The sequence below is a fragment of the Microcoleus sp. MON2_D5 genome (assembly GCF_036701905.1).
Taxonomy (GTDB): Bacteria; Cyanobacteriota; Cyanobacteriia; order Cyanobacteriales; family Microcoleaceae; genus Microcoleus.
The window spans coordinates 1-57,671 of the sequence record NZ_JAUBRM010000008.1 but is presented as its reverse complement, the minus strand read 5'-3'; the positions used below and the strand labels follow the sequence as shown (position 1 = coordinate 57,671).

The window sequence follows — 57,671 nt, the reverse complement described above, 5'->3', positions numbered from 1 at the left end:
GGATGCCGCCTCGTCATCTGCAACCTCTCAGCCACAGTCAAGCTAATTTTTGAAATTACTCAACTCGACCAACTCTTTGAAATCTTCGACAGTTTCGACCAAATTATCTCCGCTGAAACTCCGGCTCTAGTTGCTTGATTCAAATGACCTCCCGAGAGCAAATCTCAAATCTCAAATTTCCCATAGACTTCAAGTAACCCCAGAGCAAATTTGTATATCATAAATAGGCTTATTTGTCAAGCAAGACCAATGACAGACAAATAAATCCGGCACTTGAACGCCGACAGAAACGATCGCAGGTGCAGCCGGAAAAGGCCAAAGTCGATCGAAACAAATCCTTTCCCCTACGAACCCGAACTGCATCAAATAAGTCGCCGGCGGCGCATTTAAAAGATTCAGCAAGCGGTAAGCCAACTCATACAACTGCTGTCGCCAAACATCCGACAAATGCACCGGTTGAGAGTAACTCAACTCGCCAGACTGCTTGTCAGGTTCCCCACCGATCACCTCAGCATACAGTGGCCCCTTTGCCGTCAACACCACAGGCAGCCAAAAATTGCCACCCCCGACGGGAACTTGCAACTCCTGGGCCACTCGATCGCGCGCCGCCGAAACATTGCGGCAAAATCGAAACACATCTTGAGCCGGAAAAACGAGATTTTCTGGCACATCCAGCGTCAAGGGACAAACGATAGCCCCACCCGGAGCGATCGCGCCCGAATTGAGTTGAGAAACCCCACAGATATTGACTTCAGTTAAAGGATGAGATTGAGCGATCGCCGCCTTGAGACTTGCGGCTGGGCCTTTCTCGCCACCCGCCACAATCAAAACCTTAGACATTGCCAAAGCTCGGCATTTGAATGCCGCGATCGTCCTCAGCATCGACGCTCGGCAGATCCAAGCCCTTAGCCTTGCGGCTCCGCACAGCGAGACGGTAAGTGACGCTTTGCAACTCTGTGTGCAACTGGCGGTTTTCCTTTTGCAGTTGATCCAATTTTTCCTTAATTGGCTCGATCCGCTCGGCAAACTTCTGGCGGTAAACCCCTGGCAATTCCTGAACCACCTGTTCTAGCATCCGAGAGCGATCCGTCAATTCTTGCACCGACTGCCGCAGTTGGTAAACCTCAGCATCCCGCTCTGCGATTTGTTCCTGATAAAAACCCACCTGTTCTTCAACAGCTTGGAGTTGTTCCCGCATTGCCTGCATTTGAGCTTGGTGGCGATCGGAAACTTCCGGCGCCGGCACAAAACTCGAATTGCCCTTCACCAGCCTGAAAAGTTCTTGAGACAACTGCTGCACCAATTGGTCGCGCATTTGCAGCTCTTCGGTGAGACGAGATACCTCTGATTGCAGTTCTTTTGAGCTTACAAGTTTAGTTTGATTCACGATGACTCTCAGCTTTTGTTATATAATGTGTTTCTCTTTAAAAATATCTTTCCCTTACCGCAGAGGCAAGAGGCACTTCAAAAGTTTTGAACCCATTAGGCTAAATCGAGCCAGCGGCCCGATGTCAAGGGTAAAGCTCAGTCTAACTCAAATCAGGCATCCACGTCATCACCTTAGTTTCTTGCCATAGACACAGGTAGAATCCTAGGTTTTTTGTCAATAAACCCGGTTTCTTAGCTTTTTCTGAGAATAGTGCAAGATCTCATGTGTAACCAATCACAGCCGAAAGCACTTTGCCAGCTTCGTCCAAGGTGCTGCCAAAACAGATAATGCCGTCCTCGTGACCGGCCATCGCCAGAATTTGGCGCTCTGCCAAATTCTCCTCCTCAAAAAGTCTAAACATTTCTAAGGCCATCTGAGGAGTGCCGTAAGGTATTTCTTTTCTAGTAGTAGGAATCTTAAACAGCAGTTGCTGCCATAGCTTAGGATTATGGACGTGAATTATCGCGCCAATATCCTGTCTCTGAAGGTACAGGGCCCCGTGAGTCAGGGACTCCGACGAAGCTTGTACGGGGCCCCGGCAGCCGAGGTAATTTTGTTCTAAGTTAAATTCGGTAACAGTACAGTATGATTCTGGTCCCAGAGTTCTCAAGTGTGCAGTCTGGGTTCCCGAAATCACGAATTGGCAAGAATTGCCGAGCCTGACGCTGACGTTGCCAAACCCTATGCCATTTTCGTAGACGCCAATTAATCCCAAACCGTGGAGCCGATCGCGCCAGTCCATCAAATCTGCTATGTTCTGGGCAGCTACAGGGCCTGCCTCTTGCCAGTCACAGCGGTACTTAACGACTCCTTCATCCATCCATTTTTCCGTCAGAGCGGACACGACAGACACAATCCAAACAGAGACTTAATCGAAGTTGTCAAACTGGTTTTTTTTGCCTGCTGCCTTCTGTCTCGGTGCATCAGTGCTTTAACTAATCTACATTCCTGTGTCGCCGTAATTAGCGACCGACATTAGCAAAAAGTAAGCTAGGAATGAAGAACCAATTATTTCCAAAATCATGGTTTAGCCTCTAGGTGATTAGAAAAGTTCAATATGAAGATGTACGCTTTCAGTCGGGGAGTTTGATTCCAGGCTTTTGCCCGAGCGAGTTTCTGATGTGAAACTACATAACATCCCTGAATCGGTTATTGCTCTACATTACAGCATTTTTACTGACGGTATTTCTACCTTAAGAAAGATTTAAGGATAAATTACCCCTTCATCAGATAAATTAGCTAAAAAGCAACCGTACATTTACTGATTTTTTATCATTATACATATATTTAAGCAAAAAGCAAGCGGAACAAAAAAAATATTTTTTAGCCAGTCTGGGAGGAACTGGCACAATCTTCGGGTACTCTACGTTAGTCAACACCTGTGTCGATCGAGCAATTTTTAGCTCCGGGGCATCCTACAAGCTAAGAAACCGGGTTGAGCGTAATATCATGTCGGGTAAAATCACCGCAACGCCAGCTCGCGTCGGCGGGTTCACCAAAATCTGTAAGTAGTAGTATAAGTTATAGATCCCGTAAACCCGCGCCTACCTTGAGGGGGATAGTCGATCGACCGAACCTGATATAAGTCCTATTAAGAAAAAAACAAGCCGATCGAGCAGTGAGGGCCCGATCGGCTAAATTTTTCTGTGGAGCGCGATCGCTCGCAGCCCTTTAAATGTGGAAGTGATACAAGATGCTGCCGTCGTCTTTAATTTCGCAATTGGCATTAAAGACTTCAGCTTGTTGGTTCAAAAAACGCTGAGCGACATCCGGCGACAGCCGCGTTTCCATTGCAAACCGCACCAGAGTTATTTCGCCGCGGCCTTCTTTGATCAGTCGGTACAAAGCACTTTGGAGCCTTTCGCTCTCTTCTCGCTGAAAAGCTGCCTTGTACCTCCAATCCGCCACCGAAGGAATCAAACCCCGGCTGACCAAAATCGCCAACAGCAAGCCAATTCCCAAAATCAGAGGCACTGTCGGATCGCTCGTGGGCGTCGCCACAATTTGCGGCACTGTAGCGGCGGCCAAACTGCTCACCATTTCTTTTTCCGAAGCTTGCGTATCCGCCATTGCAAGCTGAGTTTTGTTGTAAAAGTCTTGCTGAAGCTTCATTTGCTGCAACAGCCGAGCGCGTTCTCTTTCGTATTGGTCGAGTTTTTGCTGAGCTTGTTTCAGGTCTTGAGTGACTTGTGCCAAGCGTTGGTTGAGCGACTGATTGACTGATTGCCACCGATATCTGTTAATCAGGCGGCTTTTTTCCACCATGCCCTTCATCAACATATCCACCGTTTGGATTGCTTGCTCCTGATCGAGCGAGCGATACCCAACAACAATCTCTAGGGGTTGTTCCGGCTTAGAAATCTTGACACTAGCATTTTGTCGAACTTGCTGGGGCGACAGCTTAACTGCATCTGCCACTGCTTTGACAACATTATCTGCCAGCAGAACCTCTGGGGTGAGTTGCTCTCCCTGCTTGAGAATTGTCGTGCCCGTACTCGAAAATTTGACTGGCGGATTATTAGAAGTGAGAGTGCCTTGAGCCATGAATCCGGGGGGCGGGGCGAGGCGGTAGGCCAGGGCGCCTGAAATACCCATAATTACAGCAAAACTGCCTAAGGCAATCCATCTGTATTGATGTGCTGAAGATCTAAAACGTAAATTTCCCATTTTGATAGTCAAGTCATAACATTCGCTTGCCGCAGCTCCTGCCAAACCCAAGAGCCATCGTTTCTTTCTGGTTAGTCAAATTGACTGCTGAAAATTTTCTCAGTTTCTGCCTAAAAGCTATTAGCTTTTGAGAGTTGTCAATATTCACGATCCGAAAAAACCGATTGCGCTTTTATTTGATCCGAGCTATAACTTCAGTTTTTGTCCTTAATAATTAATCTGTAACAAGGCTTCTGGAAGTCTACTGGCATCAGACTAGCACTCAGGCGTGCGATCGCCTCGCCTCCCCGTGTTTGTTGACATTCAAAACAGTCTCCTTTTCACCCTTGGCAATTCTCCAATTATCTTACGTCTTGGCGTCTTGCGGACGCGGTTGAAGAATAAAAAAAACCTTAAATACTCGACCTAAAAACTTAACAAGCAAGAATTATACCATGCAGTTAAGAGTTTGCTGCCTATTAAAAAAAATTGTGGAGCTGGTCTCGCCCCCAGATCCACATATTCACATAACAATTATGGTTCGATCGGTTGATGGTTCGATCGAGCCTCAGAGGCGAATGTTCAGAAGCCGATCGGCAAAATAAGACCCTCGCGGGCCATGACAGCCTTGGGAAAAGCAATTTGCACGTCTTCGGCGATGCGATCGAGAAAATCGTCTGTGTGAGCCGGATCGTGGTGAAAAATCACCACTCGTTTCACCCGGGCCTCCTTAGCCATTCTCACCGCTTCCTGCCAAGTCGAGTGTCCCCAACCCACCTTGGGAGACTTGGGGTTGTGATATTCCTCGTCTGTGTACATCGCATCGTAAATCAGCACATCAGCGTCGAGGGCTAAATTGTAGACATTCTCATCTAGGCGATCGGGAAAATGTTCAGTATCCGAACAATAAACAACAGAACGTCCCTGCCAAGTCACCCGATAGCCCATAGCAGTATTCGGGTGATTCAGAGAACCCGTCCTAATCTCAATATCGTCCAGCATCATCGTCTGGTTGTGATGGAGTTCGTAGAAATTCAAATCTGCCTGCAAACCCATCAGTGGCACCGGCGAATTCGAGTGCAGCACCCGTTCGACAAAGTGCCTTTTCATGCAATCTCCATCCGGCGGAGTTGCCCCGTAAATATCAAAGCTATTGCCGCGAATGAAAGCTGGGGCGAACAGCGGGAAACCTTGAATGTGATCCCAGTGATAGTGAGTAAAAAACATATAAGCTTGCACGGGCATTTCTTGCACCAACTGGTCTCCCAGCATCCGCAAGCCTGTTCCGCCGTCAAAAATCAAGCGTTTGCCAGCGACTCGCATTTCCAAACAAGAAGTATTGCCGCCGTAGCGAACAGTTTCCTGTCCGGGTGTCGGAACACTGCCCCGCACGCCCCAAAACTGTACTACAAAATCATCTATACCTTTTATTGATTCGGAGGGTTGAGGGCAATCAACGGGAGTTGCCGCTACAGAGGACAAGCTGATTTCCATTTTAAAATTCAGGCTTTAAGGTTCCACATTGTCCGTGATGGCGCAGCAGATGGTCGCACAACACTAAAGCTACCATCGCTTCCACCATTGGCACAGCTCTTGGCAAAACGCAAGGGTCGTGCCGTCCCTTGGCAGCCAGCAGCGTTTCTTCGCCTTCTCGGGTAACGGTGCGCTGCTGCTGGCGAATTGTTGCAGTTGGCTTGAATGCCGCCCGCAAAATGATATTTTCGCCGTTAGCAATGCCACCCTGAATTCCGCCAGAGCGATTCGTCACTGTACGAATTACACCCTTATCATCAGTATAGTATTCATCATTATGTTCGCTGCCCTTGAGCAGAGTCCCGGCAAACCCGGAACCAATTTCAAAGCCTTTGCTGGCGGGCAAGGACATGATGGCTTTTGCCAAGTCGGCTTCGAGTTTGTCGAATACGGGCATTCCCAGTCCTTTGGGTACATTGCGAGCGACGCATTCGACTACACCGCCGATCGAATCTCCGCTGTCGCGAACTTTTTCGATCAGTTCAATCATTTTTTCGGCACATTCGGCATCTGGACAGCGGACGATGTTGCTTTCTACTTGTTCTAAGGTAACAGTGTCCGGGTCGGCGACACATTCTAAGTCTTTGATGCGTTTGACGTAGCCGACTATTTCGACTCCTGCTGCTTGTTTGAGAATTTTTTTAGCGATGGCCCCTGCTGCTACTCTACCTATTGTCTCTCTCGCCGAACTGCGACCTCCGCCTTGCCAGTTACGAATTCCGTACTTAGCATCGTAGGTAGCGTCAGCGTGGGAAGGGCGGTAAGTTGTCGCCATTTCGCCGTAATCTTGGGGGCGAGTGTCTTGATTGCGGACTAAAATTGCGATCGGCGTTCCCAAAGTTTTGCCTTCAAACACCCCTGACAGAATTTCGCAGGTATCTGCTTCTTTGCGGGGGGTAGTAATTTTGCTTTGGCCGGGGCGGCGACGATCGAGTTCGGCTTGAATTTCCGATGCGTCGATCGACACCAGGGGCGGGCAACCGTCAATTACTACTCCCACACCGCCGCCGTGAGATTCCCCAAATGTCGAGATCCGAAATAAATGCCCAAAGGTATTGCCCATTATGCTTTGCCCTGAAACTTAATAATTTTTAGCTTAAATGGAATAGAGATTTACTGTATTTCTGAAAAATATACCATTGACGAGTAGGCGACACGCGATCGCCCCACAGCATCACTCCCTTCCCACCCCTAGAAGAATATCTACCAGGGAGAGAGGGAGAGACAGAGAATAGGAGATATCTGGAAACACACTTAAATTCATCCGTGTCTCCGTGTCCGAATCCGTGTTGTGTCTTCCTTCTTCTTTAGTCTTCGTGTTCTTCAAAAGGATCTCTCAATTCCTTAGACGGGGGACCGAAAGCGGTGTAGATCGAGAAACCGGTGATTGCCACCAGACACACGCCCAGAGAAATGCCGAGAACTGCTGCAGGTTCCATATTTTTGATCGATTATGAGTGATCCACTCTATAATATTACAAAAAATAACAATCCGTCTGAAAGTCTAGTGATTTTAGGCGCTCTACGGTATGGCAACCAACCCCCACTCCCCGTTGTCCGAGTCCCGTTCCCGCATTTCTGAGAAATTGCGATCGCAATTAGCGGTGAAAATATGTCAAACTTCTCTGTAGAGATTCATTGCAGGTGACTTATGGCACAACGAACTTGGTTAGGAGATATACTCAAACCCCTTAACTCAGAGTACGGCAAGGTGGCTCCTGGTTGGGGCACCACGCTGTTGATGAGCGTTTTCATTGGACTGTTTTTCGTGTTCTTGTTGATTATTTTGCAAATCTACAACTCTTCTCTGATTCTGGAGAGTGTGGATATGGATTGGTCGAGCCTAGGCCGCTAAAAATTGATCGCAAAACAGTAAGGCTAAAAGTAAAAGCTGAGGGTTGAGGAGAAAGGGCAAAAGCTAAGTTTTCCCGTTTTTCCTTACCCTTTCCGATTACTTTTGCCATAAATAAACAAGAAGTAACTAAACAAATTGCTGGAGAAAAACCATGAATATTTTTGGCATTGGTTTGCCCGAAATGGCCGTTATTTTTACGATCGCCCTATTGGTATTCGGTCCGAAAAAATTACCTGAAATCGGCAGAAGTATGGGGAAGGCAATTCGGGGCTTTCAAGATGCTTCGCGGGATTTTGAGTCGGAGTTCACGCGGGAAGCTAAGCAGTTAGAAGAAGCAGTAGCAACTAGCAGCAAACCGGAAACTGAAAAACTCACGGCGGCTACTCCCAAGGAAGATAGCACAGACAGTTAAATGAACAACACTCAGAAGTCGGAAACACCAGCGGAGTTAGTGATTCCCCAGCTAATTGTTGGGTTAGGCAATCCCGAACCTAAATACGATCGCACCCGACACAACATAGGCTTTAATGCTGTCGATGCCTTGGCTAAATCTTGGCAGATTTCCCTGTCGGAAAATCGCAAATTTCAAGGCATATTTGGCGAGGGAAACCGGCCGCGGGGACAGAAAATCCGCTTGCTGAAACCGCTTACTTACATGAATCTCTCCGGTCAAGCGATTCGGGCGGCGACGGATTGGTACAAAATACCTGCGGAGTCGGTATTAGTAGTATACGATGATATGGATTTGCCGATCGGGAAATTGAGAATGCGGCTTGCCGGTTCTGCCGGCGGACACAACGGCATGAAATCCACAATTTCTCATTTGGGTACAGACAAATTTCCCCGGTTGCGGATTGGCATCGGCAAACCTCAAAACGATCCTGCTAAAAATGAGAAAGATACGATTTCCTTCGTGTTAGGAAAGTTTTCCTCAGAGGAAAGTCAGTTAGTAGAAAAAGTGCTTAAACTGGTTGTAGAAGCTGTGGAACTAAGTCTGCACCAAGGAGTAGAAAAAGCCATGAGCCTTTACAATAGTCGCACAATTGCAGAAACAAACGCGGAAACAAAAAGGTGAGTTCGAGACGTTTGCCTGAAACAACTGCATATGTCCGGGTTACTGGCCAATCTTGGCAAAAAGGCACGATTGAGGGTGAAGTGACTGCCGGGAATTTTGAGTGGCAGTTTCAGTGGCGTTTCACGTCAGAAAAAACACTGATACTTGAGCCTTCTCAGGGTAGGGCATTGATTCAGGAACCGCTGCACCGTTTTCTGGAAAAATGGGATTATCAATTAGAACCAGGTGGGGATTATTCGTTTACGGTTCGGGCTCAGTTTTAAAATCTTGGTAATGGGAAATGTGGCAAAGGTAATCGGGAATAAAAACTTCCTTTAGTAGGATATCCCGCTTCCAGTAATTCTTTAATTAATCACGGGAAATGGCTGTAATGGGAAATTGGGAAACGGCGAGCGAGAAGGCAAACTTTCTCTAGTAGGAGGTCCCGATTCCAGTAATTCTTTAATTAAAGCAGGTGGCGTCCCTTCTCGGTAAGCCCCGCAATAATACATTGTCAAAACAGCTTTGTAAGCCCAGTGATTGGAAGGTACATCGGTAAAAGGATTTGGCAGAGTTTCAGCCTGATTCTGCACGCAAGCATTGAGAATTTGTTCTGGCGCTGTCTGCACTTGAACTAAAGAATTATTTGGCTTGAGTGGTGCGGTATTTTGTGCGTTTGCAGGAGCTAACAAACCTGTATAAATTAACACTGTAGTAGTGGCAAAGATGCTGAGTTTCATAAGTTTATAAATTTCTGAATAAGTTGGGTGGTAGTGAGGACTAAAGTCCTCAAAGCTGTGGGAAATAAGGAGTCTTCGTCCTTACTACAAACCTTTGGAATGTTCAGACATTTTTCGCATTCCCAAAGCCAAGAAAGTCAAAAACAACAGCCCGATCGCCCCAGCTAGCGGGTTGCCGTTAACTCCTGTCACCCAGTCGGGAACCGATGCCGAATATCGCACTAACCGCCCGATGTTAATCATGTAATATCCCCAGACTAAACCTGCATGAAGCCCGATCGACAAACCGAGGCGATTTTGGCGCGATCTTTTTCCCCAAACCAGAATCAAACCCAGCAACAACAACCCCGGAAACTGCGGCCAACTCCCCAGCATTGCCGCCACAGGTTTGATAAAATGAGATAGGGCAAACACCAGGCTATCCGCCCACAGAGATATTTTATAATTGTAATCCCGCTGCAACTCGTCCAGCAACCAACCCCGGAATACCAACTCCTCGGCAAAACCGACTCCAAGGGCGCTTAACAGCCCTTCTGCGATGATTCTCGGCAAATTATCAGAATTTTGCCACGCGACTAAGCCGAACAGCCCTTGTACCGCAAATAAGCTGAAAGTGAGCAAAAGCCCGATCGCCAATCCAATTAAAAGCTCAAAACCGTTTTTTCGCGTATTGATTAAACCGTAACTTTTGAGTAATTGGGTTTGTCCGTAAACCTGTTTTCCCCAGCGCGGCACTAGGAACAGAAACTCAGTAAACAACAATCCCATTGTCAGAATAGTTGCTAGGTTACTATCTTTAACTAAAAGATAAATTGGTGCGGCTAGCGGCAGCCAAATTGCTAGCAAGATTAATAGGAAAATTATTACACGTAAAGGAAATGGATAACTGGCTATTATTTGGAGGCGGTTAATCATTGTTGTAAATTAAACAGGTTTTACATGATATCTGTAGGGACACAGCATTGCTGTCTCCCTACCCGGATTCTAAACACGCCATTGCCGTAGGCCTAATGTACAAAGCAGACGGAAAAAGCTAGAATAGCATCGTATCGGTTGAAACTTTAAGTGAAGCAAAGCTATAACATCAGGTAACAATGACTGAAGCCTCGGATTTTTCCAATGTCGATCGAGAATTAGATGACACAATTTTAAGCTTCGCAGACATTCAGGCAGAACTCAACCTGCGCCACGCTAAAGATGCTCTGCGAGATATAGTAGAAAATCTCGACTTGACAGTTCAAGAGCGAACTGGACTGGAACCGGAAATTGGCGGATTGGAGAAAATGCTCGACAAGCTAGAGCGCGCTTGCGTGCAAATAGCTGTGTTTGGGATGGTGGGAAGGGGAAAATCTTCGGTTTTGAACGCGCTGCTAGGTCAAAATGTGTTTGAAACTGGCCCAACTCACGGGGTGACTCGCACGACGACTATCGGTCAGTGGGATGTCGGAGAGGGAATTGATAAGAATTTGCCCGATCGACTTTCGCCAGTTATTTACCGTTTGTCGCAAGTTGAATTAATCGACACTCCGGGAATAGATGAAGTTGACGGCGAAACTCGCGAACTTTTAGCCCGCCGCGTTGCTCAACAAGCTGATTTGATTTTGTTTGTGGTGGCTGGCGACATTACGAAGGTGGAATACGCAGCACTTTCGCAGTTGCGGGAAGCCGGAAAACCGATGTTATTAGTGTTTAATAAAATTGACCAGTATCCTGATGCAGACAGGTTGGCAATTTATCATAAAATTCGAGACGAGCGCGTAAGAGAATTGTTGTCTCCCGATGAAATTGTGATGGCGGCGGCTTCGCCTTTGACGGCGAGGGCGGTGCGCCGTCCCGACGGAAGTATGGGCGTGCAAATGACTCGCAGTTTGCCACAAGTGCAAGATTTAAAATTAAAGATTTTGGAGATTTTAGACCGAGAAGGCAAATCTTTGGTCGCCCTGAATACGATGCTCTGTGCGGGGGATATTAACGAGCAGTTGGTGCAGCGAAAAATGGAGATTCGAGATGACGCGGCTAATCGAATTATCTGGAACGGGGTAATGACTAAAGCTGTGGCGATCGCACTTAATCCAATTACTGTAGTTGATATTCTTAGCGGTGCGGTAATTGATGTGGTGATGATATTAACTTTATCTAAAGTTTACGGCATTGCGATGACGGAAGCGGGCGCGGTGGAATTGCTGCAAAAGATTGCGATTAGTATGGGGGGGATTACAGCCGGTGAATTGTTGGCTAATTTTGGCTTGAGTTCTTTGAAAGGATTCTTGGGTTTGGCGACGCCAGCGACGGGGGGTTTGGCTTTAGCGCCTTATTTGTCTGTGGCGGTGACGCAAGCTGCGATCGCGGGGGTTTCTTCCTACGGTATCGGTCAAGTTACTAAGGCTTATTTGGCTAATGGTGCTTCTTGGGGAGATGATGGGCCAAAGGCTGTTGTGAGCAAGATTTTGTCTTCTTTGGATGAGGAGTCTATTTTAAATCGGATTAAGGAAGAGTTGCGGGCTAAGTTGGATTTGGGAAGTGTGGAAAAACAGAAATCTTAGCGATCGGCTGTTTTACGTTGACCCAGCAATCCTGGCGCAGCCCTGCCGCAATCCGGCAGGGGTTTAAACCCCTACCTCAAAGCTAAATTTGTGTGAAGACACTTTAACAAATTATTAGGATAACAACCTGTTACCAATTACCAATTATTGCTGTATCTTACTAACTCATGACTTAGGCAATTGGCAGAGGTTGGGCGATTGCGGCAAATAAGGTGTGCTATGCACACCCTACTCTAATTCCGCGAAGGCGGACTTTGTTTGTGTAGCCGCCAATTCGATTCGGCGGGTTAAGATCGAATTGTTAATCCGAATTCGATTGGGCGGCTTAACATCGAGTTTTTAACCCTAATTCGCTCCTATTTATAACCTCTATTTTTCTCCGACCAAATGCGGGTTGGTAGTCCCCAAACATAGACAAATCCTTCAGCAGCTTTGTGATCGAATTCGTCTTCTGCGCCGTAGGTTGCTAAGTCGAAACTGTACAGGGAATTTTCCGATTTGCGGCCAACAATCGTCGCATTTCCTTTGAATAGCTTGAGCCGCACGGTTCCAGTTACTCGCTTTTGCGTGTCCTGAATAAATGCGTCTAAAGCGGTTTTCAAAGGATTGTACCAAAGACCGTTGTAAATCATTTGGCTGTAGGTTTCTTCGATGCCGCGTTTGTACCGCGTCACATCTGCTGTCAGCGTCAAACTTTCTAAGTCTCGGTGCGCCTGCATCAAAACTAAAATCGCTGGTGTTTCGTAAATTTCCCGCGATTTAATCCCGACTAAGCGGTTTTCAATCATGTCAATTCGGCCGACTCCGTGGTTTCCAACTATTTCGTTTAGTTGGGAAATTAAGGCGACTGGTGATAAATTTTGGTCGTTCAAAGTGACAGGATTTCCGCAATCGAAACCGATTTCTATGTATTCGGGTGTGTCGGGAGTTTGTTCGATCGCCTTTGTCATCAAATAAACTTCTTCCGGCGGTTCCGCCCAAGGATCTTCCAGGATTCCGGCTTCGATTGCCATTCCTAATAAGTTGCGATCGATACTGTAAGGAGAAGACTTTTTCACGGGCGACGGAATACCGCATTTCTCGCCGTATGCGATCGTTTCCTCGCGGCTCATTTTCCACTCCCGCGCAGGTGCTAAAATCTTAATCTTGGGGTTTAGCGCGCCGATCGACACATCGAACCGCACCTGATCGTTTCCTTTACCGGTGCAACCGTGGGCGATCGCATCTGCACCGTATTTTTCTGCAGCTTCTACTAACAATTTAGCAATCAGCGGGCGAGCGAGGGCGGTCGAAAGGGGATAACGGTTTTCGTAAAGTGCGTTAGCTTGAATCGCTGGAAACGCATAGTCTTTGACAAATTCTTCGGTAGCATCAATAACTAAAGATTCCGAAGCACCGGATGCTAAAGCTTTTTTGCGGATCGGTTCTAATTCGTCTCCCTGTCCCAAATCCGCAGCCAGAGTAATTACCTCTTCCACACCCCACTCGTTTTTGAGGTAAGGAATGCAGACGGAGGTATCGACTCCGCCGGAATATGCTAGCACAACTTTTTTAGCGCGACTCATTGCTATTTACATCCTGAATTTAACTGACATCTTGCACCCTTGTCACTAAGCTTTTCAGGGCGGGCTAGATGCCCACACCACAAAAAAATATCATTTTTGTGGAACAGGCATCTTGCCTGTTCTTGAGAATGGTGCCTAATGTGAGGTTTAACCGACTTTTCATTATGCACCTAATTGAGATCGATTCTTGTCAGAAATAGCACAGATTTATATATTCTTTTTTTGCTAAACTTGGCTATTTCGCGGGGGAGTTGCTGCGAAAAATCTGCTACCGTGGGATACGGTAACTGTGGAGATGGGGAAAAACCGTGTTTTTTAGTGTTGTGATTCCGACGTACAATCGTAAACCGATTTTGGCAAAATGTCTACTGGCTTTGGAAAATCAGCAGTTCGGTGAGATTGTCAGAGAGTATGAAGTAATTGTGGTGGACGACGGATCGACCGACGGGACGCTGGAGTGGTTGGCTGCAGATGCTGAGTTGTTGCCTCATGTGCGATCGATCGCTCAATGTCACCAAGGCCCCGCGGCTGCCCGGAATTTGGGCGTTGAAGATGCCAAGGGCGATACGATTATTTTTATTGACAGCGATTTGGTGGTAACAGAGCATTTTTTGCAAGCACACGCAGATGCTTTACTACAGGGTTACAAAGATACTGATGCTGTTTTTACTTACGGCAGCGTGATTAACACTTGCAATTTCGAGAATCCTACTTCGGAACCTTACAAAATCACCGATTTTTCGGCGGCTTATTTTGCTACGGGAAATGTTGCCATCGCGCGCCACTGGCTGCTGGCTGCTGGACTTTTTGACACTCGCTTTCAACTGTACGGATGGGAAGACTTAGAATTGGGTGTTAGGTTGAAAAAATTAGGTTTGAAACTGATTAAATGTCCGGCGGCCGTGGGTTATCACTGGCATCCACCTTTTAGTTTAGAGCAAATTCCGGGCATGATTGACCGAGAAATTCAGCGCGGGAGAATGGGAGTTTTGTTTTATCAAAAGCACCCTAATTGGGAAGTGCGGATGATGATTCAAATGACTGTTTTGCACCAAATACTGTGGGGAGTTTTATCATTAGGTGGGATGCTAAACGAGCGGACGATGACTCCTTTTTTGCAGTGGTTGATTGACCGAGGTAAGCCGCAGTTAGCTTTAGAAATCGCTCGGATTTTTCTGAATTGGTATAACGTGAAAGCCGTGTACGCCGCTTGTGGGGAATTGCAGGTCGAGACAAAGATACCATAAATCAGCCGGACGGTGCAAATAAAATATAAGATATTGTAGGAGTGTTTCAGGGCCCATTGGTGTCAACTTAAGCTCAAATGTAGTAACGGTATACTGGTTGACACTTATGCCTAAATTCTCCTAGCCTTGCTTAAGAAACGGGATTTACCGGACTCAAGACTTGGATACAAACCAGAGAAACAAAGGATTTTAGTCTTAAGTTGACACCACTGATCGGGGGGTGTTTTAATTGTCATTTCGACTAAGGATATTTGCTTAGAAAACACAATAGCGAGCCACCAGGTAAAGGCAGGCGAAACCCGGTTCTAGACATTGTAAAAATTTTACCTTTAATCAAAGTTGCTTGCGGAGCCTGTGATTTGAGGAATCTCGGCTGTTTTGTTGATGGGGTGCGATAATTAAATTTTCACACATTTTCCCACTCTTCTTATTTTTGATATAATTACAGATAATTTAGGAGTGTGCTATCTACCCAAGAGTTGTGCTGGTTTACCTGAAAGTGTTAGCTACAAACGGTTAATGACTTAAAACTATTCCCACAGGAAAAATTTGAATAATTTGAGGGTCTGCTGTGAATACAACTGATGAGAAAAATCCCAGACGAGAAACAATTAGACTTCCCAACACTGCTTTACAAGAAAATATTTTAATGGTGGACGACAATCCAGAAAGCTTGCGACTTGTATCCCGGCTTTTGTCTAAGCGGGGATATAAAGTGCGGCCGACACGAGATGGCAAATTGGCCCTCAACTTTGCTGTATCGAGTCCACCGGATTTGATTTTGCTGGACATCATGATGCCCGGTATGGATGGCTATCAAGTCTGCGAACAGCTAAAAGCGTCTCCGAAAACGAAAAATATTCCTGTGATCTTTATCAGCTCTTTAAATGAAGTTTTTGATAAAGTCAAAGCTTTTTCGCTGGGGGCGGTAGACTACATTACTAAACCGTTTGAAATAGAAGAAGTCGTAGCTCGCGTCGAAAATCAACTGCTGCTCAGTCGGCTTTCTAAAGAAATTTTAGCGAAAAATGTGCTGTTAGAAGCTGAAATAGAAGAACGTAAGCGGATCGAAGCACAACTACGAGAAAGCCAGCACTGGCTGTCGGCAGTAATTAAAACGAATCCTAATCTATTGTACGTTTACGATTTGATAGAAGAGAGAAGTCTCTACGTCAACCGCGAAATTTATAGCGATATTGGCTACACGTTTGAAGAAATACACCAGATGGCAGCCACATTTATTCCTAAGTTAATACACCCTGACGATATCCCTGGATTCTTAGAACAAAGAAAAAAAATTGCGACAGCAAAAGATGGCGAAAGCTTTGATTTTGAATACCGGATACAGCACAAGAATGGTGAATATCGGTGGTTTTGCAGCCGGGAGAGCGTGTTTGCCAGAACAGCGCAGGGCCAACCTTGGAAAATTCTGGGAACTGCTGCTGAAATTAGCGATCGCAAACAAGCAGAACTCGAACTTAAAACAGCTTTAGCTGCTTTGGAACGGCAAATCAAGCAAAGATTTCTTCTAGAAACAATTACTCTCGAAATCCGCTACAGCTTAAATCCCGAGCAAGTTTTTCAAACCGCGGCGGCCCAAATAGGCCGAATTTTTAATGCCGATTGCTGCTTGATTCACACCTACACAGAAAACCCAGTTCCCCGAATTTTTAATGTCGCTGAGTACAGAAAAGGCCCATCACAATCACTTTTAGATTTAGAAATCCCCGTACAGGGCAATCCTCACGTTCAGTTTTTATTGTCCCAAGATCAAGCTGTAGTTTCTGACGATGTTTTTTCCGAACCCCTGCTAGAAAACGTCAGAGATTTGTGCTGTCAAATAGGTTTGAAGTCGCTGATATCCATCCGCACTTCCTACCAGGGAAAAGCCAACGGAATGATATGCTTGCACCAGTACGATAGCCCGCGTCACTGGACACAAGATGAGATCAGATTATTGAACGCTGTGGCGGCACAGATGGGAATTGCGATCGCTCAAGCCAATCTTCTCGAACAAGATAAACAACAGCGACTTAAACTTCAACAGAGCGAAGCTAGTCTAGCAGCAGCCCAGAAAATTGCCCATATCGGCAGTTGGGAATTTGATTTAGTCACCCATAAAATTACTTGGTCAGAAGAAGTATTCCGCATTTTTGGTCTTGACTCAACTGCAACTGAACCGACATCTGCCCAACTTTTAAAGATGTGTCATCCCCGCGACAGACACTTGTTTCAAAAAACTGTCACCCTCACTATCTCACAAGGCATTTCCTACAAAAGAGAGTTCCGATTTTTTCATACTAGCGGTCAAATCATATACGTGGAAGGAAGGGGAGAAGCGGTTTTTAACGAAACCGGGGAAGTAATCAAACTTTTGGGAACAGTAATGGATATTAGCGATCGCAAACAAGCCGAAGTTGCTTTGCTTCTTAGTGAAGAACGTTTTGAGCTGGCATTTGAAGGCAGTGCGATGGGATTGTGGGATTGGAATCTGGTCACGGCAGAAGTCTATTTTAATTCGCGGTGGAAAACGATGCTAGGATATGAAGTAGAGGAAATAGAAAATAAAATCGCATCGTGGGAGCAACTGGTACATCCAGAGGATTGGCATCCGGTTAAAGCAGCGCTAGATGCTCACCTAGAAGGCAAAGAGCCGACTTACGAAAAGGAATTTCGGATGCTGACAAAATCCGGCGAGTGGAAGTGGATTTTGAGTCAAGCGAAGGTGATGGAACGCGACGCTTCGGGAAATCCTGTGCGGATGACGGGCACGCATATCGATATTAGCGATCGCAAACAAGCCGAAGCAGATTTGCTGCTTAGCGAACTGCGAGAACGGGAAAAAGCGCAACAGTTAGAACAAACTCTGGAATACTTAAAAAATGCTCAATCCCAGCTCATTCAATCCGAAAAAATGTCAAGTATCGGGCAAATGGTAGCGGGAGTTGCCCACGAAATTAATAACCCTGTCAACTTCATCTACGGCAATATTCTTCCCGCCAAACAGTACGCTGGCGATTTAGTAAAATTGCTCAGCCTTTATCAGCAACACTATCCCGCACCAGTTCCCGAAATAGCTCAAGAATTGGCAGAAATCGAGGTAGATTTTATCGCTGACGATTTTCCGAAAATCATGGCTTCAATGCAAGAAGGTGCTAATCGAATTAAGCAGATAGTGCTGTCTTTGCGAAACTTTTCGAGACTTGACGAAACAGAGCGCAAAGTAATAGACATTCATGAAGGGATAGAAAGCACTTTGGTGATTTTGCAGCACCGATTGCAGTCACAGCAAAAACGTCGGGAAATTCAACTTATTAAAAATTACGGCACACTGCCAAAAGTCGAGTGTTATCCGGCTCAATTAAACCAGGTATTTATGAATTTGTTGTTGAATGCGATCGACGCTGTGGAAGAGTCATCAGCAAGCTGTACTTGCAAAGTTAACCAAATTCGCATTGTTACTGAAGTCAGCCGAAAAAACCAAGTGTGTGTGCGGATTTCTGACAGCGGGCCCGGTATCCGTCCCGAAGTTCAGTCAAGGATATTTGACCCGTTTTTTACTACCAAACCGATCGGCAGCGGCACTGGTTTGGGGTTGTCGATTAGTTACCAAATTGTTAAACACAGGCACGGCGGTAAGTTGGAGTGTCATTCAGAAGTTGGCCGGGGAACAGAATTTGCGATCGAACTTCCGATTTCGCAAAAGTTGAAAATTAACAGCTAGGATAAGCTGTTATATCCTGTCCGGCTAATTAACCATAATTATTGTAGGGGCGAGTCCACCAACAATCTCTAATATCAGCCTGAGACGACCGTAAACCCGCCCCGCTCGTCCAATTGGGGGCAATTGAACGGAAACCATATTAATCGTCTATCAGAACCTATTTTAGGTTGCGTCATAACCTGGCATTTTCTCCAGTATTTCTTGCTAACAGTCTGTGATTTAGTATAATTTAATCCTAAGCCTGATATAATAAAAAGTTAGCCTTAAAAGCCTCCAGACGTTACGCTGCTAAAATTAGTAGTGAATATTACAGTTGCTCTTATACAAATTCTGTCAACATACGTCTGCTGTAGCGTCTACCACATTTTTACTGAATTATGACTGACTCAATTCGCTTCCTCATGTGTGCTCCTGACCACTACGATGTGGATTACGTGATTAATCCGTGGATGGAGGGCAACGTACACAAATCATCGCGCGATCGCGCCGTCGAACAGTGGGAAAAACTCTACCACGTGCTCAAAGACAACGCGGTGGTAGACCTGGTACCGCCGGCCAAAGGCTGGCCGGATATGGTTTTCACCGCCAACGCAGGCTTACTTTTAGGCAATACCTTCGTCCTCAGCCGTTTCTATCACAAAGAACGCCAAGGCGAAGAACCCTATTTCAAAGCATGGTTTGAAAGCAAAGGTTTCACGGTGCACGAACTCCCGAAAGACTTGCCGTTTGAAGGCGCGGGCGATGCTTTGCTCGATCGCGAAGGACGCTGGTTGTGGGCCGGATACGGCTTCCGTTCCGAACTCGACTCGCACCCGTTACTAGCAAAATGGCTCAACATAGAAGTGCTTTCGCTGCGTTTAGTTGACGAACGTTTCTATCACCTAGACACCTGTTTTTGTCCCCTGACAGGTGGCTATTTGCTCTACTATCCAGCAGCATTTGACTCCTACTCCAACCGCTTAATTGAAATGCGAGTGGCGCCGGAAAAACGCATTGCCATTGAAGAAGCAGATGCCGCCAATTTTGCCTGCAATGCCGTCAATATTGACAAAGTAGTGGTAATGAACAAGGTTAGCGAAGCCTTGAAAACGCGCATTACTAATGCTGGTTTTCAAGTAATTGAAACGCCGATGACCGAATTTCTGAAAGCGGGCGGCGCCTGTAAGTGCTTGACGCTGCGGGTAACGGAACCGATTCAAGAAGATGGATCGCCAAACGTGATGGTAGAAAGCCGCACAATTCGCATGGAAGGTCACTTGCTCGATGCTGGTTTAATCAGCCGCGCTTTAGACTTAATTATCGAAAACGGCGGCAGTTTCCAAGTGCTCAATTTCAATTTAGGAGAGCAGCGGCAAAGCACGTCATCTGCAGACGTTAAAGTTTCGGCTCCTTCCCACGATGTGATGGAAGAAATCATGGGAATGCTGATTGACTTGGGTGCAGTTCCTCCGCCGCAAGAGATTTGCGACGCTATTTTAGAGCCGGTAGTGCAAGATGGCGTCGGCCCCGACGACTTTTATGTGAGTACGATTTATCCCACGGAAGTGCGGGTAAATAACCAGTGGGTGAAGGTACAAAATCAGCGGATGGATGGAGCAGTAGCTATTACGGAAACTGCTGAGGGCCCAGTGGCTAAATGCAAATTATTGCGCGATTTAAAAGTAGGTGAAAAAGTCGTTGTTGATGTGGTCGGCATCCGCACTATCCGCAAAACAGAATCGCGGGAACAGCGCAATTCTCAAGAATTCAGCTTTATGTCGGGCAGCGTTTCTAGCGAGCGCCGCGTAGAATTGGTAGTGGAACAAGTAGCGTGGGAATTGCGCCAAATTCGCGATCGCGGTGGCAAAGTTGTAGTTACGGCGGGGCCTGTTGTCATCCATACCGGCGGTGGCGAACATTTAGCGCATTTGATTCGCGAAGGTTATGTACAAGCGCTGTTAGGTGGAAATGCGATCGCAGTTCACGACATGGAACAATCGAATATGGGAACCTCTTTAGGGGTTGACATGAAACGTGGCGTAGCTGTGCGCGGCGGACACCGACATCACTTGAAAATAATTAACACTGTGCGGCGTTACGGGAGTATTGCAAAAGCTGTTGAAGCAGGCCTGGTTACTAACGGTGTGATGTATGAGTGCGTCAAGAACAATATACCGTTTTCCCTAGCAGGTTCGATCCGCGATGACGGCCCGCTTCCCGACACGCAAATGGATTTAGTTAAGGCTCAAGAAGAATATACTGAGCTGTTACGCGGTGCGGATATGGTGTTAATGCTGTCGTCTATGCTGCACTCAATTGGTGTGGGAAATATGACGCCGGCGGGTGTGAAGATGGTCTGTGTGGACATTAATCCGGCGGTGGTGACGAAATTGAGCGATCGGGGCTCGATCGAATCTACTGGAGTTGTCACTGATGTGGGATTGTTCCTGAGTTTGTTGGTGAATCAATTGGATAAATTGACTAGCCGCCATCATGTAACTCAATCTGTTTAGATTTAGCGAGTAGGGTGCGCGCGGCGCACCTTACTAAATTCCGATAAATCTTGAGCGCCAAATCAAGAGTACAGGAATGAATAGACCTAAAAAATTGTATTTTGGCACGCAGGAATGAAGATCCCCTAGCAATTATCGATGAATTAGAGGGTATCAGTAAACAGGCTAATTTGCGGAATATTGTTTTTTTTTTCCTAATTCTGCTAATCTATCTATTGTGTCTCTAAAATTCAAAAGCTTGCAGCCTTTTAGATCTAACTGAGTAATTATGTGATGGGGACTTAAAATCATCATGGATGAAACTCTAGGAAAAGTATCGCCGCCGACAAAAGAACCTTGTTCTATATATCCTCGCGTACCCGGTATTGACTGCGGCAACTTTCAACACATTTTTACGATGCCTCACGTTACGGAGAATTTAATGCAGCAACTGATTGAAGATTTGAGCCAAGACGGAGCCTTTGAAGAGCCTGAAGAGGTATTACGATCGGACACAGAGGAAATTGCCGCTGAAACGAATGCTCGAAAACTGGTTTATGTTCCTCATATCGGACGTAGCTTTAAGTAGTTGCTTTCGGTTTTGACTCGGGGGTGAATCTGCCCAAGCGTTATGTTTTTACCCATCTTAAGGGCTAGAAGGTCTGCCGATGCTGTTTCAACCTTTAAACACGATTGCTACTCGAATTGCTCGGGCAGTTGCTCTTGGTGGGTATAAGTCCTCCCCATCTCAATCTTCTCAATTTAAAGGCTCGCTGACGCGCGAAACCTTAATTAAGATGACCCTTCGCATCGCTACGATCGTGCTCATCTCAACGGCGATTAGTTATTGGCATTTGATTTCGCACTTGGAATCGCAAACCCTGGGACAATTAGAAAAATATATCGTGCAGCGAGGACAGCGAGAAAGTACGCTTTTTCAACTCGCCCAAGATAACCATGCGACTTTCAAAAGCGAATTTCTCGATCGGCTGCAAGAACTGGGGAACGACGATCCGCAACAGAGATTCGATCGACTCTTTGAAACGCGAGCAGATGGAACAACTCGCCTGCGTCCAGAATTTTTCTACGGTCAGAAAACCGCAGACGGCGCGATCGAAAAAAATACCTCTGGCATTATTGGCAAAAACGTCACAATTACGCCGGATTTGCGCCGTCGGATGGTCGTAGCCTACGATTTGATAAACAGCTACGGTCCAGCTTGGAGCAATCGCTTCGTCAACCTCTACGTTTCCACTCCCGAAAACATCAATGTCGTTCGCTGGCCGGGAACTCCTTGGGGATTAGATGCTAATGCTGACATAGATATGACTCAAGAAGAGTGGGTTTACGTTGCAGATTTTCAACATAACCCCAGTCGAAAAACCGCATGGACGGGCTTGTATTACGACGAGGTGGCAAAAGCGTCAATGGTTTCTAGCGAAACGCCCGTCGATATTAACGATCGCCATTTAATTACGATCGGACACGATATTTTAGTCAACGAACTGTTCGATCGCGCGATTAACGAGCGCCTTTCCGGAGCCTACAATCTAATTTTCCGCGAAGATGGTCGTCTAATTGTTCATCCAGAACGCATGGCCGAAATTCAGCAAAAAGGAGGTCTATTCGATATTTTGACTTCCAGCGATCGCCACATTCAACACATCTTTAAGTTGGTCACAACCGCGCCGTCCGGTCAAATTGTCCTCGAAAATACTCAGGATCGGGAATACTTAGCCATCACTCGGCTCGAAGGACCCAACTGGTATTTTGTAACCGTTTATCCTAAAGCACTTCTGTCGGAATTGGCAGGCGAGACCGCTCGCTTTATTTTGCTTCTGGGAGGGCTTTCCTTGCTGGTTGAAATTACCGTCCTATTTTTCGTCTTACAACAGCAAGTGGCTCAACCTTTAAAAAAATTGATCCAGGCTACTGAGAAAGTTTCGGCGGGAAACTTTGACACTCAACTCCACATTGCCCGACAGGACGAACTCGGTCGTCTGGCCGATTCCTTTAATACGATGGCTCGGGAGGTGCAAACTCGCGAAATGAGTCTTCAGCAAGCTAACCGACTCAAAGACGAATTCCTAGCCAATACCTCCCACGAATTGCGGACTCCTCTCAACGGAATTATTGGTCTGGCAGAATCGCTCATCGACGGTGCCACAGGAGAGTTACCGCCTGCAACTCGTTCCAATCTCGCCATGATTATCTCCAGCGGCCGCCGTTTGGCAAGTTTAGTTAATGATATCCTGGACTTTTCAAAACTGCGCCACAAAAATCTGGAACTGCAACTCAAACCTGTCGATCTGCGATCGATTGCTGATGTGGTTCTTACCCTGAGCCAACCTCTCGTTGGTGGCAAAGACATACAACTGGTAAATGCTATTCCAGAGACTCTTCCTCCCGCCAACGCCGATGAAAACCGCCTGCAACAAATCTTCCACAATTTGCTCGGTAATGCCATCAAGTTTACTGAAAGCGGGACAGTGGAAGTTTCAGCAGCAATGGTCGCTCTATCGGGGGAAAATGAGGAAGATAGGGACAAAGAACAACTTGCAATTACTATCTCCGATACGGGGATTGGCATCCCAGAAGATAAATTCGATCGCATCTTTGAATCTTTTGAACAAGCTGAAGGTTCGACCGCGAGAGAGTATGGAGGAACGGGTTTAGGACTTGCTGTAACCAAACAACTCGTCGAACTTCATGAGGGGACGATTTACGTCAAATCGGAAGTTGGGAAAGGCTCTCAATTTACCGTAACTTTACCGATTGCTCGCGGTTCTGCGGCACAGAGTCGCTCCCGAACGGCAGTCTCCGAGAGTCAAAGTTCGATTTCGTTAGCAACGCAAAACGTAATATATCGCCAAGACTCGATCGAGGGGAACAAACCCACGATTAAGGTTTTGATTGTCGATGACGAACCGATTAATCGTCAGGTTTTGATTAATCATCTTTCTGTGTACGGCTACACCATTACTCAAGCAAGTAACGGACTGGAAGCGATCGCGCTGATGGAAGGCGGTTTAAAACCCGATGTCGTTCTGCTGGATGTGATGATGCCCAAAATGACGGGTTACGAAGTAACGAAAAAACTACGAGAACGCTTCTCCAGCACCGAACTGCCGATTTTGCTCCTCACGGCTAAAACTCAAGTTCAAGATATTGTTATGGGTTTGAATATCGGGGCGAACGACTATTTAGCGAAACCCATCGCTAAAGATGAATTGATTGCTCGCATCGACACTCAAATCAATATGCGTAGCTTGAGAACGGAAAACCTGCGCCTGGCTGCCGAACTCGATATCGCGAAACAACTGCAACAAATGGTGCTGCCTAAAGCTGAAGAACTTCAAGCCATTGCAGGGTTAGAAATAGCGGGTTTCATGGCACCTGCTGATGAAGTAGGTGGTGATTATTATGATATACTTTATACTGATGATATTGTAACTATTGGGATTGGTGATGTCACGGGACACGGACTCGAAAGCGGAATTTGGATGGTGATGACTCAAACGGCTGTCCGCACCCTGAAAGAAATTAAAGAACTCGATCCAGTGCGTTTTTTAGACACTCTGAATCGCACAATTTATAAAAACTTGCAGCGCATGAACTGCGATAAAAACTTAACCCTAGCTATCCTCAACTATGCCGAGGGCCGAATCAGTATCAGCGGTCAACATGAGGAAATAATTGTCGTCAGAAAAGGCGGTCAAATAGAGCGGATTGACACAATAAATTTAGGGTTTCCCATTGGGTTGGATGACGACATTGCCGATCTAATTAGTGAGGAATTGGTGGAGTTAGAACCGGGGGATGGGGTGGTCTTGTACACCGATGGCATCCCTGAAGCTAGAGATATCGATCGCAAATTCTACGGATTGGAAAGACTGTGTGAAGTGGTGGGGATTAATTGGCACTTGAGTGCCGAACAAATCAAACAAGCAGCCATTGATGACCTGCGGGGATTTATTGGAGAACAAAAGGTGTTTGATGATATTACTTTGGTGGTTCTCAAGCGCACGGATGAGAAGAACGCACAGAATTCCGAGGGATCGCTGGCTGTTGCTTATAATTAAAAATACTTATTATTTGCGATCGCAATTCAGCTACTATCGTTGACCTACAATTATTCGAGGAAGGAATTGGAAGATGCGATCGATGAGCATTTAGCTGACTTTCCTGGTGGTGAAGACTGGAATTAAGAGATTTAACCGCAGAGGGCGCAGAGAACGCAGAGGGAGCTCCCAGAGAGATGAATAATTCCGATGAAGCGCGGATTTGATATTACTTAGGGCAATAAAAAACCTCAGACCCGCAAGTCTGAGGACCGGAGTTCCTGAAAATCGTCACTTAGCAACATTGTCGCCAATTAACAGCACAAAATACAAGAGGGGTGAAACCCAGCACGGCAGCTTTTGGCTTTTACAGGAGTGTTCGCTGTGAGAGATCGAAGCGAGATATATCAATAAGCGAGCGGTCACGTCAGCGCTCCTAAAAAACGCTTTTTATGAAATTGGGATGCTCGCAAATTCTCCCTCTCTCCAATTGCCAGCTAGGGCTCATACTACTGCTTTTTAGCTTCTACCTTTTAGGTTAGGACGGCAACCTTTCTTCCATCGGAATATAAGGAGCACCGTGAGTCCCAGTATATATTTGAGTCGGGCGGTAAATGCGGTTTGCCTCTAGCTGTTCCTTCCAGTGGGCCAACCAGCCAGCAACACGGGCGATCGCAAAAACCGGCGTAAACAAGTCCAGCGGAATTCCCATTTTTCGGTAAACCAGACCAGAATAGAAATCTACATTTGCATAAATTCCTTTGTGACCCAATTTCTCTTCAACCACTTCTTCCAACTTGACAGCAATGTCGTAATAATCGTCGTGGCCGAAGTTCTCAAACAACTGTTCCGCTAACCTCTGAAGAATAGTTGCTCTCGGATCTTTCACCTTGTAAACTCGGTGACCGAAGCCCATGATTTTGTCCTTATTTGCAACGCTCTTCTCGACAAAAGCCCGCACGTTTTCTACCGAACCAATTTGCTCCAACATATCAATCACTTCTTCATTAGCTCCCCCGTGCAGCGGCCCCGCCAAAGTGCCAACTGCTGAAGCAATCACTCCGTAAGGGTCTGTCAGCGTCGAAGCTGTTACCATTGCCGAAAATGTAGAGGCATTAATTGTATGTTCAGCGTGGAGAGTCAGACAAGTGTCAAAAATGCTAGCTAACAGCGGATCGGGTTCTTGCTCGTTGAGCATATAAAGAAAGTTAGCCGAGTAGTCCAAGTCATCCCTCGGTCGCACCGGGTCATTTCCCCGCCGCATTTGCTGGAACGCTGCTACCATTGTGGGAATCTTAGCTAGCAGCCGCACTACAGCTTCTCGAATGTATGCTGGGTTAGCCAGAGCTCTGCGGGAGTAGAACAAGCCCAAGGCGGCCGCTGAAGCTTGCAGGGCGTCCATGGGATGTCCTCTTTCTGGAAAGCATTTCATCATGTCCCGGATGCGATATTTGATCCGGCGGTGATAGCGAATTTCATGCTCGAAAGCTTCGAGTTCTTCCTTTGTCGGAAGTACCCCCCAGATTAATAAATATGAAGTTTCGAGAAAGGAGCTTTTCAGTGCCAGTTCCTCGATGCTAATCCCGCGATATTCCAGCAACCCTTTTTGTCCATCGACGTAGCTAATGCTGGACAAGGTGGCGGGAACACCTTCTAAACCTGGTTTGAATTCGCCGACGACCATTGCGATACCGTTTTGTGTGAGTTCAATCTACTAAAAGTACATTACCAGAAACGAAGATAGTGTCACAGTGTTGACAAATAATCATTTAATTGGGGTTCAGAAACCGGGTTTTTCAACAGACAGCCCGATCGCACCGCTGCGTATTGTCGCCCCTCAAACCCGGTTTCGCCGTCCCAGAATGCGGTTTTAAGAGGGCTGGCGCGTCCTGTTAATGTCGGGGCGGTTCGCTGTTTCTAGTGCAGCAAAAACTTGGGCGCAGTTAGCCAAAACATTTGGCTGCGGCCCACTGGGGAGCCGGTCTCCGGGAGGATTAAGCCGATGATACCTGCTTTTTTGAGAATCAGGGCATCTTGCGATCGAGCCCAAAGCAAAGTTTCTGCCCAGTGGCCTAAGTCTGGTTGGTGGCCCACCAGGGCCAAGCTGCGGCTACCTATTTCCTGCCACTGTTTGTACCACTCCAGCCAGTTTCCGATTTCTCCTGAAGGGGCGAGGGCGCCGGATTCTTCTATTTTGGAACTCAAATCGGCTGTTTGCAGGATTTGGGCGGTTTGCTGCGCCCGCAGTAGGGGGCTGGTGAGAATCAGGTCAAACTGAATTTCGAGTTCGTACAGCCGTTGGGCAATTTTCCTGGTTTTACGATTGCCCTCTTTAGTCAGCGGGCGTTCTGAGTCTGTATCATATTCTTCGGGCTCGGCTGCGATACCGTGACGGATCAGATATAAATCCACTGTCGCTGTCCTTTTGATAGCTGTGCGATGGCTACGCCCCGGCTTACGCCTACGAACTTATGGGTGAAGTTTGGCGCGATCGACATATTTTGCCTATTCTACAACTGCATTGAAATCTGGCGCCGTCATCTGGTTGGCGCTTCTGTAGCGATCGCGCCCTTGTCGTTTCGCATCGTACAATGCTCGATCGGATGCGGCTATCAGTTCATCCGGCGATTTTTCGCAGCAGGGAATCACAGTCGCAATTCCCATGCTCACAGTCACGATCGATCTCACATCAGATTGCTCGTGAGGGATTCCCAAATCTCGGATTGCCTGACGCATCGACTCAGCAACCGCGATCGCCCCTGCAGCATCCGTACTCGGCAGGATAGCAGCAAATTCTTCGCCCCCATACCGCACAAACAAATCGGTGGAACGCTTAACCGCGGCTGCTGCAGCTTTCGCGACTTTCACCAAACAAGTATCCCCAGCTTGATGTCCGTAGCAATCGTTATATCGCTTGAAATAATCTACATCCAACATAATCAACGAAAGCTGTTGTTTGGTCTGCATCAGCCTATGCCATTCCGACTGCAATCGCTCATCAAAACAGCGGCGGTTTGCTACTTGTGTTAACCCATCTGTCGTAGCAATTAATCTTTCTCGTTCCGCCCGGTGTCTTAGCATCTCATCTGCCCGCTTGCGTTCTGTAATATCAGCAAAAGTAGTCACTACTGCATAGGGTTGAGACTGATTGAGATGGAACAGCGGTTGCGAATTAATGGAAATCCAAGTCAGCGTTTTATCCGATTTGTGAATGCCCATCACCACATTCGATCGCCCTTGTCCCGTGCGTAGGGTGAGGATTGCCGGATGCTGTTGGCCCGGGAACGGTTGGCCATCCTCCCGAACGATTCGCCAGTCTAAATCTACGGATGTGCGCCCCATCATTTGCTCGGGGGTCAGCCCGAGAATTCTTTCGGCACTAGCATTACACGCAGTAATTTGTCCGTTTGCTAGCTGGAGTACGACACCTTCTGTCATGCTAGTAATCACAGAACGGTAGCGTTCCTCACTTTCCTGTAATTGACTCAGGAGAATGTTTTTGGCATCAAACTCTGAAGCCAGATGCAGGCTGCTTGCCAGAAACCCGGCCATCAGTTGTAAGGTATGAATATGTGGCTCTGTAAAGGCACAGGGTGTAGCTGAAACAACTTTTAAGACGCCAACCCGATCGTCCTGATAGAACAAGGGAACAACCACCAGTGACCGGATACCAATGCGCTCACAGGCAGCCCGATCCACCCGTGCATCGGTTTCTGAATCCTCGCAAAGCATGATTTGGCCGGTCGCAATACATTTTCCCGATAAACTTGTCGCTACTTTGATCCGTAATCCCACATAGGCGCTGGCGATACCGCTCGCTGCCCGATACACCAACTCATCCCCTTCAAGCATTTCAATCACGGCCCCATCGGCGCCGATCAATTTTTGAGTTCGATCGGTAATCACCGCCATCACTGCATCCAGGTTAGGATTGCGGATGGCGATTTCCTGTTGGGTGGCAATCACCACAGCCAGACGCTGGAACTCTTGTTGTAAGGCTGCTTCTGCTTGCTTGCGATCGCTGATATCCTTCATAAAGCAGTGATGCCCGATCGATCGCTCCTGCGAGTCGTAGGCTGCCAACAGCACCACCTGCTTGTAAAAGATCGAGCCATCTTTCCTGATACCCCGGGCCTCAACCTCCACTCGGCCCTCGGCTAGCATTTTTTGATAAGCCGCCATCATCCTGTGGCAATCGTCGGGATGAACTGTTTTCTGCCAATTCATACCAACCATTTCTTCAGGTTGATAACCTGCTATATTCGCGTAGGCTTGATTAACGGTGATGTACTGTCCGAAAATATCCAGCCGCGAGATGCCTTCGACGGCATTAGCAAGAGCTGTACTCAATTCTCTGAGTTCTGTTTCCGCCTGAACAAGATCTGTAATGTCTTGGGATGTACCAAACAACCGAATGACTTGTCCCTCTGCATTGAGTTCGGCCTGTCCTCTGGCTTCGATATGGCGGATAGAACCATTCGGGAGCAGGATTTTGAGCCGCAATAGATAAGGCACTCCGCGAGTGAGCGCTCGTTGAACTACCAGGTGTAGCTGTTCGGCACTTTCGGGATGGTAAAGCCGCAGGTTTTCTTCATAAGTAGGTTCGCCCAGGGCCCGGGATCGTCCCACAATCTCGAATAGTTCGGGAGACCAGGTAATTTTACCCGTAATCACGTCCCATTCCCAGCTACCCATGCGGGCAACCCGCTGGGCTTCTGACAACCGGGTTTCACTCTTTTGCAGGGCTGTTTCTGTCTGCTGGCGGTCGGTAATATCCTTTTCGTTGACGAGCAACATCGGGTTGCCTGTTACCGGGTCGTCGGTACACCGCACGTCCATCCCGTGCCAGCGAATTCCCGCCAGAGTCATCACTTGAGCTTCCGTGCTAAAGACCTCACCGGACTTAAGAACTGCCATTGCTCGCTCTCCTACCTGAGGGTCAACAAAGCGGCTTAGAAAAGCATTGTCTGTCGCAGAGCCAGGGTGCAGCGCCTCCCCGTAACAGCGCAAGGCCGCCGGGTTTTGCAGCAGCGGCACACCTTCGAGAGTGTAAAGCGAAACCATGAGCGTGGTGTGTCGGAGTGCCTCGATCGATCGCAGGGTTTCTGGTTCGATTTGATGAGCGGTTTCGACCGTACCCTCGACCAAGATTGCCAAACGCCCATTATCAATCCTGATGCCAGAACACCGACAGCCGACAGAAACAGGCTCACCGCCAGGATAAAACGTCCACTGCTCGGACAAGGTTTGGCGTTGCTCAAACTGTCGCACATAGGCCTGCAAGCGAATCCGAGTAGACTCTGACAACATATCCCTAAAGTTGCGGCTCGCGAGTTGCTGCCGCGTGGAAGCATCCCACAGATACAAGGATGCTTGGTTTGCCCACCGCATTTGCCAATCCTCAATATCAAATATCCAGATCGGGTTTTGCAACAAGTCAAAGGCTTTGAGGTGGACAATATCCCCGCTCAGGGAACAGGCAAACTCTGGTTGTAGACAATTTTGATGATGGACTCTTGGCGCGCTTTCTGTATTGGGATCAGTTTGATTCGGTTCTGTTTCGAGTTCCGGCGGTTGATTTGGCCCCAGCACCGGGCGGTGAGATTCCAAGTGCCGCATCCTCAACCCGATGTGCATTGCAACCTGTTGCAGGATCTGAACATCGAGAGGTCCCCACTGACGCGGACTTCGGCAGTGATGAGCAATCAACAGTCCCCAAAGCTTCGGAGATTGCTGCTGTTTGTCATCTAGCAAGACTGGCGCAACTAAATTTGCCTGAACTTGGAGGCGATCGAGCAATTCTACATAACAAGCTTGAAGATGAGCGCGGGGAATATCAGAAATGCTGCTCGTTTGTCCCTGGCTGTAACGCTCTACCCAGGTAGCTTCCAAGCAAGGAGCGTAAATCTGTTTTCCTACGATTCGCGGCCACTGGGCATCAACCGATTCAGCCCATACTACGCCATTTCCTTTTGGTAGGAAGCGATAAATAATCAGGCGATCGGTTTCCAGCAGCACCCTGGTTTCTTCTAGCGCACATTGCAAAATTGTCTCCAGCTCCACGAAATCGTTGATTTGAAGTGCAATTTCAGATTTTTTTTCTATGATTTTCTCTAACGACCAAGAGAAAGTCTGTTTTGTAGACATCTCCGTGTTCCTTTTTTTTTAAGCTATTTTTTACTATTCTACCCCGCAACAAATAAATATAATATTTTTTTCAATCATAAGAATCGGTTTTTGGGTTTATCAAAAAAAATACTTGACTTGTGTTAAAAAAATTGGTAATACTACAACTCGTTGTTTTTGGGAAGTTAGGCAATAATCTAAACTCTCCTGTATGTATTTTACCTTTTCTACGGCGTTTATTTTATAATTACGATCGGAAATCTCCTGCACCAACTATAACAAATTATGATTGAGTTAGCTAATTTATAATTAAATATCAAAAAATCTACCCTGTAGAAGTTTTATAATTGGATAATTATGTTGTGAAGTTTAGTAAACTAGAGTCCACTCAATTTTTTCCCACACCGGGTTTTTTACTAAAATTCTTCGTTGCATCCCTTGAGAATAGTTAAAATACCCGATTTTTTTGGTGTGTATTTTTGGAAAAGGGGGATAAAATTTATTAGTGTTAGCCCTGAGAACTTAACCGGATTTTTCAACCCCGTTACTTCGTTCAAACTGACATCTTGCACCATTTTAAATAAACTTTTTATGCCCGGGTTCTCATGCCCGACCCCTACTACCCACAAGAAAATTTAATTTTTTTGGAACCGACCGGAAAGCCTGTTCATGACAGAGGTGCGCTGGGCGTGAGTTCCAACCATCAATAAGAGTTAAAAAACGAGGTTGATGAGAGTTGAAGTGCGGGCAGGACTGATTGTCAAATTGAGATTTTGCCCGAAACGAGAAAAAAACGCGACAAAACCTGGTAGCAACCGGAGGTCGAACCCAGCATCGCATTTCCAGACTGGTGTTGGAATCAAGACCGCACCTAAAAACTGCCGAGTTAATGATCGTAAACAGGATTGTCTTTAGGACTAATTAATTTAAGCAACTTTTGCTTGATCTGAGCATCGAATACTTCCCATTTGTGCCTTGCATAATCGCTATTTTCATTCCCGCCCGAAAGAAATCCCACCGGAATTTCAAAACCTCCTGCTTGACTTCTGCCACCGCCAAAAAAGCGTCCTTGAGCATCTTGTCCGAAGGCTTCTTTAATGAATTCGTCGGGGTCGAGAGTGAGTTTATTAGTCCGCAGCGACCCAATTACTACTTCAATCTCCTCATCTTTGTCGTGAACAATTGCGTAAACAACGGCTGTATGTACGTTCTCTTCTGTTACTAAAAAGTCCGCCGCTTGGGGAATAGAATCCCGATCGTCATAGCGGAGGTAGCCGATGCCGGCGATCGAAAAATTATTCTGGACAGTGCGGTGTTTGAGCGATCGCTCGATCGCGTCCATCACCCACTTAGAACGAGACGACTGCAACACCGCATTCAGCAACTGCGGGTCGTAAAACCGGCTCAAATAAGCCGCAGCTAAAAAGTCCTCCTCCTGAGCTTGTCTGAGGGCGATCGTATCCGATCGCAAACCGTGCATCAAAGCTGTAGCGCACTTGATGTGGAGGCTGACGCTGCCGTCGAGAGCTAAAAGTCCAGACTGTAAATACTCGGCAAAAATCGTGGCTGTAGCGCGGATTTGAGGGCGCAAATCGATAAATTCTGCGTTCATTTCCCCCTGCAAATTGTGGTGGTCGATGACGGCGGCGATCGGAACTCCAGCCGCTAAAATATACTCGGTTAAATTACAAGTCGTCCCTTGATTGTCGATGAAAGCGCAGCCCTGAAACACCGACAAATCCTTAGTTTTTAATGTTTCCACCGTCCACCGCTGCAACGGCAACCCTGTCAATTTAACTAAGGCAATATTTTCTTGGTGGCTGAGGGCGCCGGCGTAGATAATTTCGCATTGGATATCGTACTGTTCGGCAATTAATTTGTAAGTCCAAGCGCTTGAAAGTGCGTCGGGGTCTGGAAAATCTTGCAGCAATATTAATTGGCGATTGCCTTTGTGCCGATCGAACATTTGGCGCAATTGCTCGACTTTGCGATCGTGCAATTCCTCGCGGAGACGGCCGCGATTCTCTTCGGAAGCAACTTCGGCTTTGCTGCGCCGTTTCGCAGGCGCACTCGCTGGGGGTACAACCTCGCTGCTGGTATCAAGTTCACCTTCGCGGTTGCCCGATGTTCCATCGGAATTGGTAAGGGCGTGGTCTTTCATCATTAAAAATTAACAATTTAACTATTTCAGGATGTGCGCGACATTCTATCTTAAACCCGGTTTCTTTGTAGATGCCTCGTTGTCAAAGCCCATACTTCTGACGAGAAACCGGATTTAAGAGCGTAAATTCTCTCTTTAATTTTTTAATTCATGCAGAGAGTGTCTGTTGCGAGGAACGAAGCAATCTCATAACTAACAACTCCTGCAAAAAACCCCCGCGCTTGCGCTGACAGGGGTTTTAAAGGCCTATTACATATTTTTGCCATTCTTTGTGCATACCGCTCTTAACGTGTTTAGTGACTTCAAAATAAAGACCGCTGTGAGGTTTCCTAGGCGGATAGCGCAGTGGCATTCCCGCTTCTTTCGGCGTGCGGCTGCCTTTATTGACATTGCAGCGGACGCAGGCGGTGACGAGGTTTTCCCAACTGTCGCCTCCTCCGCGCGATCGGGGAATTACATGATCGAGGGTTAAATCGTCCCCCGTATAACTGCAGTATTGACAAGAGTGTGCATCCCGATGCAAGATGTTCCGGCGGGTCAGCGGAATATCTTTATAGGGAACTCGGACATAATGCCGCAGTCGGATCACAGTTGGTAGCGGGAAGTTTGGCGCAATAAATTTCCCGTTGTGTTCTACCTGTTCTGCTTTTCCTTTCAGCAACAAAACTACCGCCCTTCGCCAATTGGTGATGTTAAGGGGTTCGTAGGAGGCGTTCAGCACCAGAACATTGCCCATTGTTGATTATTAAAGAGAATATTTTTTTCGATATTAACACAGGTTCCACTTTAGGTGGGACGGCTTCAGGAAGAGCGAGGCTCAGCAAAAACCGCACCTTTACCCTATTCCTTCGCGCCTGCGCCCCCTATGGCTGCATCTATTTTCTGCCGTCCGTGTTTCTCAGGGAGCTTTTTTCCCGGAGTTTTGGCTTAGATGAGGCCAGTGTGTGCGATCGGCAAAAATTTGCAAAATAAATTTTATTTTTTTCTCTAAATGCCTAATCTTCCCGGCAACAAACAGTTTAACTTTTTAGACTATTAGTAACCTTAAATGAAAAAGCTTATTACTGCTCATGAAATTTCGGCTCTTAAAGTCTGCTTTGAGCGCGTCAATTATTGCCCTTGCTGCTCCGATTTTAGCAAACAGTCCAGCCTTTGCCCAAGCGCCTTCATTCTTTTGCGGCGCTGCTGGCGGCCGCCCAGCTACAATTGCTGTCCAACAAGGCAAAAATATTCCCGTCATTTTGTGGCTAGCTGATAACTATTTCAATGAATCAGGAGAAGATGCGATTACTCGGTGTACCAGAGTCTCAGGAATTCTCAACAACTCGCAACCGCAAGGAAGCTGGGACAATATTGTCACAGCAGGTGCATCCACCACCGGTCAACTAATTATTTGTGCAGCTAATCCTCAAGACGGTTCCTGTAGATTATTATATCAAGTACCCAAAGGTCAAAATCCCGAACAAGCCCGACAAGAACTCTTAAAAAGAGTTACAAATCCTAATGTAAGTGTTTCGCCTGTTAAAGTAAATTGATAGTCATAAGTTATTAGCTACAGGTAGAGACACGGCAATGTCCATTGGTGTCAACTTAAGCTTTTCGTCTGCCAGTCCTCCCGCTCACCCGGCAGTCCGCCAGGGAATGAATTCCCTGTCTAATAGCTAAAGTCCTCTCAAAGAGGACTGAAGAACTCATTAGTCCTCTTGAGAGGACTTTAGCTTTGAGGCAGGGGTTTCAACCCCTGTCGGACTATCGGTTTAACGTGAAGTTGACACCTATGGGCAATGCTGTGTCCTACGTGCTAAAGTCATGTATGACCCTACTTGCAGAGAGTTGAAACTCTTGTAAAATACTTCGGTTGAGTGGTGAAATAATTGCAGCTTTGCTTCAGCAATTCTTCTAACCCTTCAACCTGCCTCAACCAAACAGTGCCGTTGCTTCCAGCTACAGCAATTTGCTTTCCCTCTCGACTCCAACTGACACTAACAACATTCTCCTCGAACTCAAATTGAGCAACCTGCCGCCCCGCTAAATTCCACAGCCGTACAGTCTTGTCAATTCCCACTGTAGCAAGCCGTTCTCCGTCGGGACTAAAACTAATTGATTTCGCATCAAAATGCAAGGTTTGAAATTCCTTAACTAATTCTTTTTCTGACAGATTCCACAGCCCAACTTTGCCATTCAATGTTACTGTAGCAAAGCGATACTGGTGTTGAGCCGGAGTGAAACTGAGCCCAATTGCCTGAATAGGCAGTGTTTTTTTCAGCTTGCCAGACAAATTCCAAAGTCGCACTGTAGATTTGCCATCTAAAGTCGTTATGAAATCGCCGTTTGGGCTAAAATTTACGCTTCTCACTAAGCCGTTGTGACCTGGGAGTTTCAGGCTAGACGATACTAATTGTGGCAGTTTAGACAAATCCCAAATTGCAGCATAGCTGTCTATCCCTGCCGCCGCTAATAACTTTCCGTCGGGACTAAAACTGATGCTGGTAACAGAGCCTTGAATTCCTTTCAAAGTAGAAATATTTTTACCTGATAAATTCCATATTTTAACACTGCTGTCCCTTCCGGCGGTCGCTAAAAAATTACCGTTCGGGCTAAAAGTTACCATATTAACTGACTGCTGTAAAGCTTTCCATTCAGCAATTTTTTGCCCGGAAAAGTTCCACATTCTAACTCGACCGTCTATTCCTGCGGTTGCTAAAATGTGCCTCTTTGGGCTAAAAGCGACGCTGGTAACTGCACCTTTATGAGCTTGCCACTTTATCTTTCTTTGCTGACTTAAGGAGGCTTTTAACTGCTGTGTTTCACTAATTTTATCGAGAATTATTTGTAATGCTAACAGCGGTCTAGTTGCCGGGTATTGTTCTAGCTTATGTTTGTTTTCAACCAAGGTTTTTAATTTTTTCCCGGAGGCGATCGCCCTCAGTAAAGCTTCTGATAAAGCTTCGCTATTTTCTGTCTTTTGAGAAACAGCCAATAATAAAGCATCGCTGCCATTTTGTTCGATTTCAATACTTGCTTGTGCTAGTTTAAACCGCTGGTAAGCGAGAGTTGAAAAGCCGATCGCCGCCAGTAACGATGCTGCCAGTACCGCAGAACCTATGCCGATCCACTGTTTGGCTTTTTGTTTGGCAGAGTCAGCTTCACTCCAAGCTTTTTCGGCATCCCAGACAGCTTTTTTGGTTTCTAGTGTAGCTGAATGCAGCAGTTGATTTTGGTCGCTCAAAATAACTTTCTGGCTGGCAGTCAAAAACTGAAAATCTTCGTTTCTCAAACTTTTTCCTGCCGCCCAAACTAATGCTGACTGCAAATCATTCCCTCGCAACAGTTGGGAATCATCTTCACAGCTAGAATTTAGCCAGACTTTGATGGCTTCCGAGTAAGGCGAGAGTTTTTCTAATTTTTCTTCAATTAATCGTTTGTTAAATACAGCTTCATAAATAGGATTAGAAATTGTTAATTTTTCCCCGCGCTTAACAATTAATCCGCTTAATCGCAACTCCATTTGTTCGGCACTACCATCGGGGACAATTTCAGTTTGTTCTAAAATTTGCTGATACAATCCCAGTCTCCTAACAATGCGCTGGTTTTCTTTGAAAAGCCGATCGCGAATTGTGGACAAATGTTCTGGGACATCCTGAGATTCCCAATTCTCCACTATTTTCAAGCGCACTACCTTTTCAACCCACTCTTGAGAAGAGTGAATTTTATCTTTCTCCCCACCTTGGCGAGGGGGGGCTGGATCATCCTCCCCCCCTTGCCAAGGGGGGGCTGCATCTTCCTCCCCCCCTTGCCAAGGGGGGGCTGGGGGGGGTAAATTCGGGATTAATTCGGCATTTTCCAACAATAGTTTGCACAGCTTTTGAGTCAGGAACGGCTGCCCGCCCGTCCAATACAAAACCTCTCTCAAAACTTGATTAGGGCAGTTTGTAAACTCTGCCAACCCCGCTGCTAGCGGTTGAGCTTCTGTTTCGTCAAAACCAGTTAATTCGATCGCCTTGCCTATATTAAAAGGGGTATTGCTGCTGGCATTTTTCTCGCGGCACAAATCCGTTGGCGATGCTACGCCTAAGAGGGCCCAAGTTAGGCGATCGAACTCTGAATTGTTGGCGCGCTTGTTGTAGCACGATCGAATTAAGGCTAAAAAATCGTCGGCGGGAAAATCTAGGGCGAGAATGCTGTCGATTTCGTCAATAAAAATGACAATATTGCTGGAAATGTTGGGTAACAGTACGGTTTCGATGAATTCGCTCAATCTTTGAACCGGGGTTAAAAAATTGCGATCGCGCCACCAAGTCCGCACGTTGACAATATCGGACAGGTTAAAGTTATTTTCGAGAATACGTAGCAAACCAGCATACCACTGTTCGGGAGTGACGCCGCGGTTGCCAATTTCCGAAATGTCGATCGCAGCACAAGCAATTCCTTCATTTCTCAGCCGCTGAATTGTCCGCACCTGCAAGCTAGATTTGCCCATTTGCCGGGAATTCAAAACATAGCAAAATTCCCCGGCTTTCAATCCGTTATAAAGGTCGTCGTCGGCTTGCCTCTTGACATAATTCGGAGCGTTATTTGTCAAACTCCCACCGACTTGATAGTAACTGGGCTTTGTGGTAAAATTCATAAAATAAAAAAGAACATTCGGCGGTTTAAACCGCTCAAGAGTCAAACGAAGTCCCTCTCTAAGAGACTAAATAATCGAGGGCTTATTATAATTTTGTATGATTAATTGTACCACAATCAATGAATATACTTAATTAAATCTCAGATACAAATGGCTAAAAAAGTGGCTAGATGAGTATTTTTCCTTCTTCCTTCTTCCTTCTTCCTTCTTCCTTCTTCTTACAGCATGAAAACTGATTGGACTGGATATAACGACGACAAAGACAAGTTAAGAGCTGAAATTTGGTCTTTGCTGAAGCAGCAAGCCGCATCTATTGGCGATCCGTTTGGTCATATCCCCAACTTTGTCGGTACTGAGTTGGCGGCCGAAAGATTGGCAACTTTACCAATATGGCAACAAGCAAAAACGATTAAGTGCAATCCAGATTCGCCACAAATTCCGGTGCGATGGCGTGCTTTGCAGGAGGGAAAACGCCTGTATATGGCAGTACCGCGATTGACAGACGAGCGCTGTTTTGTAGAGTTAACTGCTGAAGATTTGCAGCGGCAAAATATATCGATTGCCGAAAGTGCGATCGCCCGCAAAGCACTGAGTTGCGGAAAATTGGTAAGTTTTGCAGAAATGGAGCCAATTGATTTAGTAATAGTCGGCTGCGTAGCAGCAGGGCGCCACGGTGGAAGAACCGGGAAAGGTGCAGGGTTTGCCGATTTGGAATTGGCTATGTTGAAGGAATCCGGGTTAGTACAAATGGATACGCCAATTGTGACAACAGTGCATCCTTTGCAAATAGTCGAAGATTCGCGTTTGCCAATGCAGGCTCACGATTGGGCGCTGAATTGGATTGTTACTACTGAGGATGTAATTGAGACTAATACAAGTTATCCGCGTCCGACAGGGTTAAACTGGGATAGTATACGGCCGGAACAGTTGGAACAAATTCCGATTTTGCGAAAGTTAAACGAACCGCGAAGGCGCGAAGGACGCGAAGAATGAAAGAAAGAAGAGGAAGAAGGTAATTTCAAATAACAATATTATTATTTATCTCAAGGCAAAAGAGAATTCACAGCGATCGCCCCGATTTCTATCCCTTCAATAATAATCGGTATAACAGCCGATCGCCCGAAATCCAACCTTTGACTATAATCTGGCTGCTCAACTTCAACAAGAGGTTGAGAGTACACCTCAACCAGTCCTTCAACAAGATTCACAATCCAATAAATCGCAATTCCAGCGCGGGCATAAATCCGTTTTTTTACAGTTCGATCGCGCTGAAGCGTCGTATCTGATACTTCAATAATAAGCGCAATATCTTCAGCACCCGGATGCCGATCGACATACTGTCGCGTATCCCCTCGAACAACCACTATATCAGGTTCGGGTTCGCTGTTGGATAGCGTGATCGGTTCTTGAGAATCGACATACCAACCACGGGGTAAAATATTCTCTAAAGCTGTTCTGACAAGACGAGTTGTGACTCGATGCGGTGGATTTTTGGGCATTTTGAAAACCAGCCAACCTTCCAGCAATTCTACAGAGTCATCATCCGTGAGAATGCCAGCTTGAATTATCGCATGATACTGCTCGATGCTCAAGCGCAAAATCAGATCGTTCGGAATTGCTGCAACGCTTTCGACGGGCGACATAACTGTATAGCCGAGTTGATTATTGTCTTATTTTACCGTTTATTTAACGAACCGCGAAGGCGCGTTACGCAGAACGGCGCGTAAGCGCTAGGAGGCGAAGGAAGAAAGAAGAAGAGGCAGAAGGTAATTTCATAATATATCTACTTTGTGGTGAACACGCGCCATGCAATGAAAGCTGTAAAGGCTAGATAACCAAACACGGTTATCCAGTCTAGCCAATTATCGGATGTTATCAAAAAAATATCGTTCATGGGTATCATTCACCTGATTATTACTTACCGCACTTACGCACAAAATTTTACACGATCGCGCTCAAGTGCGATCGAAAATATTGTCGATACAGTTCGCACCTCGGCACGCACTCGTTCCCCTGCAATTTCACCAACCCCAAACTTTCCAACTTAAACGCCTGCATTGGCTTTAATTGCACGGGATTTTCTGCCTGTGCAATCTCTCTCATCCCCTGGGCCAATTCTGGATATTCTTCTAAATTCCATAGTTGCCGGCGCAAATGGTCGCTGTAAATTCCCGCATCTGCGATCGCAGTTTCTTTTAATTCATCGAGTGTCAAACCCGATCGCGAAATGTGATATAATGCAACTCGCACTAAATACGGATGTCCGCCGACAAGGGCCATCAATTCCTCAACTTTCGCCTCCGACCAATTCAACTGGTGGCGCGCTGCTAAATCTTGTATTTGCTGATGGTTGAATTCTGGCAAATCTACTGGCAGCCCGACGTTGAAAGGCGATTGATTGATGTTCATTGGGATGTAAACTTCGGTGGAGTGAACTACAATTAACCGCAGTTTTTTCCATATATCGCGCCGCTTCGATTCTTCGTGCCACGCCCGCAGCAGTCCTAAAAAGTCTTCGGCAATGTCGGGATATTGGAAAACGCGATCGATCTCGTCTAATCCTAAAATTAAAGGACTGTCGATTTGCGGTAAAATGTATTTTTCAAAGTAATCTTTGCAGTTGACTTTGCTGCCAAAAATCTCGTCCCAATAATCGTCTAATTGATTGGGTAAGTGCAACTCGCGGCCGACGTAAGCGCAAAACCATTTTAAGAATTTATCTAAGTTGGCAAATACGCCTTTATCTACTAACTGAAAAGTTAGCGGCACGGTGCAATAACCTTGACGGGCTCCGTGATGCAAAATTCTTGCCATCAAGGAAGTTTTGCCCATTTGTCTCGGTGCTTTGATTCTAATTAACGCGCTGGGCTGCACAATAGTTTGATAGCAGTTTTCTTCGATGGGCGGGCGTTCTACATAAAATTGAGAAGCGACATCCACTTGTCCTCCCGGTAATTCCGGTTCGGCGGCGGGTAGAGGTATTTCGTCGCTGCTAATTTCTAATAGCTGTTTTTGCGTTAAATCTTCCGTTTTTTCTGTGACTGGTGCGGGTTTTTCTGCTAGCAAATTCAGAACTTCTTCGATAATAATTGGAGTGTCGGCGGTGGTTTTCCATTCCCTCTGTTTGATGCGGTACAGATAGCCCCGCAAGTCGTGATTTAGAGGCGCGTTCAGGGAAAAACCGACGCGGATGGGCAGAATTATTGGTTTTCTGTCAGGGCGGGAGTCTTGCAGTTCTTTTGCTTGCTGAACTTGATATGTTAGTAGTTCGCTTTGGTTTCCCGTTGGCGGCAAAAGTATCAGCAAATAATCGCATTCTTGAAGGAATAAATTAATGCGATCGAACCAATTATCTCCCAATCTAATGTTATTTTCTGCTGTGAAAACTGTATGACCGATCGCGCTTAAGGCTATTTCTAACTGTTTTCCTAACTCGCGATCGGGTTCGGCGCTGCGATAACTGACAAATACTTTAACAATTCTGCTGCTGGTGCCTGTTTCCCCCGCTGGTGACAAATTGTCCAGCTCGTCTAAATTTTCCGGTTCCTCAAGTTTAGCCGATCGGTGGTCGCTAGCAGCCAGAGTCATTTCAAAAGCCGCGAACAACTGTCGAATTTTACTCAAATCCGCACCTTCTCTACCCTGCTTAATTTTGCTGACTGTATCGGCACCGACACCAGACTCAGCCTCGATTTCAGTCAGAGTACCTCTAATGTTATTTCGGTCAGACCATTCTTGGAGCGCCTCGTTAAGTTTCTTTAAGCCAGAGGCAGTGAGAATGCGACCGCGATCGCGTTTTGACTTGAGCACTTCGCTTGCAGTGAAAGGGGAACGAATCTAGAAATTTTAACGCCTTAAGTTCCTATTTTGGGGGATTTTAAGGGAGATAGTCCGCGAGGCGGAATTTAAGAAATTTTACGGTCAGAGGTTTTTTGGGCGATCGACTCCTGAAACTCTGTCCTGATAACGGCTTCAACAGTTGAATATATTTGAGGAGAAAAAGTTTTTCTTAACTCCCCAATCTCCGCCGCTAATCACCGCTTAACTTTTTAGAGTAGATACACCAAGCAAAAAAGGAGCAGCCAAATGAGCAAAATCTTACACAGACTGGCAATGGCCGCTTTGGGAACCGCCGCCATTTTCACAATTAATACACTTAATAATTTAACAGAAGCATCAGCCGCTGGTAAATTTGACCAACCAGAAATTTATCAAAACACAATTTTTCCACTTGGTGTACCGGGTCAGTTGCATAAATAGGGCAATTCATTGATTGATTGATTTAATTGAATTAAGGAGAAATTATGAAGTCTACACTGTGTTCGCCACAACCTATAGCTACCAAATCTGACTCCGTTGACGCTGATGCGATCGATGCCTGCACTGCGCTTGCATGGATGGAATTGGTAGCATTAGATGCTAGCGCTCTCACGGGGGATGATTGGCTGGCTTTGTGCGATGATATAGATAGCGGGGAAATCTACCGCTGCTGGTTTTTGTGGCGCGATCGCGAAGTTAGCGGTAATTGGGAAGCTTACGATCCTTTGACCGATCGCCGATTTGTTGCTAAAGGAAAAGTGTTTCTCAAAGCTGCGATCGACTCGCTCGAAGATGCTAGAAATCGGGAAGTCGCCTAACTTGAATTCATCTCAGGTGAATAAAATTTGTGCCTACAAAACAAGAATTCGGCCAAGAGAATTCACCACTGTACAAACTTTCGTCCGCCTGCGCGAGACAGGAAGAAAAAGGGGTAATAGAACCGGATCTGATATCAGTCCCGAAAACGGAATACTCTCAAAGCAAATAAAAAACTTACGGCTGCGGGCAAGAGTTGACTGTATGATGCTAGGTGCTTCGTCTCGAAAGCGGTTGAAAACGTTTTTCCAGCCGCTTTCTCGTTGCAGCCGTTAAACTCTTTCTCTTCAAACATGACTCTAAAACTGCGATGGCTGTTGCCGGCCGCCCTTAGTCTTTTCTCGATCGCCCTGCCCGCAAAAGCTGATACACTAACATCTTGGCACTTCGATCCCAGGGGAAATCAGCTCAATTTAACCACAGATTCAGGAGTTCAGCCGGAAGTCAAACTAATCGCCAATCCCACCCGCTTAGTAATTGACTTACCGGGAATAGTCTTGGAGTATCCCGAAAGTCCTCAAAGTTACAACTCAGCTATTCAACAAATTAGAGTCGGGCAGTTTGACAGCGGAACTACCAGGTTAGTAATACAATTAACTCCCGGTTATAAGTTAGACCCGCAAAAAGTCCGAGTCATTAGAGAATCTGCCACGCGCTGGTCGTTTCAGTTGCCAAATCCCGAGGAAATAGCGGGCAACGAGTCTTTTATACCCACAGCTATTACCAGCGTAGAACAACAAGCAGCAGGTCAAGTTACGCCCACTGTTTCGCCGGGAAATCAGAGAAACTCTTCCAATGATTTGGTGATGTCAACCGGCTCGGAAATGACAGCCATCAAGCCTCAAATCGAAAGTGCGATCGAACAGTATAGATCCCTGAGCGCCGGAATGTTTTTTCTGGATTTAGATACAGGAAACTATTTGGATATCAAGGGCGATCGAGTATTTCCGGCCGCCAGTACCATCAAATTACCAATTCTGATTGCTTTTTATCAAGATGTAGACGCGGGCAAAGTTAGCCTAGACGAAACATTAGTTATGAAGCCCGACTTAGTTGCCAGCGGTTCTGGCACTATGCAAGACGAACCAAATGGTACTCGGTTTAGCATCAGAGAAACCGTAGATAAAATGATTACCATCAGCGACAATACAGCCACCAACATGATTATTGAACGTTTGGGGGGAATTGCTAAACTCAACGAGCGTTTCCGCAGTTGGGGATTAACTGATACCAGAATTCGTAATTGGTTGGGAGATTTTCAAGGGACAAATACCACAAGTTCTGTGGATATGGTAAAGTTGCTGGCGATGCTATCTCGCGATAAATTAGTTTCTGAATCGAGTCGGGAACAAGCTTTAGAATTACTGCGACACACAACAACTAGAACGCTTTTGCCTTCCGGTTTGGGCCCGGGAGCAGTTATTGCTGACAAAACCGGAGATATCGGCTTTGTAGTTGGCGATGCTGGAATTATTGATATGCCCAACGGCAAGCGTTATTTAGCGGCAATATTTGTAAAACGTCCTTACAATGACCCGATTGTGAGAGATTTTGTGCGTCGGATTTCGCGGATTGTTTACAATTATTTAGACCAACCTGCGGCGAAAGTACCGGATAATTTGCGTTGAGCAGACAATTCGGCGATTGAAATCGCTACTAAACAAACAAAGTCCGCCTTCGCGGACTTGAAGAGAAGATTTTTAATTACTAATCACTATTAGACCTGTTGCAAAAATAATTAGGACGGGCAAGATGCCCATCCCACAAGAGTTATTTTTTCTTGTGGGATGGGCATCTTGCCCCTCCCATCAATTGATGAAAAGGATCTTTGCAAGATGTCTATTCTTTGCGCTCGACAGCGACAGTCAAATGAGCCGCAACTGCCCCAACTGTAGCAAGTACAGCAGCAATTGGAAACACTACTGAGCCTGCAACGCCGCCTACTAATCCCGCCATCAGCGGAATGTCTGCCAAAGTCCGCCCTTGCGAGTTTTTGATGACGAGGTGGCGGAGTTTTCCTTGCTGAATTAGTTCTTTGACTTTACCAATTAGGCTGTCGCCGCTAATCTTAAATTCTTCAACTCTGACTTTTTCCTCTGTTGCAAATTCTGAGGCGTATAAAGGAGTTTCAACTGTTGGGTTGGCTGAATTTCCTGCCGCTGCTGTTTCGTCTTGTAGAATTGTTACTTGTTGTTCTTTTTGTAAGTTCATTTTGTGTAAGGGCGGGTGAAAACCAGCCGTTTAATTTCTATACTCTTATCTTCGGCGATCGCACTTGGGAATGACAGGCAAGGAAACCCTACAATCTGCATTCGTACTTTCCACCCCCGCCTTTTTACTCAAAACTTTATTTTTGTCTGGTTAGATCGGAGCGGGTTTATCTATTCCTAAAGGTAGAGAAGATATTTTTGAAACAACCCGTCTCTAGATACAAGTAAGGTGCGTACTGCCACCCATGTCAAGGTGGCTGCTGTGTGTTGAATTTTTAAGTTGGACACCAAGCGAACTAAAGTCAGGGAAAATTATTAAAATTAAAACTTTATATTTCTACAATGACTTCAAAAGTGATTGCTATCTAGGCACAATCAAGCTATGGCTTGCAATGCCAGTTCTCAAAAGCACCCCATAGATAGCGATCGCATTGGCGAAGCACAATATAATCAGAAATGCAAACCGACTACATCAACGAACATCTGAATCAAGATATTAAGCTTGCAGATTTAGCTCAATTGCTGGGCATGAGTCAATTTCATTTCAGCCATCTGTTGAAGCAGTTGATAGGCACATCTCCCTAAGAATATTGGCTCGCCCAACGGGTAAAACGGGCAAAGCAATTGTTGAAACTTTCGAGCTTGAACATAAAATGATTCATTTTCTCGGTTGTGCCGATGGGTCGGCGTACCGCCACCAGGTGTAACAATTACCTCACAAAGCGCATAGGCTTCCCTGTTTCTTCACCAACTGCCTTGAAGGTATAGAGGTCTTGACCAAAGTAGTAAGAACGACCTTGACCGGGTTCAACAAAAAGTCCGTCTTGATGAATTGTAATTTGTTAATTGGTAAAGCGAAGTGTTAGCTGGCTGGGATGGCTTTTTGTGGAATCTTCTTCACGAATTCAGAGTTTTCTCAATACGCCGATCGAGGATCAGCCACATTATCGCAACTAAAACATACAGCATGAAAGCCAACCATGAGTTGACAAAAGAAAGCAGGATTGCTACGGCATAAATCACCACTGATAGCTTACCCTTAAAGTCTCGCCCCAGTGCAATTGCCAGAGTGGAATCTTTACCGTGGTGAGAAATAAGAGCACGAGTAAGAATAAAGTAAGCGATCGCAGCCAACAACAGCACTGTGCCATAAAGCGCAACTGGCCAGGCGGCGAAGTGGTTCTCGCCTGTCCAGCCAGTGACAAAGGGAATGAGTGACAACCAGAACAGCAGATGCAAATTAGCCCACAAAACATTACCATTGACCTGCCGAGCCGCCTGTAACAAGTGATGGTGGTTGTTCCAGTAGATACCAAGATAAATAAAACTGAGTACATAGCTCAGAAATACTGGGACTAGCGGACGCAGCGCAGCTAAATCAGCTTCATGGGGCACTTTCAATTCCAGCACCATAATGGTGATGAGAATGGCGATTACACCATCGCTGAACGCTTCTAACCTGCCTTTACCCATTTTTGTACATCCTCCTTTTCTGCTTGCGCTGGCGATCGCTCCTAATTCCAAAAATAACTTAGCATAAGGTCGGTTGCAGTGAAGTGTTATACCGATCGGCGATCGCTTGCACTTACCAACAAAGCTAACGATTTTGCTTGTTGGCAAATTTTCTTGTTCTGTGACATTCGTTGTCTTCAAGCTCTGCCAAAGCTTCAATACAATTAATCTTTAGCTCGTCCTCTGGCAAAATCTTCATGGCTTCGTGAATCATGCCATATTTATCGCCGAGCGTAATAGTCTGTGCCATACATAAACTTACGAAATCTGGGCAGCTTCTAGATCTTGATATAGAGACTCTGCTACACCCTGATATGCTTTATCGAGCTCTTCGTGTTTGACTGCTCGAAAAAGAGTAAAAATAACTTGCCCAAAAATTGGATCTTCGTCAACTGCCCAAATTACCCTTAGTGTTCGAGAAATCCGTAGTGTGTAGAGTGAAGATTCGTAACCATTAAGATTTGTCGGTAAGCGCAGGCGACGCAGCTTACGATAGACATCAGCTTTTTGAGTGGGGAAGAGGCTGGCGCAATCGTTGATTTTTTTAATCACTGCTGCTTTTTCATCTTCACTCAACTTAGCAATATCTTTCTCAAAGCCCTTTGTTGACTCCATTAAAATATCTACGTTATAAACCGCCAGTCTGATTAAGTCTATTATACGGCTAAGCTTTACTTACTCATGATAATTATATACAGGAGTCTCAATAATACGAACAGGATCTTCTTCATTCAGAATGAGCTGCTGCAAATGCTTGACAACGGAAGGATCAAAAAACTGTTCTCCAGTCTCCTCGTTTACACGAGAAGGTACGTTCTCAACTAAGTAGAACTTGCCGTTGAGTTGTAGTGTGTAAGTTACTCGACAATTAACTAGAAATTCTTGGTCATCATTCATCATTGCTAATATTTCGCCTCATTGTAAAGTTGTCACACCATCGATCGTGGTCAGGTTGATACACTGCGATAATTTTAATTAACTCTCGCATGGGATAACTGCATTTGACATGAATTGGTCGTTGAGCTTGGGTGAAGCCACAAATAACATAACTTGAATTATGTTTACCGTGATGGTAGTCTCTAATTAGTTGTCCATTAGCAATTGCCTCTTTAATTTCATCGACTTGAATCCGATCCATTATAGACTGGCCTACAGCATAATTGGAGAACTCAAATTTATTCCTGGCGACTTTGTGGCGAATTTCCATGACAGGGTGATTGCACAAGCCCAGATGAGGAGCAAGCAACCCAAGATAAGCATAAGCCACTGCATTATCAGGATTCAACCAAAATGATACAATAAACTCTCTCAATGCCTCATCATTGTTATTGTCTAAGTCGAGATTAAGTTTCTTTTCTGCTTGGCGAGCTGCGTGGATGGATCTAATCTGACACAAAATTATCTGAGCTAATATAGCACTTTTTAGTGGCAAAAACATATAAAGGATTAAGAGTGACTCAGGAATTCTGCGTTTCATTAAATTTATTCGGGATTTTGTTAATTAGTAGAGCGAATTGACAATACTTCGGACAGTTTTTTAACTGCCCTGTAAGCCGAGGGCGAGGAAGCCCTGCCATTTTTGACGCATTTTCTGAAACGAGTGCGCGCTTGCTCAAACGAAATAAAAAATAGTCCAGTATATTATAGCCACTAAGGGTTTCAGAGACTCGATTAGATCTAAAACTGTCCGAAGTATTGAATTGAGCAATATCTTAATATCGAAATTTTATCCATATGGTTTTTGTTTGTCAATCCCCACTGCCGATCGCACTTCAGTCAAAGTTTACCCATTTATCAAGATTTAGATAGTCTAAAAAATCCAGTTCGCCCTTGTCTTGAAAAACTTTCATCGGAACGACAGACCATATCCATGCAACCGGACAGGATCGAACTTGCGTTAAACTAAGTCAGGTAAATGACTTTCTATACTCATGACTATTTTTACTCTGCGATCGATCAAAAAAGACTTCGGCATCAAGGAACTCTTGACAGATGCCAGCTTCAGCCTGGATGAAGGCGATAAAGTCGGACTCATCGGCACCAACGGTTCCGGGAAATCAACCCTGCTGAAAATGATTGCAGGCTTGGAGTCGATCGACTCTGGCGATCGCTGGGTCAATCCAGGGTCTACAATTGTGTATCTCCCCCAACAGCCGGATTTAGACGAAAATCACACTGTCTTAGAGCAAGTATTTGCCGACAGTGGCGAACAAATGGCTTTAGTGCGAGAATACGAGGAAATTTCCGCTCAATTGTCCCACGGCAAAGGCGATACAGACAAGTTGATGGCGCGTCTGTCTGCAGTGTCTGAACGCATTGATGAGGTGGATGCGTGGGATTTGGAAACCAAGGCTAAATTGATTTTGACCAAGTTGGGGATTGAGGATTTTGATGCGAAAATTGCCGATTTGTCCGGCGGCTACCGCAAGCGAATTGCCTTAGCAACAGCCTTGTTGTCCGAGCCCGATGTGTTGCTGATGGATGAACCGACAAACCACTTGGATGCGCTGTCTGTGGAGTGGTTGCAGAACTATTTGAACGGCTATCGCGGTGCTTTGCTGCTGATTACGCACGATCGCTATTTTCTCGATCGCGTTACCAATCGCATCCTAGAGATCGATCGCGGCGACCTTTACAATTATGCTGGCAATTACGCTTATTACTTGGAGAAAAAAGCCCTAGCTGAAGAATCGGCCGCCAGCACTGTTCGCAAACACGCCGGTGTATTGCGGCGCGAATTGGAATGGCTCAAACGCGGGCCAAAAGCGCGGAGTACCAAGCAAAAAGCTCGGATCGATCGCATTAAAGATATGCGAGCCCAGGAGTTCAAAACAGCCAACGGCAAAGTCGAGATTGCCACAGCGGGCCGCCGGATTGGTAAGAAGGTGATTGAGTTATTGAATATCTGTAAAGCCTATGGCGATCGCACTTTAATTAAAGATTTTACATACAATTTCACACCCGAAGACCGGATTGGAATTATTGGCAGCAACGGTGCGGGAAAATCGACGCTGATGGATATCATCACCGGACGCATTCAGCCGGATTCGGGTACAGTCGAAATTGGCACAACCATTCATATCGGTTATTTTGACCAGCATTCAGAGGATTTGACGCCCAACGAAGACCAGCGAGTTATTGAATACTTGAAAAGTGTGGCGGAATTGGTGCAAACGGCGGATGGGGAAATCATTACCGCTTCTCAAATGTTGGAAAAGTTTCTGTTTCCACCGAACCAACAGTATGCACCGATTAACAAACTTTCCGGCGGGGAAAAGCGCCGATTATTTCTGTTGAAAGTGCTGATGAGTGCGCCGAACGTGCTGATTTTGGACGAACCGACAAACGACCTGGACGTGCAGACTTTGGCGGTTTTGGAGGATTATCTCGAAGATTTTAACGGCTGCGTGATTGTGGTGTCCCACGATCGCTATTTTCTCGATCGCACGATCGACATGGTTTTCGCCCTAGAACCGGGCGGCAATTTGCGTTTGTATCCCGGCAATTATTCGGTGTATTTAGACTACAAGAAAGCCGAAGAAGCCAAAGAAATCAAAGGGCAAAAAGAAAAAGAAAAAAATACACGCACCGCTGAATCTAATAATTCTAAAACCCCAACTTCCACTCAAAAATCTACCAAAGTTTCCTTTAATGAGAAGCGGGAATACGAACAATTAGAAAGTCAAATTCCGCAGATGGAAGCAGAGAAACAAGAGATTGAAAAGAGGTTGTCTAACAATGCTCCCAGCGGGTTTGCCGAGGTGAAGAAGTTATCGGATCGTTTGGCTCAGTTGACGCAGCAGATCGATCGGGCGACTGAGCGCTGGTTGGAATTGGCGGAACGGGTGGGTTAATTTGGGTTGTCCGAGTGTTGTCTTTAGCTCCTGCTCACAATGACAGGAGCTAGAGTAATTATGGCTGAAAAAATTTCCTGCTCAAACGAATATATATTGACAAATTTCACTATTTTTTTCTTTTTGTATTACAAATAGTTCTGTAAAAAAAATATTACGAATAATGCTTGTTTAGCAGACAATTTGGCAACATTTGACAATTTATTACCTAAGTGTGATGAAGCTATGGTACTATTAAAGTTATAAAATCGGTTGCTTGTTACTACTCTCAAGTAAACTGACCAACAAACTTAAGACGAGTAAAAGTCTGAAAGCCTTGTTAAACCTGCAAGGCGATCGGAAACAGCGCCAAAAAACCCGCTTTTTTTGCGAGAGCCTCAAGTAAAGCTGTATGTCAAAAACTGGGAAGACCCGGAGGGTGGGGTTGACACAAGCAGTAGAATATGCAGTAAAAGTCAGCGTAAGCAAATAAGACTGGCAGCAGAAAACAGGGACTAAAAGGCCCAAAACAGGTAAAAAAAAAGTCGATCGGGCAAAGTAAGTTGGCCGAGGACTAAAAATATGGTGATGAGTGAGATACAATTGACCTGTTCCGAGCCAAGAATTGGTCAACATCACAAGTATCCTGTAGAAGTCAAAAGTTAACAGTCTCAGGGTTGTCGAGCAGCGCGAATCAGAGAAAACTATGCCTCAAAAAGTAATCGCCAAACAGATGTCTTTGGAATCAGCGTCCGATCCGATCTCCGTGGTTGCGACCGTGGAAACAGTGCCAGCCGAAGCAGTGGCAGTAGAGTCCTACGCCGATCGGTTGATGGACGAACTGTTTGAAGGAGTCGATCGAGCATTCGACGGCAGCGACGGACTGCCATCGGAACCAGTGCAGCCTGAATTCGTGGCGCTCAAGTCGATCTCTGTACCTCAAATAGTTTTGTCGCAGTTGGCACCCCCCCAGCCGCAGGGGGGCGAAAAAGACGTAGAAGCGATCGCCCGCCAAGTCGCCCTAGAAACAGCCAAAAAACAGCAGTCCAAACAATCATTCGACAGAATCCTGCTGGGAGCAGCCTGTGGGTCGCTGCTGCTAGTCATGGGCTTGTGGCTGGCAAGCCGGTCGGGACTGGTGCGCTTGCCCGCCGCCTCCGCACCAGAGAGGCCCGCAGCAAGCGGCAAAACAGCACCAGACACCCCGTTTGTCGAATACGTGCAGCGTTCGCTAGAAGCGATCGAACAAAAAAAAGCACCCCAGGCCAACCCGCAACTAGCAGGAGTTCCCGGAGTTGCCACTCCAGGGACGCTGCCGAGCATTTCAATTTCCGGCGCGCCGCCGGCAACCGCAGGTCTTTCGACAGCAGTCAACCGCATCGCTGATGCCCTAGAACAAGTCGGCGCGCAACCGGGAGCACCTGCACCCCAAATCGTAGTCATCCCTCCCCCCGCTCAGGTGACTGTGGCTCCGGCTGCTCCGGTAGCTGCTGCTCCGGCTGCTCCGGTAGCTGCTGCTCCGGCTGCTCCGGCTGCTCCGGCTGCTCCGGTAGCTGCTGCTCCGGCTGCTCCGGCTGCTCCTCAAACCGCCGCAGTTTCGCCCTCGCCGGCGGCTCCAGCCTCCGGTCGAGCGATCGCCGCCGCCGGCACTCGATCTCCCCTCGCGGCTTCCCCTTCCCCGTCGGAGTCTCCACAGCCGAAGATTTTGGCTCGCGAAACCGAACCGGCACCAGCACCAGCGCCCGCAGCCCAGCAAGCCGCGCCCGCGCCCGAGCAATCGGCACCGGCCGTCAGCAGCGCCCCGACTTCCGCCCACACGCTGGTAGGGATTTTGGAGTTGGGCGATCGATCGGCTGCTTTGTTTGAAGTAGACGGCGTAGCCCGCAGAATTTATGTGGGCGAAAGCATCGGCGCTAGCGGTTGGACGCTGGCAGAAATCAAAAATCAAGAAGCAGTGATCCGCAAGGGAGGAGATGTGCGATCGGTTTTTGTCGGCCAAAAGTTCTAATCAGTTATCAGTCATTAGTCATCAGTCATTAGTTATGAGTTAGGTCATCGGTAATCAGTAATGGGCAGCGATCGGGCTGTATATCACGAGCAGTGAAAACAGTTATAATATAAGAACCGCCAAGACGTTCTTAATTGCTGAAACCATTGCTCTTATTACTTCTTGCTTCTATCCGTTAAATCGGTTAGCCAATTCGTTGCCGAACTTTCTTCTGCTATAACTAACAACTCAGGAGCAATAATCGATCTCCAGTGACTAAGAACCAATGACTAATAACTAATGACCAATGACTAATGACCCAGGACTAATGACTGAGGAATTATAAAAAATGGGCTTATTTGATGATTTCAACCGCTTTCTAGAAACCCGATTAGAAGAATTTTTGCGTAGCAATCCCCATCTGGAATTGCAGGCAATAGAAGAACAACTGAAGGAACAAGAAGAAGACACTCTGCGGCTGATTCTCGATATTCAAAAACAAGAGAAAAAACTGCAAGCCGAAATTCTCTCCGCCGCTCAAGAAATTCAGCGTTGGAACGATCGCATCAACAAAGCTAAAGCTGCTCAAAGGCTCGATTTAGCTCAAGCCGCCCAAGAGCGGCAAGCCGCTTTGCTGCGTCAGGGAAATCAGCGCTGGGGTCAAATGCAAGGCTGCAAAGAACGGATTGAAAAAGCAAAAGAACTGTACCGCCAAATTCAAGTACGGCGAAAAGAAGTCCGAGCAAAAGCAGCCGAAGCTGCAACTCGCACGACCACTAAAACAGAGCCAAATTGGGATACAAAGGGTTGGAATCAGAGTTCAAATTATAACAGTTTTAATGCGGCAGATCCTTTAGAAGAAAAGTTTCAACACTGGGAAGCTCAGGAAGAACTAGATCAAATGAAGCGAAATATAGGCCGATAGTTACGAAATTGTCCCCTTTTTTTAGGGACTGGTTCACTCGAAACTCGGATTCCCAACGCTTATACTCGTCAACCCCCCAGACTCTCAGGTATGGCGATCGCTGGCTCAGACTTTATATAATTACCATCCTAAACTTGTAGGGACAATTAATCAATCATCCCTACCATATTCTCACCTAATTAATTAGCGTTGCACATTTATGGTATAAGCAAAAGCTCTAGTCAACTAACAAAACCTATGATTTTTCCGGGCTGTCAATCCACCAATATCAATAAAAATGGCTGGAAAAGAGGTAAACAAAACCATATTTGTTGAGAGTGCCGTCGGCAATTTATAGATGTTTATTCTGAGGCCCGGTTATCTCCAAGAGGTAAAAAACCCGTGTCTCCATCTCTACCGATAAGGAGATGGGTTTCGGCGGATAGAATGTCTGACTGGGGTTTCTCATAATACAGTTATTAATTGTGTTAAAGAGGTGAGAAACAGCCGCTCAACTCAACCTGATTATTATGAAATTCCCGAACTAGCCCTGATAGATACAGCAGATTCCACGTTTATGAAAAACACCGGGCTATCGCTCTATCTCCGCCGTAGGGACACATAACTCGGCTGTTGTCCCTACTTCATAAACCTGGAATAGGCTCTAATCTGTGTTTCATCTGAGATCTTGCACCATTCTCAATCACCCTTCTATGGGCGGGCTAGAAGAGCAACCGCCCACAAGAAAATTTACTCTTTATGGAAGAGACCCAAAAGGCCTTTTAAGCAAGAATGGTGCAAGATGTCAGTTTCATCGGACTGATGTTCACTCCTATTAGCGCATGAATAGATATCCCAAATAATTTCTATACGCAGATTTGGCTCCCATATTTTGTGGCAACCCAGGCACAAATCTATGCCTAACGGCATCAAAAGTTTTGGAATAATAGGCGTGAAGATTAGAGTAAAAAAGACAGATTCAGAATCAACAAAAAGTTTTTTAATTTAAATCGCTGCGGTTATTCACAACGGTTGCTCTGCTTGAGAAGGTGCCTCTTCTGGCAGCGGAATAAACTCTGTCTCTTGAGGAACCTGAGCAAACCGTCCCTCTCTCCAATCGAGTTTAGCTTCCTCAATGCGCGAGTGGCGACTCGAAACAAAATTCCACCACTTATGCCGCTCACCAACAGGTTCACCGCCAATCACAATACAACGAGCCTTGCCTGAAGCAGAAATGTTTACTTCAGTGCCTGAATTTAGAACTGCCAACCGATGTTGTTCCAGAGGCACTCCATCGAGCAAAAGCCCCTCTGTTACGCTGTAAACCGCCTGTTCGCTGTAATGGCCCGGTAAGGTAAATTCTTGTCCAGCAGTTAGTTGCACGTCCAGATAAATCATGGGTGAAAATATTTGAACTGGCGAAGTACGACCATAGGCCTCACCGGCAATTAGGGTGAACGAAACTCCTGCATCCTCCCAAACAGGCAGCTCAGAAGCCGGATGATGCCGAAACCAGGGGTCGGTTTCTTCGTATTCATCGGGAAGTGCTATCCAGGTTTGAATGCCATGCAGGATGGCTTCTTTGCTGCGCTCATCGTCAGGCGTGCGTTCGGAGTGGACAATGCCTCGCCCTGCTGTCATCCAATTCACCGCACCGGGACGGATTTCTTGAACGCTGCCGACACTATCGCGATGCAGCAAAACACCTTCAAACAGGTAGGTGACGGTTGCTAAGTTGATGTGCGGATGCGGTCTGACATCCACGCCCCGGCCGGGTGGAAACACCGCAGGGCCCAGATGGTCAAAAAAGATAAACGGGCCTACCAGTGCTAGAACGTCTGAGGGAAGCAAGCGACGGGCTTGGAACCCACCCAAATCTTGAATGTGTGGCTCAATGAGATGCTGGATGGTATCCGTCATAATGTTTATGAAGTTGCGAACGCTAATTGTTTATGTCAAAAGTGCATTATACAAAAAGCTATCCTTAGTAGAGGCCGATCGCAATATCAGTGACTGGTCTAAACTTTCCCAATCGAAAGCGGTTGTAGAGTGTCGAGTTCTCAACGAGCTTTCTGCTTACGAGACGATGGAGAGTTCATCACTGACTTGAACCCGACCTTTGACCAGGGAGCGAATCAGACGATCGAGTGAGCCACGTTCTTCTTCACTGATGGACTCATCAAGGATAGCGGCCATCATGCCGTAGCGGTCAGCTTTGGTAACGCGGTGAGTATCGGTGACAGTGGCAATTAATTCGTTGATAGCGCCGGGGAGAAGATTAACTGGAGACATGGGATTATTTTGAACTCGACACCTTAATCATCTCGTGTTTTCTTCTAAGAGCAAGTGATGGTGCTGGTTTTTTTGCGTGATAATACTGAAAATATTGGGTGAACCAAGTCCGTGTTACCAGTGATCGAAGTCACAACATTGAAACCAATGCAGCGGTGGAAAAATTACAACCCACCTTCCGCCCTTTGACTATCACACCGTGATAATTTTCGTCTTTCACGAGTCAGAACTTCCTGCTGTGCAAAAGTTTCAGACCTTCATAGGAAGAACTGCCCCTTCTTCAACCAATTCTCAACAAGTAACGACTGTTGACTTTTTATTTGCTCAAAATTGATGCAAACCTCATGGCTTGGGCAAAAATACCTGAATGTGAGAGTCATATCAAATCCGCCCTTCATCGGAATTATTCATCTCTCTTCCCTTCCTCTGTATCCTCTGCGTCCTCTGTGGTTTAATCATTCCGATATAACCGGAATTGATATCAAAGGGCCGGACGTGGGGTGTAAGACACCAGAAAAATGATAATTGGGCCCACTAAGTAGGGCTTGCTGAATAAGTGGTTCAAGTAAACACTGTATGGATTTTCGGACGAAGAAAGGTAGTAATGGTGCAAGAAAAACAGGTATAATGACTCAAAACCCGTGCATCACCATTTGCGCTCGTGTACCGAAAAGCTGAGCTTGCCCCAAGCCCCCCATCCGACTTTGAACTACCCTTTGAAGGAAGGTTGTCAGCAGATAACCGTTGGGTAAAGATGGCAGAACTTATCCCGTGGGATGAATTTGAAGCAGAATATGCTGAAAATTTCCCCACCGAAATAGGCGCACCCGCTAAGTCATTTAGGATGGCATTGGGGGCATTAATTATCAAAGAGAAACTTGGAATTAGCGATAGAGAGACAGTAGAACAAATTCGTGAAAACCCCTATCTGCAATACTTTATCGGTCAATCAACCTACAGTAATGAACTCCCATTTGACCCATCACTATTAGTTCACTTTCGTCACCGAATTAGTGCGAACCTAATTAATAAAGTGAACGAACGCCTGGTGGAAAAACTGCGCGAAACTACCCCAGTCAAACCAGAAAAAAAAAAGGATTCGGACGCAAAAAATGAGTCGCCCAATCAAGGAAAATTAATCATAGATGCGACCTGTGCCCCAGCAGATATTAGCTATCCGACCGACTTAGGACTATTAAACCGAACCCGAGTTCATACCGAAAAAATCATCGACATTCTCTATAAATCTCTCACAGTAAAAATCAAGAAAAAACCCAGAACCTACCGAAAAATAGCCAGAAAAGACTACTTAGCAGTAGCCAAACAACGACGACCGACCAGAAACAAAAAAATCCAAGCAATTAAAAAACAACTGCAATATATCAAAAGAAACTTGGCTCATATCAATCAGCTAATCGAATCAGGTGCGACTCTGGAAAGTCTGACCAAAAAGCAATATAAAACTTTGCTAGTTCTCACAGAAGTCTATCGCCAACAACTCTGGCTATTTGAAAATAACAAACAGAGTATTGAGGACAGAATAGTAAGTTTAAGCCAACCCCACATCCGTCCCATTATTAGAGGTAAAGCAGGAAAATCAGTAGAGTTTGGAGCTAAACTGTCAGCGAGTTGCTTTGAGGGGTATGTGTTTTTGGAGCGAATAAGCTGGGATAATTTTAACGAATCAGGAGACTTAAAAGCCCAAGTAGAAGCATTTAAAAGTTACACAGGATACTATCCAGAATCAGTCCATGCAGATCGCATTTATCGAACAAGGGAAAACCGAGCTTGGTGTAAAGAAAGAGGAATTAGAATTAGTGGCCCTCCGTTAGGAAGGCCACCAGCAAATGTCAGTAAGGAAACAAAGAAACAAGCCTGGGAAGATGAGAGAGTTCGTAACTCTATTGAAGGCAAATTTGGACAAGGGAAAAGAAGATTTAGCTTGAATCGGGTGATGGCTAAACTTGATAATACTTCTGGTACAGCCATTGCTATTACTTTTTTAGTAATGAACCTTTCTACCTGGTTAAGACGGGTTTTTTGTGTGTTTTTCTGCCGATTTCCCAAAATAAGGTCTGGTTACGCTTCAATGATTGTCAAAAATTATATTTTGGTCAATTACAAAAACCAAAACTTATGCTTCGCCGAACTTGAATCACCCATCAATTGCGATCGTGGTTTTCCCTAACTTATTCAGCAAGCCCTAAGTACGTAAGAGCAGGTATTAGGTCTCTTGACGACTGGAAATCAGCTTTTCCGGGTTAACGTTTCTCTGCTTCGCCAATGAGCGTAAAAGCGGCCCAATCTACAGGATTAGGATGTTTGACCAATGTCACCAGCATGGCCTTCCGCAGCGCTTGGGCAATATCAGGGGTTAGCTGCATCTGCCGATAAAATTCCGCCATCAAGTCGGCTGTTGATTGGTCGGCTACTGACCACAGAGAAACTACAACACTCGGAACGCCTGCTGCAATAAACGATCGCGATAAACCAATGATGCCATCACCTGTAATACG

The 57,671-nt window shown here is 46.1% G+C and carries 48 protein-coding genes (1 of these 48 running past the window's edge); 21 read left to right on the top strand and 27 right to left on the bottom strand.

Annotated features, from left to right (window positions below):
• Positions 1-138, top strand: partial view of an STAS domain-containing protein gene (locus QUA47_RS04740; RefSeq protein WP_190659317.1) — the end only. Its footprint begins 207 nt before the window's first position; the window shows 138 of its 345 coding nt (coding positions 208-345); its start codon lies beyond the left edge, outside the window; it ends in the stop codon at positions 136-138.
• Between the two features lie 51 nt (positions 139-189).
• On the opposite strand, the gene QUA47_RS04735 is transcribed toward QUA47_RS04740, so the two are convergent.
• The 7 genes from QUA47_RS04735 to psbN all read right to left on the bottom strand — a co-directional run bounded on the left by QUA47_RS04735 (position 190) and on the right by psbN (position 7,047).
• On the bottom strand, positions 190-840 hold the full coding sequence (locus QUA47_RS04735) for a hypothetical protein (RefSeq protein WP_333429892.1): 651 nt from the start codon (positions 838-840) through the stop codon (positions 190-192).
• Complete coding sequence (locus tag QUA47_RS04730) at positions 833-1,387, bottom strand: Npun_F5560 family protein (protein ID WP_190742499.1); 555 nt, start codon at positions 1,385-1,387, stop codon at positions 833-835. The genes QUA47_RS04735 and QUA47_RS04730 overlap by 8 nt, the downstream gene beginning before the upstream one ends.
• Before the next feature lie 262 nt (positions 1,388-1,649).
• Positions 1,650-2,249: a class II aldolase/adducin family protein gene (locus QUA47_RS04725; RefSeq protein ID WP_333429891.1), complete on the bottom strand. Its 600-nt coding sequence runs from the start codon at positions 2,247-2,249 to the stop codon at positions 1,650-1,652.
• Between the two features lie 851 nt (positions 2,250-3,100).
• A complete protein-coding gene (locus QUA47_RS04720) occupies positions 3,101-4,024 on the bottom strand; it encodes a hypothetical protein (RefSeq protein ID WP_333119890.1) in 924 nt (307 codons plus the stop codon).
• Between the two features lie 633 nt (positions 4,025-4,657).
• The gene (locus tag QUA47_RS04715) at positions 4,658-5,569 is read right to left on the bottom strand and encodes an MBL fold metallo-hydrolase (RefSeq protein ID WP_006633695.1); all 912 of its coding nucleotides are present in this window, start codon (positions 5,567-5,569) and stop codon (positions 4,658-4,660) included.
• 1 nt (position 5,570) lies between these two features.
• A complete protein-coding gene (gene aroC / locus QUA47_RS04710) occupies positions 5,571-6,671 on the bottom strand; it encodes a chorismate synthase (protein ID WP_333286950.1) in 1,101 nt (366 codons plus the stop codon).
• A gap of 244 nt (positions 6,672-6,915) precedes the next feature.
• The gene (gene psbN / locus QUA47_RS04705) at positions 6,916-7,047 is read right to left on the bottom strand and encodes a photosystem II reaction center protein PsbN (RefSeq protein WP_006633693.1); all 132 of its coding nucleotides are present in this window, start codon (positions 7,045-7,047) and stop codon (positions 6,916-6,918) included.
• A gap of 212 nt (positions 7,048-7,259) precedes the next feature.
• Between psbN and psbH the strand changes: the two genes are divergently transcribed.
• From psbH to QUA47_RS04685, 4 genes are all read left to right on the top strand, one after another.
• Positions 7,260-7,463 (top strand): photosystem II reaction center phosphoprotein PsbH, encoded by a 204-nt coding sequence (gene psbH, locus QUA47_RS04700; protein WP_015176007.1) that lies wholly within the window; start codon positions 7,260-7,262, stop codon positions 7,461-7,463.
• A gap of 151 nt (positions 7,464-7,614) precedes the next feature.
• Positions 7,615-7,875 (top strand): TatA/E family twin arginine-targeting protein translocase, encoded by a 261-nt coding sequence (locus QUA47_RS04695; RefSeq protein ID WP_006633691.1) that lies wholly within the window; start codon positions 7,615-7,617, stop codon positions 7,873-7,875.
• Complete coding sequence (pth, locus tag QUA47_RS04690) at positions 7,876-8,538, top strand: aminoacyl-tRNA hydrolase (RefSeq protein WP_333286953.1); 663 nt, start codon at positions 7,876-7,878, stop codon at positions 8,536-8,538.
• Complete coding sequence (locus QUA47_RS04685) at positions 8,535-8,801, top strand: DUF3146 family protein (RefSeq protein WP_006633689.1); 267 nt, start codon at positions 8,535-8,537, stop codon at positions 8,799-8,801. The genes pth and QUA47_RS04685 overlap by 4 nt, the downstream gene beginning before the upstream one ends.
• Positions 8,802-8,882: 81 nt before the next feature.
• Here QUA47_RS04685 and QUA47_RS04680 read toward each other — a convergent pair whose 3' ends face one another.
• On the bottom strand, positions 8,883-9,257 hold the full coding sequence (locus QUA47_RS04680; RefSeq protein WP_333286955.1) for an S-layer protein: 375 nt from the start codon (positions 9,255-9,257) through the stop codon (positions 8,883-8,885).
• Between the two features lie 84 nt (positions 9,258-9,341).
• The gene (locus QUA47_RS04675) at positions 9,342-10,172 is read right to left on the bottom strand and encodes a CPBP family intramembrane glutamic endopeptidase (protein WP_333286957.1); all 831 of its coding nucleotides are present in this window, start codon (positions 10,170-10,172) and stop codon (positions 9,342-9,344) included.
• 179 nt (positions 10,173-10,351) lie between these two features.
• Here QUA47_RS04675 and QUA47_RS04670 point away from each other — a divergent pair, with 179 nt between their 5' ends.
• Positions 10,352-11,800, top strand: coding sequence for a GTP-binding protein (locus tag QUA47_RS04670; RefSeq protein ID WP_333286959.1), 1,449 nt, complete (start codon positions 10,352-10,354; stop codon positions 11,798-11,800).
• A gap of 356 nt (positions 11,801-12,156) precedes the next feature.
• On the opposite strand, the gene QUA47_RS04665 is transcribed toward QUA47_RS04670, so the two are convergent.
• Entirely contained in the window at positions 12,157-13,365 is a 1,209-nt protein-coding gene (locus tag QUA47_RS04665) for an argininosuccinate synthase (protein WP_333286961.1), read from the bottom strand.
• 308 nt (positions 13,366-13,673) lie between these two features.
• On the opposite strand from QUA47_RS04665, the gene QUA47_RS04660 reads away from it, so the two are divergent.
• The 5 genes from QUA47_RS04660 (at position 13,674) to QUA47_RS04640 (ending at position 24,889) form a co-directional block, all read left to right on the top strand.
• On the top strand, positions 13,674-14,612 hold the full coding sequence (locus QUA47_RS04660; protein ID WP_333286963.1) for a glycosyltransferase: 939 nt from the start codon (positions 13,674-13,676) through the stop codon (positions 14,610-14,612).
• Between the two features lie 571 nt (positions 14,613-15,183).
• Complete coding sequence (locus tag QUA47_RS04655) at positions 15,184-18,336, top strand: PAS domain-containing protein (RefSeq protein ID WP_333286966.1); 3,153 nt, start codon at positions 15,184-15,186, stop codon at positions 18,334-18,336.
• A gap of 377 nt (positions 18,337-18,713) precedes the next feature.
• A complete protein-coding gene (argZ, locus tag QUA47_RS04650) occupies positions 18,714-20,828 on the top strand; it encodes a bifunctional arginine dihydrolase/ornithine cyclodeaminase (RefSeq protein ID WP_333429890.1) in 2,115 nt (704 codons plus the stop codon).
• A gap of 292 nt (positions 20,829-21,120) precedes the next feature.
• Positions 21,121-21,396, top strand: a complete 276-nt coding sequence (locus tag QUA47_RS04645; protein ID WP_333429889.1) for a hypothetical protein — start codon at positions 21,121-21,123, stop codon at positions 21,394-21,396.
• 79 nt (positions 21,397-21,475) lie between these two features.
• Positions 21,476-24,889 carry a SpoIIE family protein phosphatase gene (locus QUA47_RS04640; protein ID WP_333429888.1) on the top strand — a complete coding sequence of 1,138 codons (3,414 nt, stop codon included), beginning with the start codon at positions 21,476-21,478 and terminating at the stop codon, positions 24,887-24,889.
• A gap of 517 nt (positions 24,890-25,406) precedes the next feature.
• Here the strand turns inward: QUA47_RS04640 and QUA47_RS04635 are convergent.
• The 5 genes from QUA47_RS04635 to QUA47_RS04615 form a co-directional block, all read right to left on the bottom strand.
• Positions 25,407-26,552 (bottom strand): citrate synthase, encoded by a 1,146-nt coding sequence (locus QUA47_RS04635; RefSeq protein WP_333218689.1) that lies wholly within the window; start codon positions 26,550-26,552, stop codon positions 25,407-25,409.
• Positions 26,553-26,785: 233 nt separating this feature from the next.
• Positions 26,786-27,280, bottom strand: coding sequence for a phosphohistidine phosphatase SixA (gene sixA, locus QUA47_RS04630; protein WP_190659277.1), 495 nt, complete (start codon positions 27,278-27,280; stop codon positions 26,786-26,788).
• 93 nt (positions 27,281-27,373) lie between these two features.
• A complete protein-coding gene (locus QUA47_RS04625; RefSeq protein ID WP_333429887.1) occupies positions 27,374-31,015 on the bottom strand; it encodes a diguanylate cyclase domain-containing protein in 3,642 nt (1,213 codons plus the stop codon).
• 865 nt (positions 31,016-31,880) lie between these two features.
• Positions 31,881-33,158, bottom strand: a complete 1,278-nt coding sequence (locus QUA47_RS04620; RefSeq protein WP_333429886.1) for a bifunctional oligoribonuclease/PAP phosphatase NrnA — start codon at positions 33,156-33,158, stop codon at positions 31,881-31,883.
• Positions 33,159-33,393: 235 nt separating this feature from the next.
• Positions 33,394-33,891, bottom strand: coding sequence for an HNH endonuclease (locus QUA47_RS04615; protein WP_190659271.1), 498 nt, complete (start codon positions 33,889-33,891; stop codon positions 33,394-33,396).
• A 334-nt stretch (positions 33,892-34,225) separates the two neighbouring features.
• Here QUA47_RS04615 and QUA47_RS04610 point away from each other — a divergent pair, with 334 nt between their 5' ends.
• Complete coding sequence (locus QUA47_RS04610) at positions 34,226-34,690, top strand: COP23 domain-containing protein (protein WP_333218685.1); 465 nt, start codon at positions 34,226-34,228, stop codon at positions 34,688-34,690.
• A 284-nt stretch (positions 34,691-34,974) separates the two neighbouring features.
• Here QUA47_RS04610 and QUA47_RS04605 read toward each other — a convergent pair whose 3' ends face one another.
• On the bottom strand, positions 34,975-37,782 hold the full coding sequence (locus tag QUA47_RS04605) for an AAA-like domain-containing protein (RefSeq protein ID WP_333429885.1): 2,808 nt from the start codon (positions 37,780-37,782) through the stop codon (positions 34,975-34,977).
• Between the two features lie 225 nt (positions 37,783-38,007).
• Between QUA47_RS04605 and QUA47_RS04600 the strand changes: the two genes are divergently transcribed.
• Entirely contained in the window at positions 38,008-38,775 is a 768-nt protein-coding gene (locus tag QUA47_RS04600; protein ID WP_333429884.1) for a 5-formyltetrahydrofolate cyclo-ligase, read from the top strand.
• Positions 38,776-38,825: 50 nt separating this feature from the next.
• Here the strand turns inward: QUA47_RS04600 and QUA47_RS04595 are convergent, their stop codons facing one another.
• Both QUA47_RS04595 and QUA47_RS04590 read right to left on the bottom strand, forming a co-directional pair.
• The gene (locus QUA47_RS04595) at positions 38,826-39,425 is read right to left on the bottom strand and encodes a Uma2 family endonuclease (protein WP_190659263.1); all 600 of its coding nucleotides are present in this window, start codon (positions 39,423-39,425) and stop codon (positions 38,826-38,828) included.
• A 298-nt stretch (positions 39,426-39,723) separates the two neighbouring features.
• Positions 39,724-41,592: an AAA-like domain-containing protein gene (locus tag QUA47_RS04590; protein ID WP_333429883.1), complete on the bottom strand. Its 1,869-nt coding sequence runs from the start codon at positions 41,590-41,592 to the stop codon at positions 39,724-39,726.
• A gap of 276 nt (positions 41,593-41,868) precedes the next feature.
• Between QUA47_RS04590 and QUA47_RS04585 the strand changes: the two genes are divergently transcribed.
• From QUA47_RS04585 to QUA47_RS04575, 3 genes are all read left to right on the top strand, one after another.
• Positions 41,869-42,042: a hypothetical protein gene (locus tag QUA47_RS04585; RefSeq protein WP_190659259.1), complete on the top strand. Its 174-nt coding sequence runs from the start codon at positions 41,869-41,871 to the stop codon at positions 42,040-42,042.
• Positions 42,043-42,086: 44 nt separating this feature from the next.
• Positions 42,087-42,419 (top strand): hypothetical protein, encoded by a 333-nt coding sequence (locus QUA47_RS04580; RefSeq protein WP_333429882.1) that lies wholly within the window; start codon positions 42,087-42,089, stop codon positions 42,417-42,419.
• Between the two features lie 291 nt (positions 42,420-42,710).
• A complete protein-coding gene (locus tag QUA47_RS04575) occupies positions 42,711-44,045 on the top strand; it encodes a serine hydrolase (protein WP_333429881.1) in 1,335 nt (444 codons plus the stop codon).
• Positions 44,046-44,256: 211 nt separating this feature from the next.
• Here the strand turns inward: QUA47_RS04575 and QUA47_RS04570 are convergent, their stop codons facing one another.
• A complete protein-coding gene (locus QUA47_RS04570; protein WP_333429880.1) occupies positions 44,257-44,628 on the bottom strand; it encodes a DUF4342 domain-containing protein in 372 nt (123 codons plus the stop codon).
• A 455-nt stretch (positions 44,629-45,083) separates the two neighbouring features.
• Between QUA47_RS04570 and QUA47_RS04565 the strand changes: the two genes are divergently transcribed.
• Complete coding sequence (locus tag QUA47_RS04565) at positions 45,084-45,212, top strand: AraC family transcriptional regulator (RefSeq protein WP_333429879.1); 129 nt, start codon at positions 45,084-45,086, stop codon at positions 45,210-45,212.
• Between the two features lie 312 nt (positions 45,213-45,524).
• Here the strand turns inward: QUA47_RS04565 and QUA47_RS04560 are convergent, their stop codons facing one another.
• Genes QUA47_RS04560 through QUA47_RS04540 form a run of 5 tightly spaced genes read right to left on the bottom strand, consistent with a single transcriptional unit; the run spans position 45,525 to position 47,616 of the window.
• Positions 45,525-46,247, bottom strand: a complete 723-nt coding sequence (locus QUA47_RS04560; protein ID WP_333429878.1) for a TMEM175 family protein — start codon at positions 46,245-46,247, stop codon at positions 45,525-45,527.
• Positions 46,225-46,389 (bottom strand): hypothetical protein, encoded by a 165-nt coding sequence (locus QUA47_RS04555; RefSeq protein ID WP_333429877.1) that lies wholly within the window; start codon positions 46,387-46,389, stop codon positions 46,225-46,227. Before QUA47_RS04555 ends, QUA47_RS04560 begins: the two co-directional genes overlap by 23 nt.
• Before the next feature lie 8 nt (positions 46,390-46,397).
• Positions 46,398-46,754 (bottom strand): hypothetical protein, encoded by a 357-nt coding sequence (locus tag QUA47_RS04550; protein ID WP_333429876.1) that lies wholly within the window; start codon positions 46,752-46,754, stop codon positions 46,398-46,400.
• Between the two features lie 60 nt (positions 46,755-46,814).
• Positions 46,815-47,039 (bottom strand): hypothetical protein, encoded by a 225-nt coding sequence (locus QUA47_RS04545; protein WP_190740045.1) that lies wholly within the window; start codon positions 47,037-47,039, stop codon positions 46,815-46,817.
• Positions 47,029-47,616 (bottom strand): DUF4258 domain-containing protein, encoded by a 588-nt coding sequence (locus QUA47_RS04540; protein ID WP_333429875.1) that lies wholly within the window; start codon positions 47,614-47,616, stop codon positions 47,029-47,031. Before QUA47_RS04540 ends, QUA47_RS04545 begins: the two co-directional genes overlap by 11 nt.
• Before the next feature lie 454 nt (positions 47,617-48,070).
• Between QUA47_RS04540 and QUA47_RS04535 the strand changes: the two genes are divergently transcribed.
• From QUA47_RS04535 to QUA47_RS04525, 3 genes are all read left to right on the top strand, one after another.
• Positions 48,071-49,993 (top strand): ABC-F family ATP-binding cassette domain-containing protein, encoded by a 1,923-nt coding sequence (locus tag QUA47_RS04535; protein ID WP_333429874.1) that lies wholly within the window; start codon positions 48,071-48,073, stop codon positions 49,991-49,993.
• Positions 49,994-50,678: 685 nt separating this feature from the next.
• Positions 50,679-51,980 (top strand): hypothetical protein, encoded by a 1,302-nt coding sequence (locus QUA47_RS04530; RefSeq protein WP_333429873.1) that lies wholly within the window; start codon positions 50,679-50,681, stop codon positions 51,978-51,980.
• Positions 51,981-52,308: 328 nt separating this feature from the next.
• Positions 52,309-52,884 (top strand): TIGR04376 family protein, encoded by a 576-nt coding sequence (locus QUA47_RS04525; RefSeq protein ID WP_333288107.1) that lies wholly within the window; start codon positions 52,309-52,311, stop codon positions 52,882-52,884.
• A 1,002-nt stretch (positions 52,885-53,886) separates the two neighbouring features.
• Here the strand turns inward: QUA47_RS04525 and QUA47_RS04520 are convergent.
• Positions 53,887-54,783 carry a pirin family protein gene (locus tag QUA47_RS04520; RefSeq protein WP_333401920.1) on the bottom strand — a complete coding sequence of 299 codons (897 nt, stop codon included), beginning with the start codon at positions 54,781-54,783 and terminating at the stop codon, positions 53,887-53,889.
• Between the two features lie 156 nt (positions 54,784-54,939).
• Entirely contained in the window at positions 54,940-55,155 is a 216-nt protein-coding gene (locus tag QUA47_RS04515; RefSeq protein ID WP_333170743.1) for a hypothetical protein, read from the bottom strand.
• 661 nt (positions 55,156-55,816) lie between these two features.
• On the opposite strand from QUA47_RS04515, the gene QUA47_RS04510 reads away from it, so the two are divergent.
• Positions 55,817-57,343, top strand: coding sequence for an IS5 family transposase (locus tag QUA47_RS04510; protein ID WP_333429872.1), 1,527 nt, complete (start codon positions 55,817-55,819; stop codon positions 57,341-57,343).
• A 73-nt stretch (positions 57,344-57,416) separates the two neighbouring features.
• Here QUA47_RS04510 and QUA47_RS04505 read toward each other — a convergent pair.
• On the bottom strand, positions 57,417-57,671 hold a 255-nt coding region (locus tag QUA47_RS04505; protein WP_333429871.1), incomplete at its 5' end, for a CHAT domain-containing protein.

Excerpts from the sequence above, each read along its gene's own strand:
- QUA47_RS04585 (WP_190659259.1), top strand. The coding sequence starts at position 41,869 with ATGAGCAAAATCTTACACAGACTGGCAATGGCCGCTTTGGGAACCGCC.
- QUA47_RS04725 (WP_333429891.1), bottom strand. The coding sequence starts at position 2,249 with ATGGATGAAGGAGTCGTTAAGTACCGCTGTGACTGGCAAGAGGCAGGC.
- QUA47_RS04620 (WP_333429886.1), bottom strand. The coding sequence starts at position 33,158 with ATGATGAAAGACCACGCCCTTACCAATTCCGATGGAACATCGGGCAAC.
- QUA47_RS04610 (WP_333218685.1), top strand. The coding sequence starts at position 34,226 with ATGAAATTTCGGCTCTTAAAGTCTGCTTTGAGCGCGTCAATTATTGCC.
- aroC (WP_333286950.1), bottom strand. The coding sequence starts at position 6,671 with ATGGGCAATACCTTTGGGCATTTATTTCGGATCTCGACATTTGGGGAA.
- QUA47_RS04530 (WP_333429873.1), top strand. The coding sequence starts at position 50,679 with ATGCCTCAAAAAGTAATCGCCAAACAGATGTCTTTGGAATCAGCGTCC.
- QUA47_RS04570 (WP_333429880.1), bottom strand. The coding sequence starts at position 44,628 with ATGAACTTACAAAAAGAACAACAAGTAACAATTCTACAAGACGAAACA.
- QUA47_RS04720 (WP_333119890.1), bottom strand. The coding sequence starts at position 4,024 with ATGGGTATTTCAGGCGCCCTGGCCTACCGCCTCGCCCCGCCCCCCGGA.
- QUA47_RS04540 (WP_333429875.1), bottom strand. The coding sequence starts at position 47,616 with ATGAAACGCAGAATTCCTGAGTCACTCTTAATCCTTTATATGTTTTTG.
- QUA47_RS04595 (WP_190659263.1), bottom strand. The coding sequence starts at position 39,425 with ATGTCGCCCGTCGAAAGCGTTGCAGCAATTCCGAACGATCTGATTTTG.
- QUA47_RS04735 (WP_333429892.1), bottom strand. The coding sequence starts at position 840 with ATGTCTAAGGTTTTGATTGTGGCGGGTGGCGAGAAAGGCCCAGCCGCA.
- QUA47_RS04550 (WP_333429876.1), bottom strand. The coding sequence starts at position 46,754 with ATGGAGTCAACAAAGGGCTTTGAGAAAGATATTGCTAAGTTGAGTGAA.
- QUA47_RS04520 (WP_333401920.1), bottom strand. The coding sequence starts at position 54,783 with ATGACGGATACCATCCAGCATCTCATTGAGCCACACATTCAAGATTTG.
- psbH (WP_015176007.1), top strand. The coding sequence starts at position 7,260 with ATGGCACAACGAACTTGGTTAGGAGATATACTCAAACCCCTTAACTCA.
- pth (WP_333286953.1), top strand. The coding sequence starts at position 7,876 with ATGAACAACACTCAGAAGTCGGAAACACCAGCGGAGTTAGTGATTCCC.
- QUA47_RS04515 (WP_333170743.1), bottom strand. The coding sequence starts at position 55,155 with ATGTCTCCAGTTAATCTTCTCCCCGGCGCTATCAACGAATTAATTGCC.
- QUA47_RS04565 (WP_333429879.1), top strand. The coding sequence starts at position 45,084 with ATGCAAACCGACTACATCAACGAACATCTGAATCAAGATATTAAGCTT.
- QUA47_RS04635 (WP_333218689.1), bottom strand. The coding sequence starts at position 26,552 with ATGGTCGTCGGCGAATTCAAACCAGGTTTAGAAGGTGTTCCCGCCACC.
- QUA47_RS04605 (WP_333429885.1), bottom strand. The coding sequence starts at position 37,782 with ATGAATTTTACCACAAAGCCCAGTTACTATCAAGTCGGTGGGAGTTTG.
- QUA47_RS04615 (WP_190659271.1), bottom strand. The coding sequence starts at position 33,891 with ATGGGCAATGTTCTGGTGCTGAACGCCTCCTACGAACCCCTTAACATC.
- QUA47_RS04675 (WP_333286957.1), bottom strand. The coding sequence starts at position 10,172 with ATGATTAACCGCCTCCAAATAATAGCCAGTTATCCATTTCCTTTACGT.
- QUA47_RS04625 (WP_333429887.1), bottom strand. The coding sequence starts at position 31,015 with ATGTCTACAAAACAGACTTTCTCTTGGTCGTTAGAGAAAATCATAGAA.
- QUA47_RS04575 (WP_333429881.1), top strand. The coding sequence starts at position 42,711 with ATGACTCTAAAACTGCGATGGCTGTTGCCGGCCGCCCTTAGTCTTTTC.
- QUA47_RS04665 (WP_333286961.1), bottom strand. The coding sequence starts at position 13,365 with ATGAGTCGCGCTAAAAAAGTTGTGCTAGCATATTCCGGCGGAGTCGAT.
- QUA47_RS04555 (WP_333429877.1), bottom strand. The coding sequence starts at position 46,389 with ATGGCACAGACTATTACGCTCGGCGATAAATATGGCATGATTCACGAA.
- QUA47_RS04670 (WP_333286959.1), top strand. The coding sequence starts at position 10,352 with ATGACTGAAGCCTCGGATTTTTCCAATGTCGATCGAGAATTAGATGAC.
- QUA47_RS04580 (WP_333429882.1), top strand. The coding sequence starts at position 42,087 with ATGAAGTCTACACTGTGTTCGCCACAACCTATAGCTACCAAATCTGAC.
- QUA47_RS04525 (WP_333288107.1), top strand. The coding sequence starts at position 52,309 with ATGGGCTTATTTGATGATTTCAACCGCTTTCTAGAAACCCGATTAGAA.
- QUA47_RS04695 (WP_006633691.1), top strand. The coding sequence starts at position 7,615 with ATGAATATTTTTGGCATTGGTTTGCCCGAAATGGCCGTTATTTTTACG.
- QUA47_RS04545 (WP_190740045.1), bottom strand. The coding sequence starts at position 47,039 with ATGATGAATGATGACCAAGAATTTCTAGTTAATTGTCGAGTAACTTAC.
- QUA47_RS04645 (WP_333429889.1), top strand. The coding sequence starts at position 21,121 with ATGGATGAAACTCTAGGAAAAGTATCGCCGCCGACAAAAGAACCTTGT.
- QUA47_RS04535 (WP_333429874.1), top strand. The coding sequence starts at position 48,071 with ATGACTATTTTTACTCTGCGATCGATCAAAAAAGACTTCGGCATCAAG.
- QUA47_RS04640 (WP_333429888.1), top strand. The coding sequence starts at position 21,476 with ATGCTGTTTCAACCTTTAAACACGATTGCTACTCGAATTGCTCGGGCA.
- psbN (WP_006633693.1), bottom strand. The coding sequence starts at position 7,047 with ATGGAACCTGCAGCAGTTCTCGGCATTTCTCTGGGCGTGTGTCTGGTG.
- QUA47_RS04600 (WP_333429884.1), top strand. The coding sequence starts at position 38,008 with ATGAAAACTGATTGGACTGGATATAACGACGACAAAGACAAGTTAAGA.
- argZ (WP_333429890.1), top strand. The coding sequence starts at position 18,714 with ATGACTGACTCAATTCGCTTCCTCATGTGTGCTCCTGACCACTACGAT.
- QUA47_RS04715 (WP_006633695.1), bottom strand. The coding sequence starts at position 5,569 with ATGGAAATCAGCTTGTCCTCTGTAGCGGCAACTCCCGTTGATTGCCCT.
- QUA47_RS04680 (WP_333286955.1), bottom strand. The coding sequence starts at position 9,257 with ATGAAACTCAGCATCTTTGCCACTACTACAGTGTTAATTTATACAGGT.